Below are 40,882 nucleotides of genomic sequence, written 5' to 3'. Positions count from 1 at the left end.
TCAGAACGTTGGAAAGGGCATCATCAAGGGGGAGCACTTATCCACAGCCGTGATTTGTCCAGTTATGAAAAACCCTCAAGTGTCTTCTCTAGAGCGCGTTGTCGTCGGGCGTTAAACCGCACGATAGTCGCATTTTCATCCCAGTAGACCGCGTGCGCCGCGGCGGTTATTCCATCGGCCCGGAATGGAGTCCTCCATAACTGTACTCGGCATTGGCGCCGCTGGGGGGCTGGGCGGAGGTTCGCACAACCAGCTGGGGCGTCAGCCGGAGCGTTCGTTGGTCTGCGGGTACGGTCCGCCCATGAATCATCGCCAAAAGTTCATCGGCGGCGATGCGGCCCATCTCCTCTTGAGGATGCCGGACGGTGGTCAGTTCCGGTTGGCTGGCCAATGCCAGCAGCGAGTCGTCGAACCCGACGATCGAGAGCTCTTCAGGAACCGCCAGTCCTTGAGCGGCGGCTTGTTTGAGAAGGTTGACGGCAATTTCGTCGTTGTAACACACCACAGCTGTTGGCTGGGCATCCCGATTGCCAAACACGGCCCGGGTGTACTGTTCCGTCACAACAGCCTTTGATTCCGTGGTATAGAGGTGCACCCAGTCGGGATTGAAGCGCAGTCCGGCTTGTTGCAAAGCATGCACAAATCCCTTGAACCGCAGAAGACCCTGCTTATCGTCTACCTTAAAGATTCCGCCCACCCGGGCATGGCCTTGAGTCACGAGATGCTGCGTGACCAGGTATGTACCCTCTTGGTCGTCCACCAACACTTTCCGAAACGGAGGAAGCCCTGGCGACGCGGCGTGCAGCATGACAACCGGCAGATTTTGTCCGTACATTTTCTCGAACATATCCATATTGGCGCTCGGCAAGGTGCTCTTGGCGGGTTCAATAATGATACCGCGGCAGTGGTGGCTCAAAGCCGACTCAAAGGCTCGACGCTCCATGTCAAACTGGTTCTGGGTGCTGAACAGCAGCATGCTGAAGGATTCTTCTTGAAGCCGCCGCTCAATTCCGCGAATGATGGCCGGGAAAATGTAGTCGGAAATATACGTAAGGATCACCGCCACAACTTGGGAGGCGGTGGGAGGGGGCTCCGCGACAAAGGTGCCCTTGCCTGGCGTGCGCACCAGCAAGTTTTCGTGAACCAGTTGGTCGAGAGCCTGACGCACGGTGTGCCGACTCACGTGGTATTGAGCCATCAGCTCGTTCTCGGTAGGCATCCGGCCTCCCGTTTTGTGGGCTGCTGCCGCCCGCTTGCGCAGTTCGTCGGCAATTTGTACGTACATGGGATTTTTTTGGTTGGCCACGCTCGTCCTCCTTGCGGTTGTTGCCTTTAACTATAGCGATTTTTTAGGGTCTAGTGCTACCGATTATGGAAAAAGAGTGAAAATCCGATATTGACTAACTGGAAATGACCGGATAAACTGATTCCACTATTTCTCAAGGTTTCATCTTGCCTGAGAATAGTGTGTATTGAGACGAATTGGTGCGTGCTGGGTTTCCACTTCTGAGCATTACATAACCACCCTGTTCGAACCGTAACGCCAACGGATCAGGTCGAATAAGACAGGAGGGTATTTTGTGGACACTAAGGACAATGCGCTCAACGTCAGCCGCCGATCGCTTCTCAAAGGCGGGGTCATGGGTGGGGCGACCATCGCCACCACCGCCTTGTTAGCTTCGTGCGGCATTAAGACGGCCAATGCTTCTTCCGGAAGCGGCACTGATTATCCATCCCATCCAAAATGGAAATTTGTGTTCGTGAACCACGTGACAACCAATCCATTCTTTGTCCCCACGATTTACGGAATTCAGGATGCCTGCAACATGACGGGCTGCACTTATTCGTGGACAGGCTCTGAGACCAGCCAGGTGAGTCAAATGGTCAACGCCATTGATGCAGCCATCGCGGCCAATGCCGACGGAATTGCCACGTCCATCATCGATCCCACAGCATTCAATGCGCCCATTGCGCGGGCGCTGGCGGCCGGCATCCCTGTGGTATCCTACAACAGCGATGCGCCGGCGGGCAGCCCCAACAAGCGCATGGCCTATATCGGGCAAAACCTCTATCAAGCGGGGCAATTGCTGGGCCAACGCATTCTTGAGCTGGTTCCCAAAGGGAGCCACATCGGTCTTTTTATTGCCACCCCGGGCTCCCTGAACATTCAGCCGCGCATGGACGGGATTATCGCGGCCATCAAAGCGGCCGGCAGCCCGATCAGCTATGACGTGGTGGCAACGGGCGCCTTGCTGGAGCAAGAGCTCCCAGCCGTTCAGTCCTGGTATCAGGGGCACAAGAGCGCCAAAGGCATGTTTGCGGTGGACGCCGGAAGCACCCAGAGCTTGGGGCAGGTGATGAAGCAGTACAATCTGACCTCCCAGGGGTGGCACGCCGGCGGATTCGACCTGCTGCCGCTGACTCTGCAACTGATTCAAGAAGGGTACGTGGACTTCACCATTGATCAGCAGCCGTACCAGCAGGGTTTTTATCCGCTGTTGGAGCTTTATTTGTACAAGCTCTCGGGCGGGTTGGAGTACCCTTCCGACATCGAGACAGGCCTCAAATTCATCACCAAGGCCAATGTCGCTCCCTATCTCAAGACCAAATCCCGATTTGAAGGATCGACGTCAAAAGAGCTTGACCTAGCGAAGGCATAGAGAGGATGTCGCTATGAGCGCGCAACCGGAACAACACCCCGGTTCCCCAAGCCAGCGGTCGCAGGGCGGGGAAGGGGGCATTTTGAGGGTTCTTCGCTATCGCGAAGCGTCTATTGGCTTGGTGGCGGTCGCCCTGATTGTGATTTTTCAGGTGCTGAGCGCACAGTTCCTTACGCTCGGCAATCTTCAGGTGGCCTTCCAACTCGCTGCGGAGATTGCCATTGTCGGTGTGGCCGAAGTCATGGTGATGGTGCTGGGCGAAATTGACTTATCGGTGGGAAATGTCTTTGCCTTCGCGCCGGTGGTCATGTACTTCATCAACCAAGCGGGGGTGCCGCTGGTTGTGGCGATTCTTGTCGCGCTGGCCGCCAGCCTGGCGGTCGGATTCATCAACGGCGTGCTCACCGTGAAGGTGGGCGTCCCGTCGTTTATCGCCACCCTGGCGGTGCTGTATGCCTTAAATGGCTTAACCCTGATAATTACCAACGGGTTTCCGGTCACCCCGCCATCCACCCTTTTGACCACCATTATGGGCGGTGGGACATACAGCATAGTGGCGTGGGCCGTGATTATCGTGGTCATTTGGCATTTCATCCTAAACAAGACGCCTTTTGGACTGCATACCACATCGGTGGGGAGCAACCTGATTGCCAGCCGGGAGGTCGGGATTGCCGTCGACCGGGTGAAAATCTGGAACTTCGTCTTGGCATCGGGGTTGTCCGGGTTGCTGGGCATCATCGAAGGATTCCGCATTTCGTCAATTGATCCCTTGGCGGGGGGCACCGGTCTCTTGCTGGAGGGCATTGCGGCCGCGGTCATTGGCGGCACGGCGCTCACCGGCGGTTCCGGAACCATTATCGGCGCCGCCATTGGCGCATTCGTGATTGCGGCACTGCAGGAAGGGCTGAATCTCTTAGGGGTGAATGCCTACTATTTCGACTTGGTGCTTGGTCTAGCCATCGGCGTGGCCATGATTTTGAACATCCGCATGTCGCGGGTCCGAAAGGGGGCGGGAAGGAGTGGCTAGCGACAATGCCATCTTCGAAGCCAAGAACATCAGCAAGTCCTTTGGCCCGGTTCGCGTGCTGGAGGAGGTCAACATCCGCCTGTACCCCGGGCAGGTCGTGGGATTGGTCGGCAACAACGGCGCCGGCAAGTCGACGTTAATCAAGATACTGACCGGTTATCACGCGCAAGACCACGGCGAACTGTTGATGGAAGGGAAGCCGGTCCGGTTTTCGTCGCCGGCGGATGCGCGCCTTCGCGGCATCGAGACGGTGTACCAAGACTTAGGCCTCATCAACCATCTCCCCATCTACCGAAACGTGTTTCTCAAGCAGGAAATACTTCGGCGCATTCTTGGCATTCCGTTCCTCAACGATCGGGAGATGCGGCGGCAGACGGTGGAGTATCTGAAGCAAATCAAGGTCAACGTACCCGACGTCAATACGGAAGTGGCTTGGCTTTCCGGAGGACAGCGCCAAGCCATCGCGGTGGCTCGCAGCATCTTCAGCGAACCCAAGGTATTGATTCTGGACGAGCCGCTGGCGGCCATGGGAGCCCGGGAAGGACGCATGATCCTGGATCTGGTGGTCGATTTGAAGAAGACCAAAAACACCGCCATCCTGCTTATCGCCCACAATTACGCGCAGGTGTTTGAGGTCTGTGATCGCGTCAATTGGCTCTCTCACGGCCGGGTGGTGTTTGACAAGGCGGTGGGGGAGACCTCCGTCGATGAGCTCACCGAGTTGGTGATGTCCGACTACCGAGCCGGCTAGCAAGAAAGGGGAAGGCAACATGTTCGACCTATTCTCGCCGATGCACATTATTGTGCTCTTGATTATCGTTCTCTTGATTTTCGGGCCCAAGCGGCTGCCCGAGCTGGGCAAGGGGCTGGGACAGACAATGAAGATGTTCCGGGACGGCCAGGCGGGTCATGAGATAAAGACGGACGCGGTGGCCACCGTCGCCACGGAGGAATCCGCCGCCCCAATGGACCAGACGCCGGGTCAATAAAGCCCGGAACACATGTCAAGCGCACGCGCGGCCAAGCGGGCGCGTGCCGGTCTCTGTTTTTTGGTTAACTGGGGGCGAGTGAACGATGGTGCAGATCACCTGGATTGGGCAAGCAAGCTTTCTCTTGGCGTCTGGAACGACCCGCATCGCGGTGGATTTGTTTCTTACCGCAACGGCGGGAGCCAAAGAGCCTTGGATGACGCTGCCCGATCTGGACCCACTCGATGCGGCGCTTGTGACCCATGAGCATATTGATCACTTTGATCAACCGCTTCTCGAGCAGATTCATGCCACGATGCCGGCCCTATCCCTCATTGTTCCCGAGCCGTTGGAACACGCTGCCCAGGCCCTGGGATTTCGGGATCAGCGCTTGTACTTGGCAAGGCCCGGACAAGACCTGGCGCTTGGAGACTTCACGGTGACCCCGGTTTTGAGCGCGCACGGCGTCCATGCGAATGGAGGATATGGCCTTGGCGATCCGCCCGGACGCTTTCTGGGTTACGTAATCCGGGCCCCGGGGGTCACCGTGTATCACAGTGGCGACACCATTCTCTATCCAGGGATGATTGAGGATCTCGCGCAACATCGCATTGATGTCGCCATGCTGCCCATCAACGGACGTGACTACTTTCGGGAATCGCGGGACATCGTCGGCAATCTGACCGCTGAAGAATCTGTGGAACTAGCGGTTCAGATCGGTGCACGCACACTGGTCCCCATGCACTATGACGCCTTCTGGGGGAACTTGGGACGTGTGGAAGCGGCCGTACGATATGCGCGGGAGCGTCATCCATGGCTTAACGTCGTGGTGCTGGGCTACGGCAACCCGATTTTGCTGGGCCACGACCAGGCATTCCGTGCCACACGCACATTAGCGGATTTGGTTTGCCGCAACTTTGACACTAAGGAGCAACGATAATGGGAGATGAACTGGCAGGGCAAATTGCGGTGCTGACCGGTGCGGCTGCCGGTATCGGCCGAGGCATTGCTGTCGAGTTGGCCAAGGCTGGGGCCGACATTTGCATCTTTGATCTAAAGCCCGGCGAACAAGCGGCCGCCTTAATGGAGGAGTTACGCCAGTTTGACGTGCGTTCCCTTTATGTTAGTGGTGATGTCAGCCGAAGAGAAGATGTCCAAGCCTTGGCTGATGCGGTGGAGTCCACGCTGGGGCCGGCCTCGATTGTGGTATCAAACGCTATCACCAGCGAGCGGAGGCCCTTCCTCGACACCCCGTTTGACGAATTGTCGCGCGCCGTTGAGGTGGGCATTTACGGGGCATTTCACGTGCTGCAGGTATTCGCGCGCCGAATGGTCCAGAACCATATCGCCGGAACGATGATCCAACTGACATCACCATGGGCCTATTTGCCGTATCCCGGCGGCATGGACTATCGGATTGTGAAATCCGCCCAGCACAACATGGCGTTGTCGCTGGCGACGGAATTAATGTGGAATGGCATTCGAGTGAACCTCGTCGAGCCTGGTTGGGTGGATACACCCGGGGAACACCGTTGGTACTCGGACGACATGCTGAAGGCGGGCGGCCAGGCGCTGCCCTTCCGACGGCTTTGCACCCCGGAAGATGTCGGACGCGCGGTGGCGTTTGTCTGTCGGGAGCCGTACATGACGGGCGCGCACATCAAAATAGACGGTGGCCTGAGCCATACCGTATACAGCCAACAGTTGGAATTGCCGCGTCAGAATTCGCGGTAGAAGACGCATAGACATGTACAGGTGGTTATTTTGAGGGAGGCGAGGACATGCGCATCACAGAAATCGAGACCTACATAGCGGGGAATCCTTGGAAGAACTGGCTTTTCTGTCGCTTAAGCACAGACGAAGGCATCAGCGGAATCGGGGAAGGAACCGTCAACGGATTTGGCAAGGCGACAGAAGCCGCCATTCATGAGATGTTTCAAGTGGTCAAAGGGATGGACCCGTTTGACACGAGTCGGCTGAGCCTGCTTTTGTTTCGGGATTTCTTCTCCGATGGCGGGCAAATTCAAGGGGCGGCACTGAGCGCAATTGAGACCGCGTGCTGGGACATTAAGGGCAAGGCCTTGGGAGTGCCATTGTACCAACTGTTGGGCGGCAAGGTGCACGACAAGTTGAGGGTCTATGCCAATGGTTGGTATCAATCGGAGGCCGGCCGCACCCCCGAAGCGTTTGCCGAGCAAGCGAAGGAGGTGGTTCGCCGGGGCTACACGGCCTTGAAGTTTGACCCGTTTGGCACGGCCTGGCGGGTCGTCGATCGCCCCGAGTTTCACCTCACGGTGGATATTGTGGCGGCTGTTCGGGATGCGGTGGGTCCGGACGTGGATATTCTCATCGAGGGCCACAATCGCTTCTCCGTGGCTACGGCGCTGCAGTTCGCCGAGGCCATTGCGCCGTACCAACCGTCGTGGTTCGAGGCGGCGGTTCCGCCATATCGCATCGCATCTATGGTGGAGGTGGCGCACCGTTCGCCGGTGCCGATTGCGTGCGGCGAAGATTATTATTCCCGCGAGCAATTCTCAGAATTGCTGTCGCATGATGCCGTCAGCGTGGTGCAGTTGGAGCCGCAGCATATGGGGCTGACCGCGGCGCGCGATGTGGTGGGAATGGCGCATGCCCATAACGCCGTGATTGCCCCGCATAGCGCCCAAGGCCCGATTTGCTCCCTGGTCTGCGCTCACCTCAACGCCGCCAGTCCCAACTTTTATCTGCACGAGTTCTTCGACGAGTTCAACGCCGAATGGGAAGGACGCCTATTAACCCATCACCTGACCCAGGAGAACGGCTATGTCGTGCCGCCGGAGGCACCTGGGCTGGGCGCGGACTTGAACATTGATGAAATTCTGCGCCACCCATACAATCCGCAGAACTTCCTGCCGCTCTTCCGGACGGGATGGGAGCAGCGCCGCGGGTTTGAATCCACCCACTAGCGGGTCCAAGAGAAGAGGAGGGATTCGCCATGAGGCAAAGCGAAAGGGCATTGGTGGCTCTCAATATGCCCCTTGATGACGACAAGCGCGAGCCGAGCGCCGTTCGGTTTCAGGATGGAGGATCATTCCGCTTTGAAATTCCCAGCGTGGAAGGCCCCCGTGTTCTGGAAGCGGTCCTTGATGAGGCAAAGAACTTGGATGTTCCGCTCCATCGCGTGTCCGAAGGGAGCGGCATTCAGCTCTTGACCGACAGCGAGATTGGCGAAATGGCGGCCATGGGACGCCAGCATGCGGTTGAGGTGAGTTTATTTGTGGGCCCCCGGGCCGGATTTGAGCCGTCGGCGATGCAGGCGGCCCCGAATGGCGGGGTGGTCCGACCGCGCCTCCGGGGAATCGATGCGGTTCGCGCGGCGCTCGACGATGTGTTCCGGGCCTACGAACTGGGGATTCGATCGGTGCTGGTGGCGGACGAAGGGCTCATTGCCGCACACCAGCAGCTCAAGCAGCAGGGCATTTGGCCTGAGGACATGCGTATTAAAGTGTCGGTGATGATGGGTGCGGCCAACCCCTTGTCCATCAAGCTCCTCAGTGATTTTGGGGTGGCCACCTACAACTGTCCGACAGACTTGACGGTAGAGCAAATGTCGACAATACGGCAAGTGACCGGCGTCCCACTGGATATCTACGTCGAATCGCCCGACGATGTGGGAGGCTTTGTGCGGTACCGGGAAATCGAAGACTTCATCCGCTACCTGGCCCCCGTTTACTTGAAGTTCGGCGTTCGCAACGCACCCAACATTTATCCCAGCGGGAAACATTGGGAGGCTCAAGCCGTGCAGTTGGGAAGAGAGCGGGTGCACCGGGCACGCGTAGCCTGGGAACAGATTCGAAGGCTAGGGCTGGAAGAGTTGATGAGCCCGCCGGGATGCCCCGTGGCGGACTTGGCGGTGCCCATTCTCCACGATGCGAAAGGACAGATATGATGCGTATTTTCTTTGCCGGCTTGGGAACCATGGGGGCCCCTATGGCGAAAAATCTATTGGCCAAGGGGTATGCCCTTACCGTCTATAACCGAAGCTCTAAGCCTTTGGCATGGTTTCGGGAGCAGGGTGTGGAGGTGGCGTCGTCCCCGGCGGAAGGGGCGAAGGAGGCCGATGTCATCGTGACGATGCTGTCCGATGACGCCGCCGTCGACGCGGTCCTTGGTGGAGAGGACGAGGGGTGTCTTGCAACCGTTCGCCCGGGAACGCTGGTCATCGACTCCAGTACCGTGTCGCCCGAACTCGTCCGGGCGCTGAGCCGGAAATTCGCGGCGCGCGGGGCCATCATGCTGGATGCGCCGGTCACCGGGAGTGCGCCCCAGGCCCGGGACGGCATCTTGACGTTTATGGTCGGCGGTCCCGAAGAGGGGTTTTTACGGGCCCGGCCACTCTTTTTAGCTATGGGACGAAACGCTCTGCATGTTGGTCCGTCGGGCGCCGGCAGCACGGTCAAGCTGGCCAACAACACGATGGCAGCCCTGAATATGCTGGCCGTGGCCGAGGGACTCTCCATTGTTCAACGTAGCGGCCTGGACCCGGAGCAGTTTTTGGATGTGATCGCGGGGGGCGGGGCGAACAACGGCATGGCCGTATCCAAGCGGGAGAAGCTCTTAACCGGGCGATTTCCTCCGGATTTCGCCGCGCGGCTGATGGTCAAAGATCTGCGCCTGGCCACCAATTTGTCGTGGGAATTGGGTGTCCCCTTGCCGGGGCTGGCCTTAGTGGCCAGCTTGTATCAGATGGCCTGCCAAATGGGCGAGGGAGACTCGGATGTGGCCGGGCTGTTAAAGATCTATGGGAAACTGTCCGGATCGGGAACAGGGGAAGCGTGAGAGGCAGGAAGCCAGCTGGCGTCCTGCGCTACGTTTTCTGCGGACTGGGAGGCCCCAGAGAGACATGCGGGGTCTCCCCGTGCTTAATGGGCGATTGAGAGGCATCACCTTTCTTATAGAAGGCGCCATCAGAGCGGAAAACGCGCACAACCCTCGGTAGAGGCCACCCTCTCTGCGCTTTTTTGTCCCCTCACAATGCCTTTCTTTCGATTCAGTGAATTATCGGTTAGAGAGTAAGGCCGACGCGCGCAACATGGGAACGCGATTCCCGGCCACCATATTTCTAACGCCGTCCCGGAAACCTTATCCATTATGGTATAGTGTTCGAAACTTTATTTCATTAACGCGACAGGGGGTTGCAACGGGATGGCACGAGTCTATTTGTATGACACGACATTGCGGGATGGGACACAACGCCGTGGTCTCAGCTTGTCGTTGGAGGACAAACTCCAAATTGCGCAGCTTCTTGACGATTACGGCATGGATTTCATCGAGGGCGGATGGCCGGCGTCCAACCCGAAAGACACGGCGTTTTTTGAACGCACTCGTGGCCAGTTCCAAACCGCGCAGGTGGCGGCATTCGGCAGCACGCGCCGGAAGGGCATTTTGGTCGATGAGGATGCCAGCTTGCGAAGCATTCTGGAATTGGAAGTCCCGGTCGCGACCCTCTTTGGCAAGGCGTCCGTCTTTCAAGTCGAGCAGATCCTCGAGACCGACGTGACCGAAAACCTGCGCATGGTGGAGGAATCGGTTCGCTTCTTGGTGGAGCACGGCGTCACGGTCATATTTGATGCTGAGCATTATTTCGATGGGTACCGAGCCGCACCCGATTATGCCTTGGCGGTATTGTCGGCAGCGGAGGCCGGTGGGGCATCATGGCTGGTTTTGTGCGACACCAATGGTGGTGGGCTGCCCATCGACATTCGTAATGGCGTGGAGGCTGCGAAAACTGTCAGCCGACTGCCGTTGGGCATTCATGCTCACAATGATGCCGGGCTTGCGGTGGCTAATTCCCTGGAGGCCGTGGCCGCCGGGGCCACCATGGTGCAGGGAACCATCAATGGGTATGGCGAGCGTTGCGGAAACGCCAATTTATGTACCGTTTGGCCGAACTTGGTTTGGAAAATGGGCTTCGAGGCGGGCCGCGTCGAGCGGCTCAAGGACTTGACCCGGTTGTCTCGTACGGTCTCCGAAATCGCCAATCTGGCCGCTGATGACGGCGCCCCCTATGTGGGTGAAAATGCCTTTGCCCATAAAGGAGGGGTGCACGCGGGGGCGGTGCGCAAGCATCCGGAAGCCTACGAACATATCGACCCGGCTCAAGTGGGACAGACGCGGCGGATTTTGGTGTCTGAGCTCTCTGGCCGTTCCAATTTGCTGTATCACTTTGACTCGTTGTTGAATGCCGAGCAAATTCAAGCCCTGGTGGAGCAAGTCAAGCAATTGGAGGCCGACGGCTATCAGTTCGAGGATGCCGACTCGTCGATGCGGCTCATGGTCGAGCGATCATTGCATCACGTCCCGGCCTATTACGGGGTCGACCGGTTTCATGTTTCCGTCACGCACGACTCCACATCCATTTGTGAGGCGACAGTGCGAATTCTGGTGGGCGGCGCCCGCTTCGTGGAGGTGGGAGAGGGCGCTGGACCCGTCCATGCATTGGACGAGGCCATGCGGAAGGCGCTGACCCAAGTCTACCCGCAAGTCCGCGATCTGCATTTAACCGACTACAAAGTGCGGGTTCTGAACGGGCGGGATGCGACGGGGGCTGCCGTGCGCGTGTGGATCCGATCGGAATACCACAACCGCGTGATTCAGACAGTCGGCGTGTCGCGCAATATCTTGGTCGCGTCATGGCAGGCATTGGTGGATGCCATCGATTTTTTGCTGTGGAGCGAAGAGGCGCCCAGTCGCCACCAAGAAGCGGTAGAAAGCCAAGCGTAGCGGAAAATCATGAGAACACCCAACGCCGTCTCAGAGTCCCGACTGAGACGGCGCATTCTCTTTCACCCGTGGTGTTCGCCGAACAAGGCAATCCCACCCTGTTGGTGTGGGGGGCGCGGCAACTAGGCTCGCCCCAGCGTCTTCCACGCTTCAAAGGGAACTTGGCAGTGCTGGCAATAGTAGATGGAACGACAGAGGGTGGATCCGAACGGACTGGTCATGTGGGTGTCGTCCGATCCGCAATGCGGACACTCCACCGCCTCGCCGCCTTCCCGCGGCGGGGCAATGCCGAACCGCTTCAACCGGTCGCGACCTTGTTCCGACAAATCTGACGTGGACCACAAAGCGGTCATGTTAAATTGAACCTCGGCTATCGTGGGCTCCAGGGCACGTTCGACGGCGGATTTGATCCAGTCTAAAGCGGGACAGCCAATATAGGTCGGTCTGAGCGTCACCTCTACGGAGTCGTTCGTCACGACCACGTCGGTCACCATCCCCATGTCGACGATGCTCAGATCTGGAATTTCCGGATCGTGCACCGCCTGCAGACGATGCAGCACCTCTTGTCTCGTCACCATTTCGAATCTCCTTTGTTCCCCGGTCTACCAATTGGACGCCGGGGCTACCTGTCGGACTTCTCGCATCTCGTTCAACAGTGCTGCGAGTTCATCTGAGCCGATGTGGTGGCGGGCCTTTCGGGACGCGGGCCCAAAGTCGCCCGGCCAGGCAATTCCCCAGTCGGAAAAGTCCCGTTGCACCACGGATTGGACGTTGCTGCGCATGACACTCGGTGCGAGATCATGGACCGCGAATCCGGCCCAGAAATCGTCCGGCCCGGACCATTCAAAGAAATCGGGGACCAGCGGCCAGTCCGTCTTGAGCGCCTGGTCGAGGTACGCGCGGCTTTCCGAACCGCCAAACGCCAGGGCGCGCATCAGGGACCGCGAATGGGTAAGGTGGTACGATTCTTCAAGGTCCATTTTCTTCAGCGCGGCCAGCAAGGGGGGATAGGGGATTTGGCTGAAAGCCCGGCGGCGCACACTGTCGAAGATTTCATAGAGGTAGCGGCGCACCACCCATTCGGCCCAACCATCCCGCGGCCTGGCGGTCAGCGCGGCGTGATGCCAGCGGTCGGCGGGGCGGTGGTACACTTGATAATCGGCCTCTCTCTCGCCCAACCCGTGCGCCAAGTCGTAAAAGAGCTGGGCATGGCCCATCTCGTCCTGGCTTAACGAGCTTAGCGCCAGATCTTCTTCCAGATCGGGGGCGAGTGCAAGCCATTCGGACCCTCGGTGTCCCATCATCCATTCGTCATCCGCCACGGGGATGAGAAGATGCTTTAATCCGTCAATGTGCTCCTGGGTAACCAGCCTCACCGTTCTGACCCTCCTTGAGACGCGGCCATTTCGGCGGCCACATCCTCGATTTTTTGTGCCTGCGCCTTAAACTTCTTCCATAAGGGCGCGTTGTCGTACCCATTGGGCAGGCGGTACGACTTGGTCTCGGGAGCGTCCGGCAGGGTTTCGGGTATCACACGAGCCCGTGCAATGTGGTCCTCGCGGACCACCCAGATGTCAAACGCGCTGTCGCGCCGAAAATACGCTTCACGGGCCGCTTCCAAAGCCGCCTGGTCCGACGCCGCGCGAACGCTGCCCACATGTGTGGCAAAGCTTAGGGCGTCCTTTTGCCAAAACACCTCGTATACCGGAAGATCGTCAATGGCCAAGGGAGCCACTCCTTTCTAGCATTTTAGGCGCCGCGGGTCGCCGCTGCGGCAGCACGCTGTTGCGCTTGGCGGAACCAGGCCAAATCCTGCTGGGCTTGGCGGCGCAGCGCCAGCCGCGCCTGAGACATGGGGCCGGCATTGTTGTGCACGACATCAGAAAACCACTCCCAGTCCGGATCGGTGTAGGACCAGAGGTTAGTTGCCGGATTGTGCCGAAGCGCCGGATCTGGAATGTCGATGCCCAGGGCTTGGATGCGGGGGGCATAGCGGTTGATGAATTTTTGCCGAAGCTCTTCGTTGGTCATGGTGCGGATTCGGTAGTCCAGCATCCGCTTGGATGATGGTCCCATTTCTCGCGGTCCGAAAAAGAACATCATGGCGGGCCACCAACGGTTAATCGCGCCCTGCAGCATCGCGCGTTGCTCCTCGGTTCCCGAGGCCAGCGCCAATACCACCGATTCGCCGTGCTGCATGTGAAAGCTTTCTTCCGCGACAATCCGCTTCAACATGCGGGCATACGGCGCGTACGAGGAGTTTAACAGCATGGCCTGGGTAATGATGGCGCCTCCGTCGACTAAGAATCCAATGACGCCAGCGTCCGCCCAGGTCGGCGCTTCCAAGTGAAAGACGTTGTGGAACTTGACGCGCCCGTCCAACACATCATCCATCAAGGCTTCGCGGCCGCGATGATAGGGTCGGCTCAAATCCTCGGCAAGCCGCAACAGCATTTGGCCATGGCCAATTTCATCCTGCACTTTGGCGTTCAAGGCGAGCTTTCGCTTGATTGAGGGAGCCTTGGTTACCCATTCTTTTTCCGGGTAGGCACCCATGATTTCACTGATGCCGTGCATGTGAATCTGTTTAATCAAGAGATTGCGATATTCATCCGGCATCCAGTCCACGGCTTCAATTTTCTCTCCCGCGGCAATCCGTTGATTGAACTCCATTTCCCGGTCGGACACAGTATCTCCTCCTAACCAAGCAAGCGCTTGTTATGAATACGATACTGGGTTGGCTTTGGTATTGCAAGAGGGTATGAGATTCCTGGCCGTACTGGCCGGGAATAAAGTTGTAATGGATGCCCCAGCGTGAATGGCTGGAGGGAGGGGCAGTGAAGGTGGCCATGGGCCGGGGGCCTTGGATTTTCAGGCCCCGGCGCTGGCACCGCGTGGTAGCCTAAGAGCCCCCCATGGTTGTTTAGGCGTCGTCCTATGCTTCTTCGTGCCGGCGACCAATTTCATACGGTCCACTATTTGGTCAGCACGCAATTCGACATTACTCCGTTGTCTTACGCGAACGGGGGGTTAGCGCATAAGTGCTTGCCGCTGGTTCTCACTTTTGAGCAACCACTATCAATTGGAAGATGGATCAACACGAAGTGTCTCTGTATTGGTTCTGGTCATCACTGCATCCGGATAGCTCTTCTTCCAAGTCTTTCACCAGTCGCCAAGGCAGCGCTCTTGTTCGCTGCACCTGCGAGTTCCGCCGTTGGCTTGTGACGCTAAATGGCCGTCAACCGGGTCAAGACGCGGGTGGCCAGCCAAACGATGCCACAGGCGAGACGCCATGTCGCCTATCGCTGTACCGAAGGCTGGCTTGACGGTCAGCGTCGTCGATTGGCTGACGGCCACGTACAAGCTAGGGTGCGTCACTGGTAGCCAACTCGCCGCTATCAGCAGCAGCCAAACAGCCGGGTTGAGATCCTTCAACCGCGAATAGGTCAGGACGCCCAACAGCACCCCCAGGGCCGCCATAGGCGGAATGAGACAGTACATCATGGCGGTCTAAATCAAGCCGTTGAGTAAAAAATGGAATTGGACGGTGGACGACAGGGTGCCATTCACGACCATGGTGTAGATCCCAAGCAGAGTCAGCACCGCGAGGTAGCCTGATCTCGGCACCATCAAAATCATGGACGCCACCCATTTCGACAGCAAGAGCTTCCATCGCGGCATCGCAGGCGAGCCACCATCCCACCGTACCATTTTTTCTCTCGTATCAGCATTCCTCTGCCATCCGGGATGGGCGCCCATGACGCGGATGGCTGGTGTCCGGTCGGGTGAGTCCCATCAAGGTGCGGAACAAGGTGGACTTGCCTGAGCCATTAGGTCCGGTCCCAGAACCCCGATAATCCCGCCCCTGGAAATCTCGAGAGTCAGCCGGTCAAGGGCGATCCGTTTGCCATACCGTTACTCACATCGGTGCACGCCCCCACCAAGTTTGCCATCAGGTCTTGTTTCCTCCTTTACCTCGCTCCCACAACAGATGTTGAATATCGGTGAGCGAAAACCCTAATCGCCGCATTTGCTGAAGAAACTGAGCCGCGAGCTCTTTGGCAAGTGTCGTCCGAAATTCGTGAACAACGGACGTCGACGTCGTGACGAAGGTGCCTTGGCCACGCCGGGTTTCGATGAGACCTTCACGCTCCAATTCCTGATACGCATGCACGACGGTATTGGGAGCGGCCTTCAGGCCCTGCGCCAGGTCACGGACCGATGGAAGCTTCTCGCCCAGGTCCAAGTCCCCCCGCGCAATGGCACCGCTCATCTGTTCCACGATCTGTTCATAGATGGGTTGGCTTAAATCCAGCACAAAGCGGAGTGGGCCGACGTCCCGTTCCTCCAAATGCATCGCTCCCTCCGTGTCGGTCTTGTCCAAAATTGCACGGGCTGCGCGCAGACGGACCTACCGGCTCATTCCCACCGCCAAGCCCGAGACGCTATGGCCCCTGTCACTACGATCCAAACCGCCAAACCCACCATGTCGGTTCGAAACGCTGCGGCGCCGATGGTCAATTGGCCGCTCATAAGACCGCGTAATGCGTTGGAGACATACGTGAGGGGAAAGTATTGGACGATGTCAGCCAGAATACGGGGCAGCGACGACACCGGGAAAAAAACACCCGATAAAAACATCATGGGGAAGCTGATGAGGTTAATGATGGGGATTGTCGCTTCCTGGCTTTTCGATAACCCGGCGACGATAAATCCGATCGACAAGAAGGAGGCCATGCCCAGGAGCAAAACCAACAGGGTCGGCCCCACAGGCACCAAAACGGACGCATGCAAGATGAGGGTGGCGAATCCAATTACGATAGCCGCACTCGCGAGACCGATCACCACATAGTTGACGACCGTGGCTGCGAGCAATTGGGCCGGCTTGACTGGAGTTGCCCGAAAACGCCGCAGGATGCCTTTTTCTTTCCACCGGGTCAAACCGGATCCAATGCCAAAGAGACTATTTTGCATCGTCATCAGCGCCAAGATGCCCGGCAGCAAAAAGTCCAGGTAGGTGGCACTGTGTGAGTGCGTCATCGCATGCGCGGACACTCGAAAGAGCGGGGGACTTCCCGACAATGCAATGTCGGTTTGGGCTACAAAGGCATCAACGGCACCGACAGCCTGCTGCGCACTCACCGCGTTCGCGTTGTTGTATCGCAGGGTTAGTGTTGTGGTGTGGTGCGCTACTTCGGAAGGGATGAGCAGAGCTGCGTCCATTTGTCCCCGTTGCACCTCCTGCAAAGCGGCATGGCGGCCGAGCTTCTGGACGTGAAAAAGCGGAGATTGCTGAAAGGCCTTGACGACGGCAGGTGATTGCCCCGGGGGTGCAACGATGGCTAAGTTGACCCGATTTTGAGAGTTCCCGAGGAAGCTGAAGACGAGCATGAGCACGAGAGGGAAAAACAACGTCCAAAACAAGCCCTGACGATTGCGTACCGTCTGTCGAAGCAGACTGCGGGTAAGCACGATAATGGCGTTCATTCGCGTAAGCTCCTCCCTGTCAGCTCCTCCCTGTCAGCTCCAAGAAAACATCTTCTAATGTGGCATTGCGGGTGGTGAGTCCCGTGATGGTGCGTCCTTCGCGCTGGGCCCAGTTGACGAGACCCACAAGCGTGTCTTCGAGGCGGTCGCTGACCAGCATGGTGACCTCATCACGTTCTTCCATCCGCCGCACGGCAGGCAGGTCCACCGTGGAATTCACTCCGACTGATCGCGACACCTCGACGACGGCGGCCGGCATATGGCGCTGAATGAGCTCCCGGGGCGTTCCCTCGTCGAGGACACGGCCGCGGTCGATAATCGCCAGGCGATCGACCAGAAATTCCGCCTCTTCCATGTAATGGGTGGTCAACACGACGGTTCGGCCTTCCGCCTTCAACCCCAAGATGACCTCCCACAACTTGCGGCGTGCCTGGGGATCGAGACCAGCAGATGGCTCGTCAAGAAACACCACCTCCGGGTCATTGATCAGCGCCACGGCTAGGGCCAGACGTTGGCGCTGGCCGCCCGAGAGGCCGTCGACTCGGGCATTCTGCTTCTCTTCTAAGTCAAGGCGTGAAATCAGTTCGGGCACCGGAAGGCGACGGCGATAGAAGCTATGGAACAGCTCAAGGGTTTCTCTGACCGTCAGCAATTCAAAAAATGCGCTAGTCTGCAGCTGTACACCAAACCGTGATCGGGCCCGCTCTGGGCGTTGCGCAACATCGACGTCGCCCCACCACACGTGTCCGACATCAGGCCGTCGAAGGCCTTCAACGATTTCCAGCGTGGTTGTCTTCCCAGCCCCATTGGGGCCGAGCAGGCCGAAAACAATGCCGGATGGCACCGTCAACGTCAGGTTGTCGACAGCGGTCATGGTCCCGTAGCGTTTCGTCACATTCTCTAGACGCAAAGCGTTCTCTTGCATGACTCCTCCTTCATTCATGGTTCCATGTGGTTACGGATGAATCGTCAGGTGGCAAGTGTATCATAACACATGATACACTGAGTGCGTATTGGATCGATCGCTTGGCCTTCGAAAATTTAGCGCGTTGCGCAGGGCGGCCAAATTCACCCGGCACGACACGAGGGGGTATGCGGTGTCCTATCGGAATCATCCCTGCTGTAACCGCCCATCATCGCAACCAATACGCTTGTCTTCAGAACGCCATGAGAGGCCAGGCGTCATTCCCAAAAACCCTTGTTGCAGCGGTGTGTCGACGTCGTGACGCTTAACCATATGCAAAATATGAATGACTTAGTGAGAAAGGGATCCAACAAATGTATGCTCGGCATTAGATGGCGGAAATCAGGGGGAGGTGAAATCGTTGCTAGGTGCTGCGTTTGTGGCCGGACTCCTCTCTTTTTGCGCCCCATGACTGTTGTCCATATTCCCCGCCTTTGTGGGTCATATTGGCGGGGTGGGCTCTCAGGTTGGGAGCTCTTCGGGAGCGGCTTTTCGCATGCGGTTGCAGCATGCGTTAGCGCTTATGTTCGGGGTGTTGACGGTGGTCATTGTGTTGGGGCTGTCGGCTGCCTTCGTCTTGCAGTGGTTCCCCCACGCCATGAGCGCCCTGGGCGTCGCAGGCGGCATTGTGCTGCTGGTGGTCGGCCTAGAACGGGTCGGGGTTCTCCGGTTGGGATGGTTTAACCCTCGACTTCGGGGCGGTGCGGCTGGCGCGACTGCGCCAAGCTTGTGGGGGTCCTATGTGACGGGAATCGGGCTCGCCATGGGATTTCAGGTGACGTTGCTCTTAACCCTCACGCTTATTGCGGGCAATCCCTATCTCGGGAAAGCCATCGTGACGCTGATTGTCTATGCGGTGGGCTTTGGGTTGGCGTTCCTGGTGGTTGGCGTGTTCGGCCAGAGCATCGTGCGTCAGTTTAAAAACCTCAAGGACCACCACATCGTTCGCATCAACCAAATTGCCGGGGGGCTCACGATTGCCGTGGCGATCATTTTGATTGTCAATGATGGTGACATCCTCAAAGGTCTTGCGACCTGGAAGACAGGCCCCATCTTAAAGCAGTTTCTACAATAGCCGGAAGGGGAACCGCAATGGAATCTGAGACCACCGCGACGTATGATGCAGGCGACATGGGCTGCGGTGAGTTGGTCGTCGCATTAAGCCGTCGCATGCGGCAACTTCCTCCCGATGCCGTCCTTGAGCTGATTACACGGGATCCGGGGTCGATTGAAGATATTCCCGCCTGGTGTCGCATGCGGGGTTATGAACTGACCCAAATGGATCGCAACAGCGATACGCGCGCAATTCATTTCTGGATTCGAAAACGGTAGGTCATTAGATCATCGGCAGCAGATACGGACAAAAAGAACAGAAAGGGTGGAGCAAGATGGCTGATCGCTTTATGGTGAGCATTACTCACGCGGACGACGATGGCGACAAGGCGACCGTTGGATTTGTCGTAGCCAATGCGGCGGTGGCGTCAGGGAGCGAGACGTTGGTTTTTCTCTCGACCAATGGAGTGTATCTTGCGGAAAAGGGACGGGCCGAGACTATCCACGAAGAAGGCTTCGCGCCGCTCAAAGACTTGATGGACCAGTTCGTAGAGGAAGGCGGAAAAATTTATGTTTGCAGTCCGTGTTTCAAGAAGCGCCACCTCGACGAGACCGCGTTGGTGGAAGGGGCAACCATCGTGGGCGGAGCCAAGCTGGTTGAATTCATGAAGCCTGGTGCCTCCAGCATTACGTACTAAAGAGGGCATGTCCGTGGCAGGAGAACAGAGACAAGGCGGGTCGGCAGAGCGCCCGCCTTATAATGCCGTATGCGATGGGGGTGACCTGGATTGCGGGTCCGGCTTGCTGCTGATTATCCGCCGGGCTATCGCGCCGCTGAGCCCCGGACAAATTTTGGAGGTACAAAGCCGAGAGCCGTCGGTCAGCGTCGATCTGCCGGCATGGTGCAGGATGACGGGTCACACGCTGGTAGGGCAATGGCCTCAAGAGGGCGGCTATACCTACTATCACGTCAGAAAAGGTGTCGAGCGAGAACTGCCTACGAGTGTCGAACAGGACTTGGAGGCGGCTGAACAGTATGTGTGGCGCGTTCGGGTTCAATATCGTCCCAAGGCACCAGCGCGCGTCTACGGCCGCAATTTGGAATGGCAGGTTGGGCAGCCGGCATCCTTTGCTGAAGAAGTCGAGGCCCCTAGCGCCGTGGATTATCTGGTGTCCGCGGTGGCCGGGGCGGTTTTGATGGGATTTTCCCAAGTCGCCGCCGAACGGCACCTCCTCATCGATGACATGGAACTGGTCGGCAGTGCACGCCTTGAGAATATCTTGACACACCTGGGGGTGGACACCGAGGGCGTTCCCCGCATCTCCTCCCTCGAAGGGGTTCTCTATGTCTCGAGTCCGGCTACACGGGCCGCGCTGGATGAGGTCTGGCAGATGACGTTGAAACGCTCGCCGCTGGTGCAAACGTTAATGCCGGTGGTGACGATGAGGCTTCGTTGGATGATGGTTTAGAGGGGGAGACATCGTGAGTATTTCTAGATTTCCCACCACGGTGGTGGGCAGTTGGCCACGCTCGGAAGCGGTGCAAGCGGCTTTTCGCGATCGCCACGCAGGCCGAATCAGCGATCAGGATTTTCAGACAGTGGCCGACGATGCGGTGCGCGCGGTGGTCCGCGCGCAGGAAGAGGCCGGTGTCACCATGGTTTCAGACGGCGAGCAGCGCCGCGACAACTTCATTTCCTTTGTGGCAGCCGCCCTCGACAACGTCGAGATGATGACTGTCTCCGAAATGCTTCCATACGTGGAAGACAAGGCGGGCTTCGAAGAGATTCTGGGAACGTTGGACGTCCCGGCTTTTGCACTCCGGAATCCTGTGGCCGTGGGGCGTATCAACCGTGGCCGCTCGATTGCGCAGTCGGAAGTGGCATTTCTCCGATCCGTGACGGACCGACCTATCAAAGTCGCCTTGCCAGGCCCATACCTATTGACCCGCGCTATGTGGGTCGAGGGCCTTACAGGGCCATTTTACCCCACGAAAGAAGACTTGGCCGATGATGTGGTCCGGGTATTGCGCGAAGAAGTACGGGACTTGATAGATAGTGGAGTAGCGATGGTGCAGTTGGATGAACCGGTATTAACTGAATTGGTGTTTACTCAAAAGAATGCTCACCGCACCTTCATGTGCGGGGCGCTGTCCGCAAAAGCTGATGCTGAACAAGAACTTGAGTTCGCCACCCACTTGATTAACGGGGTGGTGGAAGATCTCAGCCACGACGGCGTAACGCTCGGTGTGCACGTCTGTCGTGGAAACTGGAGTCGTCACGAGGAGGTGCTGCTGCGCGGGAGCTATGCGCCGTTGATTCCTTACTTGTCCCAGCTCAAGGTGGATCAGCTAGTATTGGAATTCGCCACCGAACGTGCCGGATCGATGGCGTTGCTGGCGGATTTGCCGCAAGGGATTGGGCTTGGGGTGGTTAACCCGCGGACGGATCGTGTGGAAACGGTGGATGAGGTTATGAAACGAGTTCGGGAAGCGGCCCAGTACACCGATCCCGGCCGCCTGTTCCTCAATCCGGATTGTGGATTTGGGACTTTCTCGCAGCGACCCATGAATAGTGCAACCGTGGCACAGGCTAAGCTTAGCGTGATGCAGCAGGCGGCCATGCGCCTGCGTGGTTAGGGGGGACAGCTTTGTCCCGTTCCGTGATTCGTCGACGAAGCACCCTCAAAGAAAAGGGGCCGGGAGAACCCGGCCCAGCGTCAGGTTAGGCGTTCTGGGGATTGGCCCGTGGCACCGCCCATAAGGCGTACAAAATGGCGGAAATGAGTCCCCCAACCACCGGCAGGGGAAGCACCGTAGTAAAGAGGCCGGGAAGCCAATTGCCGCCCCAAATGGAGATGACGACGCCAATGGCGAAGGTGATAACCGCCGACCAGCTCCACCATCCTCGCGTCGTGGTTGGCCGCTCAAAGAACTCGCCTGCTGGCGTGCGCTTTTTCTGCACCCAGACCCAGTCCACCAGCATGATGAAGGTGAACGGGATGATGACGTCGCCAATCACGTCGAGGAATCCCTGAACATGGTTTAAAATGCCAAGAATGGCCAACACCGTGCCCAAGACGCCTAAGATAATGGTGGCAATGGGCTGCTCCCAACGACTCGGCTTTCTCAGAGTGTTGAGCGCGACCAATAAGTCGACGGTTGATGGATAGAGGTTCATGGCATTCGTGTGGATAATGGCCAACGCCACGCCCACGGCGGCAATGACGCCCCAAACGGGGGCATGCGCGCCAAGCAATGCCAAGTTCCAGTTTCCAGTGGCTTGTTGGGAGTACATCCCCATGAGACCCATGACCAGCACCGAGACCATAATTCCTACCGAAGGCGCCAAGAAGAAGGCGGTCCGCCCCTTGGGTTCCGAGGCCGGCGTGGCGAAGCGCGAGACGGTCGACACCTTATAGGTCCACGCCAAGATGGAGAAGGTGACGACGGTGGTAATGGCGGTGCCCCAGGCCATGGGGGCGGTTGCCCCGGGCATGGCAACGTGGAAGCGGGAGAATAACAGATACGCGAGCACTCCGTAACAGACCAGCAGAACCACGGAGGTGTACCGATAGAAGTATTCCAGCCACTTCATGCCAAAAAGCACCAGCACCACCTGCACGACGCCGATGATCCAGAACCACAGGGTGCCCGACATGTGGGTAATGGCCTGTAGCGTCTCGCCGGCAACCGCGGTGTTCAGACCGAACCAGCCCATGTTGACGAAGGTAAAGAGCACTGAGAATAAAAATGCGCCCGAGGTGCCATAGGTCTTCCGAGCGACGATGAGCCCGGTCAGCGGTACTTCGCGGCCCATCTCCGAAAAGAGTCCGGCAGGGACGAGGCCAATCAGCCAACTTAAGACAATGGCAAAAATCATGTCGGTGACGCCGAAGTGGAACAAGAGCGCCCCGATTAGGGGAGTGGTGGCAGAGGCGGAGGCCATTAGCCAGACCACCGTCATCTTGCCGGGCGACATGGTGCGCTGATCGTCGGGAACCGGCAAAATACCAACAGTTTCGACCTCGCCGAGGATGCCCGAAGGGGTGTGTTCGGCTTCGGAATGACTCATACGAATCCTCCTTGAAATGTGGACAGGATGAAAATTGCTAAGAGCTTCGAATTATTTGCTGAACTCGACGCCTTCTCCATCATACGGATGCTGAGGCTCGTTGCCAAGAAACTAGGTTTGCCACGTTCTCGACGGTACAATAAGGACAAATATGGCATCTGAGGAAAGGCAGGGAATAACATGCCGAAACGCATTGTCATTGTTGGCGGGGACGGCGCAGGAATGAGCGCGGCGTCCCAAGCCAAGCGGCGAAATCCTGAACTGGAGGTGCTCGCCTTCGAGAAAGGGCTCATCACGTCCTATTCGGCGTGAAGCGTCCCGTACTATGTCGGCAAGTTTGTCGACGATGTGAATGAGCTTGTCGCACGGACCCCCGATCAATTTTGGGCAAAGTCGGGAATTCGGGTCTGGGTCGGCCATGAGGCCGTCAGTATCGATGCGAAAGCCCAGCGTCTCGAGGTGGTGGACAGCGATGGACACGCGCGGCGCGAGCCCTATGACGAACCGGTCATTGCCACCGGCTCGGCCCCCATTTATCCGGATGTTGACAATATCACCAGCCCCGGCGTCTTTACCGTAAAGACGCTTAACGACGGCGTAGCCATGCGCACCTGGATTGAGCAGGAAAAGCCAAAGCGTGCGGTGGTGGCGGGCGGCGGGTACATTGGTCTGGAGATGGCCGACAACCTAATCCGGCTCGGCATCAAGGTGACGCTGATTGAGAAAGCCGATCAGCTCATGGGCAGTATGGACCCTGATATGGCCCAAGACATTGAGAAAGCGCTAAGCCAGCTAGGGGTGGACGTCAAACTTGGCGTTGGCTTGGAAGCAGTGCTGAGCGCCAATGGAAAGGTCTCGGGGGTATTGGCCGGGGGTGAGGTCATCCCCGCCGAAATTGTCGTGGTGGGATTGGGGGTTAAGCCTCAAAGCCAGATCGCGCGCACCGCGGGTATCGAGCTGGGTGTGCGGGAGGCGGTGCGGGTTGCACCCGATTTACGTACCAACGTACCTCATATTTGGGCCGCCGGTGACGTGGCTGAGACCTTCCACCGCGTATCCAAACGGCCAGTCTACATACCTTTAGCCACTGTGGCCAATAAACAAGGGCGCATTGTGGGCCTCAATCTCGCCGGCGGGAAGGCGGTCTTTCCGGGGGTGGTGGGCACCGCCGTCACCGAGGTGGGCGACCTGGAGGTGGCTAGAACCGGCCTCTCGTCCCGCGAGGCAGCCGATGCGGGGATCGAGAGCGTGGCTGCCGCGATTCAGAGTGAGACTAAATTGGGGTATTTCCCCGATGTGGCGCCCATTCGCGTCAAGATCTTGGCCGAAAAGGGGAGCGGGCGCCTCGTCGGCGGCCAAATTACCGGAGGTCCGGGAAGCGCACTCCGTATTGATACGGTGGCTACGGCGCTTACGGCGGAAATGACGGTGGCTGACCTCTTGGATCTCGATCTAGGCTACGCGCCGCCTTTTTCCGATGTCTGGGATCCGGTGCAGGTGGCGGCCCGGGTGCTGCTTTCGAAATTGTAGCCGCATGACAAGGGGCTGACTCAAAAGGTACCTTGGCAGTGATGCCATCCCTAAAATGTGCCCGTTTTACCCCGGTTAGTGGAGGAAGCGGGTCATCTACCTCCCTGTTTTCGGGGGTCAGGTGGGAGAAAATTTTAGGGCAAAAGCCTTTTGAGTCAGCCCCTTGTGTTTCATGTTAAGAGACTCGTGATATCTGTCCTTGAGTCTCGGGCTGAACTTGTGGGCGGGCACTGCCGCGAAGCCAGGAGAGACAGGCGGCCCCCAGCGCGATGAGCGCCATAATCAGAAACGCCAAGCGCAGGACCTCCGAAAAGCTTCCTAATTGCGCCGGTGAGAGCGATCCGGTGGTCCCGGAAAGAATCGCCATGGTCACCCGGGCGGGCAATTTGGACGCGATCAGCGCCAGCACAAAGGCGGTGGAAAAGACGTTGCCGGTGTTGAGCAGCATCGTGCGGGTGCCGGCTGCGACACCGCGCTGGTTGGTAGCGACGGCGTTCATAATCGAGCTGGTGTTGGGGGAGTTGAAGAGACCGTTGCCGATTCCCACCAGCACCATCCAAGCAGCAATGGTGGAATACGCGCTGGTGATGGTCAGGGTGGTGGCGAAGCCCAATAGTCCCACCGCCACCAAGAGCGCCCCTAAGCTTGCCGGTCCTCGAGCGCCCACGCGGTCGGCGATCCATCCGGAAAGCGGTGCTGTCACGCCCATGGCAATGGCCAAGGGGATGACGAGAATGCCGGCTTGAAGCGGCGAATCGCCCCGGCCGCCTTGGAAATAGAAGACGAACAACAGCACAATGGCGCCGCGCCCCATGGCGATGAAGAGGTTGGCCACATTGCCCATGGCGAATAGGCGGTTTTTAAACAAGGAGAGGCTGAACAGGGGATAGGGGGCACGCTGTTCGGCCGCCAGGAAGAGACCGAATGCGGCCACGCCGAGCGCGATCGCACCAAAGCTGATGGGACTGCTCCATCCCTCTACGCCCCCCGCCGTGACACCCACCAAGAGACTGGTGAGGCCGGCCATGTAGGCGGCGTTTCCCGCATAGTCGATACGGGGCTCGCGAGTGGGCGCCACCACATCCTTCAATTGCAGCCAAGCCCAAACGCTGCCCATGAGGCCAATGGGCACGTTAAACCAGAAGACCCAGTGCCACGGAAGCACGGTGATAAGAAGCCCTCCTAAAATCGGTCCCAAAACCTGACCCAGGGCAATGACAATGGAGTTGATGCCGAGCGCTAGACCCAACTGGTGGCGAGGAAATGCGTCCGACACTATGGCGGTGGCGTTTCCCATCACCAGGGCTCCGCCGATCGCCTGAATGGCCCGGATGACCAAGAGGGTTACCCCGTTGGGCGCAAGACCGGCCGCCAAGGCCGCGGCCGTGAAGAGCAGAAAGCCGGCAACGTACAAGCGCTTGCGGCCGAAAATATCCGACAGTCGTCCCACGGTTAGGACCAGCGCGGTCTGCACCACCATATAGCTCAACAGCACCCAGATGGAGAGAAAGGCGCTCATATGGAGGGCACGCACCAGCGTCGGCAGGGCAATGAGCAGCGTCGTGCCGTTTAAGACCGCCATTAGCATGCCCAGGCTGGTGGCTGACAATGCCCACCACTTGTAGTGCGCGGTTGTTCTCAAAGACATATCACGGATCCCATTCCTTTCTTCCTCATGGTGCGCCCGGAGACGGCGCTACCCAAGCGGTTTTTGGATATAATGAGATATAAAATTTTGTTATGGGACGGGTGGACAGTATGGTCAGTTTGCCCCAGCTTCGCATTTTGGTGGCCATCGCCGAATACGGATCGTTGTCGCAGGCCGCCTTCCATCTGGATATGACCCAGCCGGCCGTGAGCCGCCAAGTGCAGCTTTTAGAAGAGCATGTCGGCCAACGGATTTTCGATCGTGACGCAAAGGGGACTCGAGTTCGGCCGGAAGCTATGGTGCTGGTGGAACGGGCGCGGCGGATTGTAGCGGAGGTGGAGGCCTTTGCCGATGATCTCGACCGGGAAATGGTGCAGGGAGAAATCAAGATGGGCATTGTCCCGACAGCCTCGGCCCACCGTTTCCCTGATCTCTACCGCGGACTGGTGCAGCGATACCCGGGCTTGAAGATTGACGTGCATGAGATGTACACCGCCCAGTTGGTCGAAGGGGTGCGGCGCGGGAGTCTGGATTTGGCACTAGGATCGCTGCCCATGGCGGCAACCGACGTGGGGATTAGCCGCCTCTGGAAAGAGGAACTGCTGGCGATTTTTCCCGCTAATGAAGAAAAGCCGGTGCAAGCGGCGGAATTTCGCGATTTAGCGGCGCGTCCCTTTGTCGGCTTTGCCGTCGGACATGGACTATCACGCCGTGTGCTGGAGTTGTTTCATTCCCAAGATTTGCAACCAGACGTCCGCTATGAGGCGCGGGGCATCGCCACCGTGATCGGATTTGTGGCGGCAGGGCTAGGCGTCTCCGTGGTGCCGGCACCCATGGCCCGCATTTACCAGCAGGCCGGCTTGGTGCATGCTGCCCCCTTGGTTCCGCGCGCCTACCGAGAAATGATTCTCATCTATTCACCCAACCACCTTTTACGGCGGGCGGTGCGGGCCGCCGTGCGTTTCATGGAGTCGGCGTCGCAGCGCCCTGTTTGATGATCTAGGTACGCGACTCGCGCGTGGGATGCGGTCGCCCTTTTTATAGTTTAGGCAGTGAGTTTACGGCGGAGTTCAAACATCCGCCCGACCTTCGTGACGGGATAATGCCGAATCAGCGCGACGCATCGCGGAATGTGATAGACTATCGGGACCACAAGATTAACCTTTGGAGGGAACATGGGTGACGTCGTATTCTACGGGGCAGTGAGTCTCGACGGCTACTTGGCCCGGGAGAACCAAGCGCTCGACTGGCTGTTTGAGGCCGAAAAGGACGCGGAAGATATCGGCTACGAGGCCTTCTACGCCACGATTGATACCGTGGTCATGGGACGGGTAACGTACGACGAAGTTGTTCGCGGCGGCCGCGCCTGGCCTTATGCTGGGAAGCCTTCTTATGTCTTTTCGCGAACCAACCGGCAAGGCAACCAAGAGGTGACCTTCGTTCAAGAGGACCCGACGGCTTTTGTACGGGACCTGAAACAGCGGGCTCCCGGTCGCATTTGGGTCGTGGGCGGCGGCCTACTGCTCGCGCCACTCATCGCTGAAGGACTAATTGACGAGTATATTGTGCAGGTGGTTCCGCGCATCATCGGCCAGGGGATTCCGTTGTTCCATCGCATCGCCACGGAGACCGTGCTGGAACTGACCGACGTTCGCCGAATGGGCCAGTTCGCAGAACTACGCTATCGTACCCGGGAAGTTCGCGGACTGCCCATGTAAACGGTCCAGGACAAAAAGACGCTCGCGGCTGATTGCCCTCACGCCTGCTGCACAGATTGCTAGTCCCACAAATGAGTGGGAAGGTGCATCGACACCACCCAATTGGGGGCGTCAACAATCTCGGAAATCTTAAGATCGCCGGCTGCGCTTAACAGGAGATAGGCATCATCTGGTGCCAAACGCAGCTCGCGGGCTAGGCGCTCAATCATGTGTTCGACAGCCTGGCGGGCCGCCCGAAACAGATCAGGGCCGATTCCGGTGGTCACCCACGCGGGGCCCTGGCGGTGAGAGCGCGGATCGGTCTCGAGTTCCGGGCTTTTTAAGGCGAGCTTCTTCTTCACATCGATTTTAAGCGTCACCTGACCCGAGGTTTCGATGGCGGTTCCGGCCACCTCACCGTCGCCTTGCGCCGCGTGGGTGTCGCCCACCGACAACAGCGCTCCGGGTACGGCGACGGGAAGCCAGAGTCGGCTGTGGGCTGTCACGTGGCGAACGTCCATGTTGCCCCCTTGGACGGTAGGGGGGACCAGCGGGTGATCGCCTGGGATCTCTGGAGCGAGTCCGATGGTGCCGATGAAGGGACAAATGGGCACCCGGATTCCTGGGAGCATTTGGGCATATCCTGCGGTAATCTGCGAGATGCGAAGATGGGGTTCGGGGAAGGCGTCGGACAGCAGGCCAAATCCTGGAATATTGGCTGTCCATCCCCAGTCGGCGACGTCGACCGCCATGACGGTGATGACCAGGGCGTCGCCCGGCTGGGCGCCATCCACGAAAACCGGTCCGGTCACCGGGTTGACCCGCCCGAAGTCCAAGTTGGCGACTGTGTCGACAGTTGAGTCCGGATGCACCTGCCCGTCCGAGGAGTCCAAGATATCCAATGTCACCACGTCGCCGGGGCTGACATGAATCGCCGGCCTCTGATCCCGATTCCAGGTCGCATGGGTGGTGTCGGTCCGCAAATGAAATGTGGCCATGAAATTGCTCCTTTCTTTTCCAAGAACTTCGCCGCCCGCGTATCGTCTTCCTTCCGTGAGATTTCCGACAAATATCGACAATAAGAGCTGCTAAGTCGAACCTTGCTAATTAAAACAATCGTTGCATTGTTTGCAAAGGATAGTATAGACTCGTGATAGTTTCCTGATTTCATACAAGCCCTCAAACTAAGGAGGACACACATGACAAAGGGATCCATGTCGATTATGGCGGCTTCCGTTCTGGGATTGACTGCGGTCATTTCCGGTTGCGGAAGCGGGGTGGGCGGCGGTGGCGGTTCGACAACCGCCAGCGGCGGAACCATCACGGTGGGGACACTATATGCCTCATCTGGACAATTTTCGACCTCGTCGATGGGGGAGTATCAAGGTTTGAAGTTTTGGGCCCATGAGGTCAATGCTCAAGGCGGCGTATATGTCAAGGCGACCGGCAAAAAAGAGAAGATAAAGCTGGTCGCGTATAACGACCAGAGCTCCACCCAGACAGCCACCACCCAGTATCAGCAGCTCATCACCCAGAATCATGTGAATATGCTGGTAGCGGACTTCGGGTCGGTGCTCACGTCGGTGGGTGTGCCGATTGCCCAGGAGAACAAGATGCTCCTGTTCGACCAGTCTGGGTCAGGGACCACGTTCTTCGACAGCAATCCTCCCAATCCGTATATTGTTTTGACGTCCATTCAGGCCTCGTCTTTGTGGCCGGACTCGCTCTCCAACTATATCTTGCACAACAACATCAAGCGCGTAGCCATTATTTACGGGTCCAACGACTTTACCGGCGCTCAGGACACCACCTTGGTGAGCAACCTCAAGGCGGCCGGAGTCACGCCGGTGTATAACCATCCGGTACCGACCAGCACCACCAACTTCTCAGCGCTTTTGAACAGCGTGGCGGCGACTCATCCCGACATGGTCGTGGAGTTGGGCTATGACACCAACGATATTCCCTTCCTGCAGGCGGTCGATGCCAGCAAATACAAGTTTCCCAAGGTGTTTACCATCTTCCCCGGCCAGGAGTCGGCGCTGTTCGCCAAGGACATTGGGGTGAGCAATTTGGCCGGCACCTACACGTATGCGGCACCGCCGCTGACCAAGGTGACCGGGGTCAACTACGGCATGTCTCTGTCTCAGTTTACGTCCAAATTTGAGAAGTATGCTGGCGTGAGCAGTATTGACTTTGAGAACATCGCTGGGTACAACACCGGACTGATTTTGCAAAAGACGCTGGCGACAGCCACCAGCCTGAAGCAGACGGCATTTCGCCAGGCAGTCAACACCTTCTCCGGCAAGGTAACCACCATTGAGGGTACCTTCAAGATCAACACCAAGACCGGGGCTCAGGAAGGCTTGCCGTTCCCCATCGGCCAGTGGAGTGACAACAACGGCCAATTGGGCATTCACATTTACGAAAGCACCATTAAAGGCGAGCAGTAAGCCGGCCTCGGGAGTCCGGCCGGGGCGACGCTTCCCCATACGAGGCGAACCTCGGCCGGATTTTCTCATTTTCTTGCGCGTCATGATTGCTTAGGAAGGTTGGTGGAGACAATTCTTGCATACAGCATTATCGGCGGTATCCTGTTCGGCTTCTTTTACGCGCTCTTGGGGCTCGGTCTGAATCTCGTATTCGGGGTCCTCAAGATGGTGAATCTGGCCCACGGCGATTTCGTCATGCTGGGCGCCTATGGAGCGTATGTCGCCTACAGCACGTCCCACATCAACCCCTTGATTACGATTTTGGCGGAGATCGTGGCGTTCGGAATTGTCGGCATGGCGCTCTATTATGGCATCGTGCCTCGTCTTTTGAAGTCGCAGGACCCGGAAATGCTTTCCTTGATTTTGTTCTTTGGCGTCTCGCAGGCGATTGAGGCGCTGGCCACGTTGGCCTTCGGACAAAACACCCAGACGATGAACCCCAACGTGTTTGGCAACCACCCACTGGTCATTTTTGGTCAGCAGTTTGAAACCGCCTGGTGGGTGAGCGTCTTGGTGAGCGCCGTGGCACTGGCCCTGCTGTACCTGTTCTTGTACCGTAGCAAGCTCGGCCGGGCTACCCGGGCCGTGATGGGAAACCGGGAGGAAACGGCCGCCAGCGGCATCAATGTCAATCGGGTGTCGGCGATCGCGTTCGGCATTGGGTTGGCTTTGGCTGGTATTGCCGGTGCGTTAACGCCATTCATGCTGGGCGGGATCTATACCACGATGGGGGTAGGGATTACCGTCACCTCCTTCGCCATCATCGTCATTGGCGCCCTGGGAAATCCCTTGGGTACCATTATCGGTGGTGTGGTGTACGGGGTCGCGCAATTTTTGATGCAAAGCTATTTGCCCTCGTGGTCAGCCATGGCACCCTTCGTTTTGCTGCTCATCATCCTCTTGGTGCGGCCCGGGGGAATCTTAGGTAAGGGGGCTCGCTATGCTTAAGCGTCTGGGTTCAATGGGGCTCCCGCTTATCGTGCTGGTGCTCATCTTCGCGGTGGGCCCCTACACGGTGTTCAACAATCCCGCCACGCTCTTCCAGATGATGGCGTTTTTGGCGCTGGCGCAGGGGATTAACGTGTTGTACGGATTTACCGGATATTTGCCCTTTGGGTATGTGGGGTTCTTTGGCGCAGGCGCGTATGGTGCCTCCGTGGTGGTGCTTCAGTTGCACTGGCCTGTACTGCTCGGCATTCTGGCCGGCGGCGTGATCGCCGTGTTGATTAGCGTCATCCTGCTGCCCATGCTGCGCCTTTCCGGCGCCTACTTTGCCATTGGCAGTTTGGCGGCGGCGGAGATTGTCTACAATGTGGTGGCCAATCCCAATTTGCAGAAGGTCACGAACGGGCCGTACGGCATTAACCTTGCTCCGGTGTTCAACGCCACGCTCAGCTATTGGCTAATGCTAGTGCTGGTGCTGGTGGCGGTGGCGTTTGTGATTTGGCTGCGACGCTCGTCGTTTGGCTTCTCGCTCTTGGCTCTGCGCGATGATCCGGTGAGTGCCGGCATGGCCGGGGTAAATATTGTGCGCACACGTACTCTGGCGTGGTTGGCGAGCGCTCTCATCGCTGGGCTGGCGGGGGCCATATACGCTTGGCACATCTCGGTCTTCTATCCGAATTCCGTGTTTGACTTGAATATCAGCATCTTCGCCATTGTATTCACGCTCTTTGGCGGGCGGGCCACCGTCTGGGGCCCCATCATCGGCACGGTGGTTCTCTATGGGCTGTACAACTGGATTGGCATTTCCACGCCGCAGTATTTCCAGCTTGTCTATGGGCTTTTGATTGTGGCCCTGGTGCTGTTTTTGCCCAACGGGGTGATGTCGCTGATTGGGCGGCGCCGAAAGTCTCGCCAGGTTGAGCAGAAGGGGGCGGTCATGAATGTCTGAGAACGTCCTTGAGGTGCGGCAGGTGGTCAAGAAATTCGGCGGCTTCCGGGCGCTGGACGGGGTTAGTCTGAGCATCCGTCCTGGCGAAATACTCGCCCTGGTGGGTCCCAACGGCTCGGGAAAGACCACCTGCATCAATGTCATCTCCGGATTGTACCGCGCCGATGAGGGAGAGGTTGTCTTCCAGGGCCAGCGCATCAATGGGCTTCCCATGTCCGCCCTGGCCCGTCTCGGCATCAACCGTACCTTTCAGATTCCCAAACCCTTCAAGGCTCTGACGGTCGAGGAAAATGTGGATGTGGCGCACCGCAACATTCGGGCGGCCACGCCGCTGGTGGACGATCCGCTAGCCTTCGTCGGATTGGACGATGTCCGCGATCGAATGGCCAGTACGCTGAACAGCGGGCAGCAGAAGCTGTTGGATCTGGCTCGGGCGCTGGCAGGCGCTCCCAAGTTGTTGCTGGTTGACGAATTGGCCGCCGGCATGAATCCGGCGGAACTCACTGAGCTGGCCGCCAAGCTTCGTGAGGTGGCCAGCAAAGGAGTCGCCCTGTTGGTGGTTGAGCATCTCATGGGCTTCGTGAATCAGTTGGCCGAACGGGTGATTGTGATGAACGCGGGCAAGGAGATTTTCGAGGGGAGCTTGGCGGCTGCGGCGCAAGATGCGACGGTCGTGGAAGTCTACTTGGGGGGCTAGTCATGGACGCATTGCTGAAGGCCGAAGGAATGAACACCGGCTATGACCAGCTGCAAATTCTCTGGGACGCAGCCTTGGAGGTCAAAGCCGGCGAACGGGTGGTGGTGCTGGGATCCAACGGTGCCGGCAAGACCACCTTGCTGAAGTCCCTGGTGGGGCTTTTACCGCTCTGGAGCGGAACCGTTGAGTTTGACGGGCAGCCGGTGCACCGACTGCGAATCGACGGCCGCGTCCGTCGCGGCATGGCTTACATGTCGGAAGTGGGGATTATTGCCGATTTATCGGTGGAGGACAATCTTCGCATCGGCGGGTATTTCTCCTCCCGCGAGAAACTCAAGTCCAAGATGGAGGCCATGTTCGAGGAGTTCCCCATTTTAAAGGAACGCCGGCAGGAGGCGGCTGCCAGTCTCAGTGGGGGCCAGCGCAAGATGCTGGCGGCGGCTCGGGCGCTCATGGGCGACCCCAAGCTTTTAATTATGGATGAACCCTCCGCCGGCCTGTCGCCGTTACTGGTGACGGAAATATTGAATCTTGTCAAAAGCCTTGAGGGGCGAAACATCGCCTTTCTCATCGCCGAGCAGAACATTAAGTTTCTGGAAGTCGCCACGCGGGTCTATGTGTTAGATTCCGGGCGTATGATTTTCAACGGGACGGTGGACGAGCTGCAAAGAAACGACGCCATTCGGCGCGCCTATTTCGGCGTCGACGCGGTTTAAAAAGAGGCCCGTCGGCAGGCGGGCCTTTTTCAAAAAGCCGTCCAAGCAACCCGAAGAAAGGTGGCGTGATGGTGCGCATTACAGCAATTCACGAAAAGACTGTTCCCATCCAATCCAACATCCGCAATGCCTATATCGACTTTTCCACCATGACTGCGTCAGTGGTGGCGGTCGTGACGGACGTGGTGCGCGAGGGGCGGCCGGTCGTCGGGTATGGTTTTAATTCCAACGGGCGTTACGGGGCAGGCGGGCTTCTCCGTGAGCGCTTCATCCCCCGCCTGCTCGCAGCGGATCCGGCGCTTTTAGTGAATGAGTCCGGTGACAACCTTGATCCGCACCGCATCTGGCAGGTCCTTATGACGGGAGAAAAACCGGGGGGACATGGTGAACGATCGGTAGCCGTGGGCGTCTTGGATATGGCGGTGTGGGATGCGGCGGCAAAGATTGCCGAGAAGCCGCTCTATCGCCTCTTGGCTGAGCAATACGGCGACGGGAACACTGACGATCGCGTGTTTGTCTATGCCGCGGGCGGCTATTATCAACCCGGCAAGGGCCTCGGGGCGCTGCAGGATGAGATGCGGCAATATCTTGATTTAGGCTACCGGGTGGTCAAGATGAAGATTGGCGGTGCCGATCTCGCCGAGGATGTGCGCCGCGTCGAGGCCGTGATTGAGGTGTTGGACGGCGACGGGTCGCGGTTGGCCGTCGACGCCAACGGCCGCTTCGATCTTCGGACAGCCATCGCCTATGCCGATGCGCTTGCGCCCTATGGGCTCTTTTGGTATGAAGAGGCGGGCGATCCGCTCGACTACGGACTGCAAGCCGCGTTGAGTCAATATTATCCCGGCCCTATGGCCACGGGGGAGAATCTTTTCTCCCATCAAGACGTGCGCAACCTGCTCCGTTATGGCGGGATGCACCCGGAAACCGACTATCTGCAGTTCGACTGTGCCTTAAGCTATGGTGTGGTGGAGTATCTTCGGACGCTGGCGGTACTGAGGGAGCACGGCTGGTCGGCCCGGCGGGTCATTCCCCACGGCGGCCATCAGTTGTCGCTCCATTTGGCCGCCGGGTTAGGGTTAGGGGGAAACGAATCATATCCCGGCGTGTTTCAGCCCTTCGGCGGGTTTGCCGATGGGTATCAGGTGGACGACGGCTATGTGCGACTTCCAAAGACGCCCGGAATTGGGTTTGAACATAAGGCGGCCCTCTATCCGTTGTTGAAGAGCCTGCATGAATAGGAGGAATGAGCAATGAAGTTGGCTTGCGCTGAAGTGCATCATCATCAAGAGTTGGCCATCGTGACCGAAGGGGGCGTCTACGCCGCCGACGGGAGTATGGCCGACATTCTCCGCCGGGGGGACGAGGGGCTTCAGGAGTTAAAAGCCCAGGTCCGCGAGGCGGAAGAGGGCCGCCGGCAGCCTCTGGAACAATATCGTCTCCTGCCCCCGGTGCCCGAGCCTGGGAAAATAATCTGCGTCGGCCTCAATTATCGGCCCCACGTAGCTGAAGGCCACTTTGAGATACCCACGCATCCGGTGTTGTTCAATAAGTATGTCAGTAGCTTGGTTGGCGACGGAGCAACCGTGCGTGCCCCAGGGGATTCCGAGCAGCTCGACTATGAGGCCGAGCTGGTGATTGTGATGGGACGGCGCGCCCAAAATGTGAGTGAACAGGACGCCTTAAACTACGTCTTCGGCTACACCAACGGCAACGACCTCTCGGCCCGGGACTTGCAGTTCCGGACCCCGCAGTGGCTTTTGGGCAAAGCTGCCGACGGGTTGGCACCGATCGGTCCCTATATTGTCACTGCTGACGAAGTTCCGAATCCCGACCACCTCGAGATTCGGGGCTACCGCAACGGCCAGTTGGTCCAACACTCCAACACGGACCAGATGATTTTCTCCTGTCGGTTTCTGATTAGCTATATTTCGCGCTACATTACCCTGGAGCCCGGGGATCTTCTCTTTACCGGCACGCCCGAGGGGGTCATTATGGGCCAAGATCCGGCCGCCCGAAAGTGGTTGAGCCCTGGCGAGACCTTGACGGTGGCTGTCGAGGGGTTGGGGGAACTCACGACCCATATCGGCTAAGGCGAGTATCAAGAGGCGGTACGGGGTTTAAGCCGACTTAAGATAGCGGCGGCAATGAGCGCCAACAACACCAAGACGCTGACCAACCCGATGACTCCAGGCCAGCGCCAAGCGCTCCAAAAGATGCCGCCGACCGCTCCGAAGATGGATGATCCCGCGTAATAGAAGAAGAGGTACAACGAGGAGGCTTGGGCGGCAGAAGTCGCCGCCCGCCGGCCTACCCATCCACTGGCTACCGAATGCGCTCCGAAAAAGCCAAAGGTCATTAGCGCCAAACCCGCGATGCGGCCGGGAAGCCAGACAACCAAGGTTGTCAAAAGCCCCGCCAGCATAAGGGCAATGGCCAAAAACAGCATCCGGGGCCGCCCGCGGTGGTCGGCCATTCGGCCTAGCCAGGCGGAGCTCACCGTGCCGAATAAATAGACGACAAAGACCCAGCCTACCACCGTTTGGCTGAGCCGATAGGGGGGCGCCGTCAATAGGAAGGTAATGTAGTTGTAAACCGTGACAAACGACCCCATCAGCAAAAAGGGCAGGGCATAGAGGAGAATCAGACCCGGATCCCGGAAATTCTCCCGGACAGCCGGCCACAGATGATGAAAGGCGTCAGGATCTCTCTGAAAGCGGCGGGTTCGGGGCAAATTGCGAAAGAACCACACGGTGAGGAGAATGCTGAGGCCGCCGATCATTCCCAACGCTCCCCGCCAACCCCAGAGGTCTGTGAGCATTCCCACCAGAATCCTTCCGCCCATGCCCCCAATGGTTGTCCCGCTCACATACATCCCCATGGCCTGTCCCAGGGCTTGGGGCTCAATTTCTTCGCTCACATAGCCCATGGCGACTGCGGGCAGGCCGGCCAGTGCCACCCCCATCAGCGAACGGATCACCAGAAGCGCCCAAAAGGTCGGGGTGACGGCGCTCGCTAGAGCCAGAACGGCAGCACTTGCCATGGAGAGCGTCATGATGCGCTTGGGCCCCCATCGGAGGGACAGTGGCGCCGCGACAACCATGGCCAGGCCCATAAAGAGGGTGCTGAAGGAAAGCGAGAGGCTGGCCTCTGCTGGGCTGACGCGAAAGTGACCCGCCAACACGGGCAGCAGCGGCTGAACGCTGTAGAGCACCGCAAAGGTGACGAGAGCGCCGAGAAACAACGCGGAAATAGCCCGCCGAAAGTCGGGGGTGTTAAGGCGAATGTAAGCCATGGCCTCCCCTTGCTGTTTAATCAATTTGATATGCGCTCAGCGATTGCCACAGCCAGGCAAAGAATCGCTCAGTATCGATATCGACCGCCACCTCAATAGGCGGTCCGGAGGAGGCCGGAATGGTCTGGCCGAGGCGTTCGCCATCTTGCCGTTCCACGCCGAGCGGGGTCTTCATCCAGCGGAAGAACTCCGGGTGGATGAGGGCGGCCACCGACAGCACATCGTGGATGGGCATGCCATCCGCGCCGGCGTTAGGTTCGTGGCGGCCGAAAAAGCTGAACAATCCATAAAGCATCTCGCCCAGCGGCGGACGCAACGTGAGAAAGCGCGTCAACTGACCCGGATGAAGCAACGCCTGATGGGTGACATCCAGGCCTACCATGCGGGTGGGAATGCCACTCTGGACAACATAGTGAGCGGCGTCGGGATCGACAAAAATGTTGAACTCAGCGGTGGGCGTCACGTTGCCGCCGTTAAGAGAACCACCCATGAAGGTCACCGATGCGATGCGGGACCGCCACTGGGGGAACCCGATCAGAAAAGCGGCCACATTCGTTTGCGGCCCGGTGGCGATAATGTCGATGGGCTCCGGCGACTCTCGGAAGGCATCAGCCATAAGCTGAAGCCCATGGGGGGCATCGACCGGCTCCAGAGGCGAAAAGGTGTAGCCTTCCAGGCCAGACGCGCCATGAATTTCCCCCGCCGTGACAAGTGGGCGAAAGAGCGGGCGATCATAGCCGGGCGCCACGGGTATCTCCCGCCCGGCCGCATGAAGGACCCGTCGGGCATTCAAAAATGTTTTGTCCACGGTTTGATTGCCCGCGACAGTGCTGAGTCCCCGTACCGGCAAGGTGGCAAGCGCCGCCAAAAGAGCCAGAGCATCGTCGTGGCCGGGATCCATGTCCAGCCACACGGGGTGTTGAGCCATCAGCGTATCCCTCCTGAAGGGGGCGCGATGGGGGTGCTCCCCGTGGCCAGCATATCCATCAAAATGCGTTTGAACCGGGTACCGTTGGCCTGAAGAGAGACCCGGGCATTCGGCTCGTGTCCCAAGTCCCCCAATCGGTCGACAACTGACGTGCCTCGGGTGTGGAGCCCTTGAGTTTCGATGGTCACAAAATAGGGGGCGCTTTTGGTGAGAATGGTCGGATCCAATGCCATCGCCATGGTGAGCGAGTCGGGGTGCGTGGTGCCCAGTATCCCTTGGGTGCGGTTGAATTCCCGCGTTTTTCGCTGGGTTTGCAGAAAGAATCGACTCAAGGGCGTATCAAGACGCTCAATCTCAGCCAGGTCGGCGTCGTTCAGCACGCTGGACTCCAGGCAAACGTCCCAGCCCACCATGGTCATGTTGAAGTGGGCTTGAAAGACGATGGCCGCCGCTTCCGGATCGACATAAAAGTTGTATTCCGACAGCGGTTCGATGTTGCCCACTGCGTTGGCGCTGCCGCCCATCACCCAAAGATGGCTCACACGGTGGGCAAACTCCGGATCCTGGCGCACGGCCAGGGCGAGATTCGTCAACGGCGCCTGAGCCACAATCACCAAATCCCCCGCATAGCGTCGTGAAGCCTCGAGGAGAAATGCCACGGCGTGCTCGGATTCCGGCGTTTGCGAAACCGGCGGGTACCAGGCCTCACCCATGCCATCCTCGCCATGGACATAGGCGGCATTGACCCAGGGGCGGAGAAGCGGATTTCGCGCGCCGGGATAGACGGGAACTTGTCCAGCCTTGCCCGCCACCTCAATGGTTTTGAGGGCGTTGGCAACCTGGTAGTCGAAGGCCACATTGCCGCAATTGATGGTGATGCCCACAATGGAGACCCATGGTGTGTGGAGCGCCAGCAACAGGGAGACAACATCGTCTCCCGCGGTGTCCGTATCAATGATGAGATGCATATGCCCTCCTAATGGTGTCGAATTACGTCCGTCTTATTATACTCTTTGGCCGCTAGCCTCGAACGAGGCCGAGCTTTGGCGGCATGTCCGCCTTGGGGAACTTGTCCGGCTGTTTGAACGAGGAGGGGTGTCCGCTCGTATAGCGAATCCCTGTCGAGTGTGCGGGCGCTCCTCGTTCGAAGCCCCTCCCACCCATTGACAAATGCCGAGGGGATGGTTAGGGTAAAACCAACCGACCAGACGGTCGATTATCTAAGGGAAGCGGAGTTTTGAGATGGAATCCAGCGAAACGCTTGCCAAGCTCCCGCAAATTATTGAGGCGGCCACCCGCTGCTTTCAAGACAAAGGCTACGTGGCCACCACCTTGAATGACATCGCAGATGCGGTGCAGCTGCAAAAACCTACGTTGTATCACTACCTTAAGAATAAGAACGAATTGCTGTTTTTGGTCTTGAAGAATACCGCCGAGTCGTACAATCAGGCGCTCGAGGCGGTCGTCGCCAGTTCTCTTAGTCCTTGGGACAAAATGGACCGGGCCATCCGCCAGCACATTCACCTGCAACTCGAGCATCCCGGCACAGTCACCCTCTTTCGGGACGTGGGAGAGCTGGATAAGCCGTACCGTCGGGAGATTCGCCAAGCTCTGAAGCGATATCGCGAACTCTTACAGGAGATTATCCGCCAAGGTATTGAAGCCGGCCAATTTCGGCCCTCCGATGCGTCGATGGCGGCCTTGTTTGTGCTGGGCGCGATTAACTTCGTGCATCGCTGGTATCGCGAGAGAGGGCCGCGCTCGATTCCCGAGATAGCGGAATTTTACAGCGACACGCTTTTAAAGTCGTTATCGAAGTCATAATCCGGATGGAGGGGACCCCTATGTATCCCGAATTAAAGGATCGCACGGCGGTAGTCACCGGGGCAGCGCGCGGCATTGGCCGTGCCGAAGCGCTGCGTCTGGCGCAAGAAGGAGCCCAGGTAGCGGTGGTGGACTTGCGCCAGCAAGATGCCGAGGAGACGGTCAACCAGATTCGCTCCCAAGGCGGGCAGGCGGAAGCTTACGGGGTAAATGTCGCCGACGGGACTGCCGTAAAGGCAATGATGGAGGATGCAGCCCGGCAATTTGGGCCCATTGCCGTACTGGTGAATAACGCCGGCATAACCCGGGACAATCTGCTCTTTAAGATGAGCGACGAGGATTGGGATTCTGTGATTAACACCCACCTTAAGGGCAGCTTTCTCTGCGCCCGTGAGGCGCAGCGCTATATGGTGGATCAAAAGTGGGGCAAGATTGTCAACACCTCCTCTACGTCGGCACTGGGCAATCGCGGCCAGGCCAATTACTCGGCCGCCAAGGCCGGACTGCAAGGCTTCACTCGCACATTAGCCATTGAGTTGGGACCCTTCAACATCAATGTCAACGCGGTGGCGCCGGGATTCATCGACACCGACATGACCCGAGACACGGCCCGGCGATTGGGGCTCGAGCCTGACCAATTGAAGATCGGGGCGGCCAGCCGTATTCCGCTTCGCCGCGTGGGGGTGCCCGATGACATCGCCAATGTGGTGGCTTTCTTGTGCTCAGAGCAGGCCTCCTTTATCTCCGGGCAGGTGATTTACGTCCGCGGCGGGCCTGCAGAATAACGAACGACAAATCCACAAAGGAGAGAGTCGCATGGAAGATGCCGTCATCGTCGATGCGGTGCGCTCGCCGATTGGCCGGGCCCGCAAGGGGCGCTTAATTCATGAGCGTGCCGACGAGGTGGGCGGGTTCATTGTGGATGCGCTCATGAAGCGGGTGCCGGCCCTCGACCGGTCCGAGGTCGAGGATTTGATGGTGGGCTGCGGTGTCCCCGAGGGTGAACAGGGATACAACATGGCGCGGGTCATGGCGCTGATATCCGGTTTGGGCATGAATGTGCCCGGCACTACGGTGAGCCGCTACTGCGCCTCTAGTATAGCCATTCCTAAATAGCGTCCATGCTTTTTGCGTCCTCGGGCTTCCACTTCCAGCGAAACGGTACCGGAT

45 protein-coding genes and 1 pseudogene are annotated in these 40,882 nt (G+C 58.3%); 29 read left to right on the top strand and 17 right to left on the bottom strand.

Annotated elements, in window-relative coordinates; all coding sequences use genetic code 11:
- Positions 1–166 precede the first annotated feature (166 nt).
- Complete coding sequence (locus HIJ39_RS10685) at positions 167–1,306, bottom strand: substrate-binding domain-containing protein (protein WP_169099482.1); 1,140 nt, start codon at positions 1,304–1,306, stop codon at positions 167–169.
- A gap of 274 nt (positions 1,307–1,580) precedes the next feature.
- Here HIJ39_RS10685 and HIJ39_RS10680 point away from each other — a divergent pair, with 274 nt between their 5' ends.
- The 10 genes from HIJ39_RS10680 to cimA all read left to right on the top strand — a co-directional run bounded on the left by HIJ39_RS10680 (position 1,581) and on the right by cimA (position 11,417).
- The gene (locus HIJ39_RS10680) at positions 1,581–2,660 is read left to right on the top strand and encodes a sugar ABC transporter substrate-binding protein (protein ID WP_338055145.1); all 1,080 of its coding nucleotides are present in this window, start codon (positions 1,581–1,583) and stop codon (positions 2,658–2,660) included.
- A gap of 13 nt (positions 2,661–2,673) precedes the next feature.
- A complete protein-coding gene (locus tag HIJ39_RS10675) occupies positions 2,674–3,687 on the top strand; it encodes an ABC transporter permease (protein WP_169099480.1) in 1,014 nt (337 codons plus the stop codon).
- Positions 3,680–4,438 carry an ATP-binding cassette domain-containing protein gene (locus HIJ39_RS10670; protein ID WP_169099478.1) on the top strand — a complete coding sequence of 253 codons (759 nt, stop codon included), beginning with the start codon at positions 3,680–3,682 and terminating at the stop codon, positions 4,436–4,438. The genes HIJ39_RS10675 and HIJ39_RS10670 overlap by 8 nt, the downstream gene beginning before the upstream one ends.
- 19 nt (positions 4,439–4,457) lie before the next feature.
- The gene (tatA, locus tag HIJ39_RS10665) at positions 4,458–4,676 is read left to right on the top strand and encodes a twin-arginine translocase TatA/TatE family subunit (RefSeq protein WP_169099476.1); all 219 of its coding nucleotides are present in this window, start codon (positions 4,458–4,460) and stop codon (positions 4,674–4,676) included.
- An 85-nt stretch (positions 4,677–4,761) separates the two neighbouring features.
- On the top strand, positions 4,762–5,595 hold the full coding sequence (locus HIJ39_RS10660; RefSeq protein WP_169099474.1) for an MBL fold metallo-hydrolase: 834 nt from the start codon (positions 4,762–4,764) through the stop codon (positions 5,593–5,595).
- The gene (locus HIJ39_RS10655; protein ID WP_169099472.1) at positions 5,595–6,389 is read left to right on the top strand and encodes an SDR family NAD(P)-dependent oxidoreductase; all 795 of its coding nucleotides are present in this window, start codon (positions 5,595–5,597) and stop codon (positions 6,387–6,389) included. The genes HIJ39_RS10660 and HIJ39_RS10655 overlap by 1 nt, the downstream gene beginning before the upstream one ends.
- Positions 6,390–6,436: 47 nt before the next feature.
- On the top strand, positions 6,437–7,600 hold the full coding sequence (locus HIJ39_RS10650) for a mandelate racemase/muconate lactonizing enzyme family protein (protein ID WP_169099470.1): 1,164 nt from the start codon (positions 6,437–6,439) through the stop codon (positions 7,598–7,600).
- Positions 7,601–7,629: 29 nt separating this feature from the next.
- The gene (locus HIJ39_RS10645) at positions 7,630–8,583 is read left to right on the top strand and encodes a U32 family peptidase (protein ID WP_169099468.1); all 954 of its coding nucleotides are present in this window, start codon (positions 7,630–7,632) and stop codon (positions 8,581–8,583) included.
- Positions 8,526–9,473 carry an NAD(P)-dependent oxidoreductase gene (locus HIJ39_RS10640; protein ID WP_338055144.1) on the top strand — a complete coding sequence of 316 codons (948 nt, stop codon included), beginning with the start codon at positions 8,526–8,528 and terminating at the stop codon, positions 9,471–9,473. Before HIJ39_RS10645 ends, HIJ39_RS10640 begins: the two co-directional genes overlap by 58 nt.
- A gap of 366 nt (positions 9,474–9,839) precedes the next feature.
- Complete coding sequence (gene cimA / locus HIJ39_RS10635; protein WP_169099465.1) at positions 9,840–11,417, top strand: citramalate synthase; 1,578 nt, start codon at positions 9,840–9,842, stop codon at positions 11,415–11,417.
- A 122-nt stretch (positions 11,418–11,539) separates the two neighbouring features.
- On the opposite strand, the gene paaD is transcribed toward cimA, so the two are convergent.
- From paaD to HIJ39_RS10590, 10 genes and pseudogenes are all read right to left on the bottom strand, one after another.
- On the bottom strand, positions 11,540–11,995 hold the full coding sequence (gene paaD, locus HIJ39_RS10630) for a 1,2-phenylacetyl-CoA epoxidase subunit PaaD (protein WP_169099463.1): 456 nt from the start codon (positions 11,993–11,995) through the stop codon (positions 11,540–11,542).
- A gap of 24 nt (positions 11,996–12,019) precedes the next feature.
- Entirely contained in the window at positions 12,020–12,793 is a 774-nt protein-coding gene (gene paaC / locus HIJ39_RS10625) for a 1,2-phenylacetyl-CoA epoxidase subunit PaaC (protein WP_338055143.1), read from the bottom strand.
- Positions 12,790–13,143 carry a phenylacetic acid degradation protein gene (locus tag HIJ39_RS10620; protein ID WP_169099461.1) on the bottom strand — a complete coding sequence of 118 codons (354 nt, stop codon included), beginning with the start codon at positions 13,141–13,143 and terminating at the stop codon, positions 12,790–12,792. The genes paaC and HIJ39_RS10620 overlap by 4 nt, the downstream gene beginning before the upstream one ends.
- Positions 13,144–13,166: 23 nt before the next feature.
- A complete protein-coding gene (gene paaA / locus HIJ39_RS10615) occupies positions 13,167–14,105 on the bottom strand; it encodes a 1,2-phenylacetyl-CoA epoxidase subunit PaaA (protein ID WP_338055142.1) in 939 nt (312 codons plus the stop codon).
- Between the two features lie 474 nt (positions 14,106–14,579).
- A complete protein-coding gene (locus HIJ39_RS10610) occupies positions 14,580–14,921 on the bottom strand; it encodes a hypothetical protein (protein ID WP_169099459.1) in 342 nt (113 codons plus the stop codon).
- Between the two features lie 6 nt (positions 14,922–14,927).
- Complete coding sequence (locus HIJ39_RS23685) at positions 14,928–15,098, bottom strand: hypothetical protein (RefSeq protein WP_207711615.1); 171 nt, start codon at positions 15,096–15,098, stop codon at positions 14,928–14,930.
- A gap of 43 nt (positions 15,099–15,141) precedes the next feature.
- Positions 15,142–15,252 (bottom strand): annotated as a pseudogene (locus HIJ39_RS24130) (metal ABC transporter ATP-binding protein); the annotation flags it as partial.
- Positions 15,253–15,369: 117 nt separating this feature from the next.
- The gene (locus HIJ39_RS10600) at positions 15,370–15,774 is read right to left on the bottom strand and encodes a GntR family transcriptional regulator (RefSeq protein WP_207711614.1); all 405 of its coding nucleotides are present in this window, start codon (positions 15,772–15,774) and stop codon (positions 15,370–15,372) included.
- Between the two features lie 62 nt (positions 15,775–15,836).
- Positions 15,837–16,904: an ABC transporter permease gene (locus tag HIJ39_RS10595; protein ID WP_169099457.1), complete on the bottom strand. Its 1,068-nt coding sequence runs from the start codon at positions 16,902–16,904 to the stop codon at positions 15,837–15,839.
- Between the two features lie 19 nt (positions 16,905–16,923).
- On the bottom strand, positions 16,924–17,829 hold the full coding sequence (locus HIJ39_RS10590; RefSeq protein WP_169099455.1) for an ABC transporter ATP-binding protein: 906 nt from the start codon (positions 17,827–17,829) through the stop codon (positions 16,924–16,926).
- Positions 17,830–18,364: 535 nt separating this feature from the next.
- Between HIJ39_RS10590 and HIJ39_RS10585 the strand changes: the two genes are divergently transcribed.
- From HIJ39_RS10585 to HIJ39_RS10565, 5 genes are read left to right on the top strand one after another with little or no spacing between them, the layout of a single operon-like run.
- Positions 18,365–18,943 (top strand): cytochrome c biogenesis CcdA family protein, encoded by a 579-nt coding sequence (locus HIJ39_RS10585; RefSeq protein WP_476718341.1) that lies wholly within the window; start codon positions 18,365–18,367, stop codon positions 18,941–18,943.
- Positions 18,944–18,960: 17 nt separating this feature from the next.
- Positions 18,961–19,200 (top strand): sulfurtransferase TusA family protein, encoded by a 240-nt coding sequence (locus HIJ39_RS10580; protein WP_169099451.1) that lies wholly within the window; start codon positions 18,961–18,963, stop codon positions 19,198–19,200.
- Positions 19,201–19,256: 56 nt separating this feature from the next.
- Positions 19,257–19,619 carry a DsrE family protein gene (locus HIJ39_RS10575; RefSeq protein ID WP_169099449.1) on the top strand — a complete coding sequence of 121 codons (363 nt, stop codon included), beginning with the start codon at positions 19,257–19,259 and terminating at the stop codon, positions 19,617–19,619.
- A gap of 13 nt (positions 19,620–19,632) precedes the next feature.
- Positions 19,633–20,391 carry a sulfurtransferase TusA family protein gene (locus tag HIJ39_RS10570; RefSeq protein ID WP_207711613.1) on the top strand — a complete coding sequence of 253 codons (759 nt, stop codon included), beginning with the start codon at positions 19,633–19,635 and terminating at the stop codon, positions 20,389–20,391.
- 13 nt (positions 20,392–20,404) lie between these two features.
- A complete protein-coding gene (locus HIJ39_RS10565) occupies positions 20,405–21,559 on the top strand; it encodes a cobalamin-independent methionine synthase II family protein (protein ID WP_169099445.1) in 1,155 nt (384 codons plus the stop codon).
- Positions 21,560–21,644: 85 nt separating this feature from the next.
- Here the strand turns inward: HIJ39_RS10565 and HIJ39_RS10560 are convergent, their stop codons facing one another.
- On the bottom strand, positions 21,645–22,994 hold the full coding sequence (locus tag HIJ39_RS10560; protein ID WP_169099443.1) for a purine-cytosine permease family protein: 1,350 nt from the start codon (positions 22,992–22,994) through the stop codon (positions 21,645–21,647).
- A gap of 180 nt (positions 22,995–23,174) precedes the next feature.
- Here HIJ39_RS10560 and HIJ39_RS24615 point away from each other — a divergent pair, with 180 nt between their 5' ends.
- Positions 23,175–23,306 carry a hypothetical protein gene (locus HIJ39_RS24615; protein WP_275107312.1) on the top strand — a complete coding sequence of 44 codons (132 nt, stop codon included), beginning with the start codon at positions 23,175–23,177 and terminating at the stop codon, positions 23,304–23,306.
- A gap of 36 nt (positions 23,307–23,342) precedes the next feature.
- The gene (locus HIJ39_RS24910) at positions 23,343–24,524 is read left to right on the top strand and encodes an FAD-dependent oxidoreductase (RefSeq protein ID WP_207711612.1); all 1,182 of its coding nucleotides are present in this window, start codon (positions 23,343–23,345) and stop codon (positions 24,522–24,524) included.
- A gap of 175 nt (positions 24,525–24,699) precedes the next feature.
- Here the strand turns inward: HIJ39_RS24910 and HIJ39_RS10550 are convergent, their stop codons facing one another.
- Positions 24,700–26,172 (bottom strand): MFS transporter, encoded by a 1,473-nt coding sequence (locus HIJ39_RS10550; RefSeq protein ID WP_169099440.1) that lies wholly within the window; start codon positions 26,170–26,172, stop codon positions 24,700–24,702.
- A gap of 110 nt (positions 26,173–26,282) precedes the next feature.
- On the opposite strand from HIJ39_RS10550, the gene HIJ39_RS10545 reads away from it, so the two are divergent.
- The gene (locus tag HIJ39_RS10545) at positions 26,283–27,167 is read left to right on the top strand and encodes a LysR family transcriptional regulator (protein WP_243239542.1); all 885 of its coding nucleotides are present in this window, start codon (positions 26,283–26,285) and stop codon (positions 27,165–27,167) included.
- 180 nt (positions 27,168–27,347) lie between these two features.
- The gene (locus tag HIJ39_RS10540; protein WP_169099438.1) at positions 27,348–27,890 is read left to right on the top strand and encodes a dihydrofolate reductase family protein; all 543 of its coding nucleotides are present in this window, start codon (positions 27,348–27,350) and stop codon (positions 27,888–27,890) included.
- 59 nt (positions 27,891–27,949) lie between these two features.
- Here the strand turns inward: HIJ39_RS10540 and HIJ39_RS10535 are convergent, their stop codons facing one another.
- Positions 27,950–28,867, bottom strand: coding sequence for an acetamidase/formamidase family protein (locus tag HIJ39_RS10535; protein ID WP_169099436.1), 918 nt, complete (start codon positions 28,865–28,867; stop codon positions 27,950–27,952).
- 201 nt (positions 28,868–29,068) lie between these two features.
- Here HIJ39_RS10535 and HIJ39_RS10530 point away from each other — a divergent pair, with 201 nt between their 5' ends.
- From HIJ39_RS10530 to HIJ39_RS10500, 7 genes are all read left to right on the top strand, one after another.
- Positions 29,069–30,319 carry an ABC transporter substrate-binding protein gene (locus HIJ39_RS10530; RefSeq protein ID WP_207711610.1) on the top strand — a complete coding sequence of 417 codons (1,251 nt, stop codon included), beginning with the start codon at positions 29,069–29,071 and terminating at the stop codon, positions 30,317–30,319.
- Positions 30,320–30,421: 102 nt separating this feature from the next.
- Complete coding sequence (locus tag HIJ39_RS10525; protein ID WP_338055141.1) at positions 30,422–31,306, top strand: branched-chain amino acid ABC transporter permease; 885 nt, start codon at positions 30,422–30,424, stop codon at positions 31,304–31,306.
- Entirely contained in the window at positions 31,299–32,252 is a 954-nt protein-coding gene (locus HIJ39_RS10520) for a branched-chain amino acid ABC transporter permease (RefSeq protein WP_207711608.1), read from the top strand. Before HIJ39_RS10525 ends, HIJ39_RS10520 begins: the two co-directional genes overlap by 8 nt.
- Positions 32,245–32,949 carry an ABC transporter ATP-binding protein gene (locus tag HIJ39_RS10515; protein WP_169099434.1) on the top strand — a complete coding sequence of 235 codons (705 nt, stop codon included), beginning with the start codon at positions 32,245–32,247 and terminating at the stop codon, positions 32,947–32,949. Before HIJ39_RS10520 ends, HIJ39_RS10515 begins: the two co-directional genes overlap by 8 nt.
- A gap of 2 nt (positions 32,950–32,951) precedes the next feature.
- A complete protein-coding gene (locus HIJ39_RS10510) occupies positions 32,952–33,665 on the top strand; it encodes an ABC transporter ATP-binding protein (RefSeq protein WP_169099432.1) in 714 nt (237 codons plus the stop codon).
- Positions 33,666–33,733: 68 nt separating this feature from the next.
- Complete coding sequence (locus tag HIJ39_RS10505) at positions 33,734–34,906, top strand: mandelate racemase/muconate lactonizing enzyme family protein (RefSeq protein ID WP_207711607.1); 1,173 nt, start codon at positions 33,734–33,736, stop codon at positions 34,904–34,906.
- Between the two features lie 12 nt (positions 34,907–34,918).
- The gene (locus tag HIJ39_RS10500) at positions 34,919–35,758 is read left to right on the top strand and encodes a fumarylacetoacetate hydrolase family protein (RefSeq protein ID WP_169099430.1); all 840 of its coding nucleotides are present in this window, start codon (positions 34,919–34,921) and stop codon (positions 35,756–35,758) included.
- Between the two features lie 8 nt (positions 35,759–35,766).
- Here HIJ39_RS10500 and HIJ39_RS10495 read toward each other — a convergent pair whose 3' ends face one another.
- From HIJ39_RS10495 to HIJ39_RS10485, 3 genes are read right to left on the bottom strand one after another with little or no spacing between them, the layout of a single operon-like run.
- Complete coding sequence (locus HIJ39_RS10495; RefSeq protein ID WP_169099428.1) at positions 35,767–36,960, bottom strand: MFS transporter; 1,194 nt, start codon at positions 36,958–36,960, stop codon at positions 35,767–35,769.
- A gap of 16 nt (positions 36,961–36,976) precedes the next feature.
- The gene (locus tag HIJ39_RS10490; RefSeq protein WP_169099426.1) at positions 36,977–37,888 is read right to left on the bottom strand and encodes a nucleoside hydrolase; all 912 of its coding nucleotides are present in this window, start codon (positions 37,886–37,888) and stop codon (positions 36,977–36,979) included.
- Complete coding sequence (locus tag HIJ39_RS10485) at positions 37,888–38,856, bottom strand: nucleoside hydrolase (protein ID WP_169099424.1); 969 nt, start codon at positions 38,854–38,856, stop codon at positions 37,888–37,890. The genes HIJ39_RS10490 and HIJ39_RS10485 overlap by 1 nt, the downstream gene beginning before the upstream one ends.
- Before the next feature lie 274 nt (positions 38,857–39,130).
- On the opposite strand from HIJ39_RS10485, the gene HIJ39_RS10480 reads away from it, so the two are divergent.
- Genes HIJ39_RS10480 through HIJ39_RS10470 form a run of 3 tightly spaced genes read left to right on the top strand, consistent with a single transcriptional unit; the run spans position 39,131 to position 40,828 of the window.
- Positions 39,131–39,712 (top strand): TetR/AcrR family transcriptional regulator, encoded by a 582-nt coding sequence (locus HIJ39_RS10480; RefSeq protein WP_169099422.1) that lies wholly within the window; start codon positions 39,131–39,133, stop codon positions 39,710–39,712.
- A 20-nt stretch (positions 39,713–39,732) separates the two neighbouring features.
- Positions 39,733–40,497, top strand: a complete 765-nt coding sequence (locus HIJ39_RS10475) for a beta-ketoacyl-ACP reductase (RefSeq protein ID WP_169099420.1) — start codon at positions 39,733–39,735, stop codon at positions 40,495–40,497.
- Between the two features lie 31 nt (positions 40,498–40,528).
- On the top strand, positions 40,529–40,828 hold the full coding sequence (locus HIJ39_RS10470) for a thiolase family protein (protein WP_243239540.1): 300 nt from the start codon (positions 40,529–40,531) through the stop codon (positions 40,826–40,828).
- The last annotated feature ends 54 nt before the right edge of the window (positions 40,829–40,882 follow it).

Source organism: Sulfobacillus harzensis, assembly GCF_012933365.1.
Lineage (GTDB): Bacteria > Bacillota > Sulfobacillia > Sulfobacillales > Sulfobacillaceae > Sulfobacillus_B > Sulfobacillus_B harzensis.
The sequence above is the reverse complement of the archived record's forward strand: the minus strand, read 5'-3'. Positions and strand labels throughout refer to the sequence as shown.

Coding starts and splice junctions, on each gene's coding strand:
- HIJ39_RS10675 (WP_169099480.1), top strand. CDS start 2,674: ATGAGCGCGCAACCGGAACAACACCCCGGTTCCCCAAGCCAGCGGTCG.
- tatA (WP_169099476.1), top strand. CDS start 4,458: ATGTTCGACCTATTCTCGCCGATGCACATTATTGTGCTCTTGATTATC.
- HIJ39_RS10660 (WP_169099474.1), top strand. CDS start 4,762: ATGGTGCAGATCACCTGGATTGGGCAAGCAAGCTTTCTCTTGGCGTCT.
- HIJ39_RS10655 (WP_169099472.1), top strand. CDS start 5,595: ATGGGAGATGAACTGGCAGGGCAAATTGCGGTGCTGACCGGTGCGGCT.
- HIJ39_RS10650 (WP_169099470.1), top strand. CDS start 6,437: ATGCGCATCACAGAAATCGAGACCTACATAGCGGGGAATCCTTGGAAG.
- HIJ39_RS10645 (WP_169099468.1), top strand. CDS start 7,630: ATGAGGCAAAGCGAAAGGGCATTGGTGGCTCTCAATATGCCCCTTGAT.
- HIJ39_RS10640 (WP_338055144.1), top strand. CDS start 8,526: ATGCCCCGTGGCGGACTTGGCGGTGCCCATTCTCCACGATGCGAAAGG.
- cimA (WP_169099465.1), top strand. CDS start 9,840: ATGGCACGAGTCTATTTGTATGACACGACATTGCGGGATGGGACACAA.
- paaD (WP_169099463.1), bottom strand. CDS start 11,995: ATGGTGACGAGACAAGAGGTGCTGCATCGTCTGCAGGCGGTGCACGAT.
- HIJ39_RS10610 (WP_169099459.1), bottom strand. CDS start 14,921: ATGATGTACTGTCTCATTCCGCCTATGGCGGCCCTGGGGGTGCTGTTG.
- HIJ39_RS23685 (WP_207711615.1), bottom strand. CDS start 15,098: ATGCCGCGATGGAAGCTCTTGCTGTCGAAATGGGTGGCGTCCATGATT.
- HIJ39_RS10600 (WP_207711614.1), bottom strand. CDS start 15,774: ATGCATTTGGAGGAACGGGACGTCGGCCCACTCCGCTTTGTGCTGGAT.
- HIJ39_RS10595 (WP_169099457.1), bottom strand. CDS start 16,904: ATGAACGCCATTATCGTGCTTACCCGCAGTCTGCTTCGACAGACGGTA.
- HIJ39_RS10590 (WP_169099455.1), bottom strand. CDS start 17,829: ATGCAAGAGAACGCTTTGCGTCTAGAGAATGTGACGAAACGCTACGGG.
- HIJ39_RS10585 (WP_476718341.1), top strand. CDS start 18,365: ATGCGGTTGCAGCATGCGTTAGCGCTTATGTTCGGGGTGTTGACGGTG.
- HIJ39_RS10580 (WP_169099451.1), top strand. CDS start 18,961: ATGGAATCTGAGACCACCGCGACGTATGATGCAGGCGACATGGGCTGC.
- HIJ39_RS10575 (WP_169099449.1), top strand. CDS start 19,257: ATGGCTGATCGCTTTATGGTGAGCATTACTCACGCGGACGACGATGGC.
- HIJ39_RS10560 (WP_169099443.1), bottom strand. CDS start 22,994: ATGAGTCATTCCGAAGCCGAACACACCCCTTCGGGCATCCTCGGCGAG.
- HIJ39_RS24615 (WP_275107312.1), top strand. CDS start 23,175: ATGCCGAAACGCATTGTCATTGTTGGCGGGGACGGCGCAGGAATGAGC.
- HIJ39_RS10550 (WP_169099440.1), bottom strand. CDS start 26,172: ATGTCTTTGAGAACAACCGCGCACTACAAGTGGTGGGCATTGTCAGCC.
- HIJ39_RS10545 (WP_243239542.1), top strand. CDS start 26,283: ATGGTCAGTTTGCCCCAGCTTCGCATTTTGGTGGCCATCGCCGAATAC.
- HIJ39_RS10540 (WP_169099438.1), top strand. CDS start 27,348: ATGGGTGACGTCGTATTCTACGGGGCAGTGAGTCTCGACGGCTACTTG.
- HIJ39_RS10535 (WP_169099436.1), bottom strand. CDS start 28,867: ATGGCCACATTTCATTTGCGGACCGACACCACCCATGCGACCTGGAAT.
- HIJ39_RS10530 (WP_207711610.1), top strand. CDS start 29,069: ATGACAAAGGGATCCATGTCGATTATGGCGGCTTCCGTTCTGGGATTG.
- HIJ39_RS10520 (WP_207711608.1), top strand. CDS start 31,299: ATGCTTAAGCGTCTGGGTTCAATGGGGCTCCCGCTTATCGTGCTGGTG.
- HIJ39_RS10515 (WP_169099434.1), top strand. CDS start 32,245: ATGTCTGAGAACGTCCTTGAGGTGCGGCAGGTGGTCAAGAAATTCGGC.
- HIJ39_RS10510 (WP_169099432.1), top strand. CDS start 32,952: ATGGACGCATTGCTGAAGGCCGAAGGAATGAACACCGGCTATGACCAG.
- HIJ39_RS10505 (WP_207711607.1), top strand. CDS start 33,734: ATGGTGCGCATTACAGCAATTCACGAAAAGACTGTTCCCATCCAATCC.
- HIJ39_RS10500 (WP_169099430.1), top strand. CDS start 34,919: ATGAAGTTGGCTTGCGCTGAAGTGCATCATCATCAAGAGTTGGCCATC.
- HIJ39_RS10495 (WP_169099428.1), bottom strand. CDS start 36,960: ATGGCTTACATTCGCCTTAACACCCCCGACTTTCGGCGGGCTATTTCC.
- HIJ39_RS10490 (WP_169099426.1), bottom strand. CDS start 37,888: ATGGCTCAACACCCCGTGTGGCTGGACATGGATCCCGGCCACGACGAT.
- HIJ39_RS10485 (WP_169099424.1), bottom strand. CDS start 38,856: ATGCATCTCATCATTGATACGGACACCGCGGGAGACGATGTTGTCTCC.
- HIJ39_RS10480 (WP_169099422.1), top strand. CDS start 39,131: ATGGAATCCAGCGAAACGCTTGCCAAGCTCCCGCAAATTATTGAGGCG.
- HIJ39_RS10475 (WP_169099420.1), top strand. CDS start 39,733: ATGTATCCCGAATTAAAGGATCGCACGGCGGTAGTCACCGGGGCAGCG.
- HIJ39_RS10470 (WP_243239540.1), top strand. CDS start 40,529: ATGGAAGATGCCGTCATCGTCGATGCGGTGCGCTCGCCGATTGGCCGG.